Source organism: Mammaliicoccus sp. K-M42, assembly GCF_022386375.1.
GTDB classification, from domain to species: domain Bacteria; phylum Bacillota; class Bacilli; order Staphylococcales; family Staphylococcaceae; genus Mammaliicoccus; species Mammaliicoccus fleurettii.
On the sequence record NZ_JAJNIS010000017.1, the window covers coordinates 1 to 47879 of the forward strand.

46 protein-coding genes and 1 pseudogene are annotated in these 47879 nt (G+C 31.8%); 15 read left to right on the forward strand and 32 right to left on the reverse strand.

The annotated features are described in order from the left end of the window. Window positions 1–461: 461 nt before the first annotated feature. The 12 genes from LQ668_RS09140 to LQ668_RS09195 all read right to left on the reverse strand — a co-directional run bounded on the left by LQ668_RS09140 (window position 462) and on the right by LQ668_RS09195 (window position 11451). On the reverse strand, window positions 462–1820 hold the full coding sequence (locus LQ668_RS09140; protein ID WP_239732770.1) for a gluconate:H+ symporter: 1359 nt from the start codon (window positions 1818–1820) through the stop codon (window positions 462–464). 12 nt (window positions 1821–1832) lie between these two features. After that, a complete protein-coding gene (gene gntK, locus LQ668_RS09145; protein WP_208143670.1) occupies window positions 1833–3368 on the reverse strand; it encodes a gluconokinase in 1536 nt (511 codons plus the stop codon). Between the two features lie 9 nt (window positions 3369–3377). Then, a complete protein-coding gene (locus tag LQ668_RS09150; RefSeq protein WP_115337250.1) occupies window positions 3378–4085 on the reverse strand; it encodes a GntR family transcriptional regulator in 708 nt (235 codons plus the stop codon). Window positions 4086–4223: 138 nt separating this feature from the next. Then, the gene (locus tag LQ668_RS09155; protein WP_078358539.1) at window positions 4224–5414 is read right to left on the reverse strand and encodes an amidohydrolase; all 1191 of its coding nucleotides are present in this window, start codon (window positions 5412–5414) and stop codon (window positions 4224–4226) included. 47 nt (window positions 5415–5461) lie between these two features. After that, entirely contained in the window at window positions 5462–5665 is a 204-nt protein-coding gene (locus LQ668_RS09160; protein WP_078358540.1) for a hypothetical protein, read from the reverse strand. A 61-nt stretch (window positions 5666–5726) separates the two neighbouring features. Continuing rightward, window positions 5727–6455 carry an ABC transporter permease subunit gene (locus LQ668_RS09165; RefSeq protein WP_115337249.1) on the reverse strand — a complete coding sequence of 243 codons (729 nt, stop codon included), beginning with the start codon at window positions 6453–6455 and terminating at the stop codon, window positions 5727–5729. Next, a complete protein-coding gene (gene pmtC, locus LQ668_RS09170) occupies window positions 6455–7324 on the reverse strand; it encodes a phenol-soluble modulin export ABC transporter ATP-binding protein PmtC (RefSeq protein WP_115337248.1) in 870 nt (289 codons plus the stop codon). Before pmtC ends, LQ668_RS09165 begins: the two co-directional genes overlap by 1 nt. Before the next feature lie 17 nt (window positions 7325–7341). After that, the gene (pmtB, locus tag LQ668_RS09175) at window positions 7342–8007 is read right to left on the reverse strand and encodes a phenol-soluble modulin export ABC transporter permease subunit PmtB (protein ID WP_115337247.1); all 666 of its coding nucleotides are present in this window, start codon (window positions 8005–8007) and stop codon (window positions 7342–7344) included. Continuing rightward, on the reverse strand, window positions 8004–8660 hold the full coding sequence (locus LQ668_RS09180) for an ABC-2 transporter permease (protein ID WP_115337246.1): 657 nt from the start codon (window positions 8658–8660) through the stop codon (window positions 8004–8006). Before LQ668_RS09180 ends, pmtB begins: the two co-directional genes overlap by 4 nt. Then, window positions 8661–9536, reverse strand: a complete 876-nt coding sequence (pmtA, locus tag LQ668_RS09185; protein ID WP_411815242.1) for a phenol-soluble modulin export ABC transporter ATP-binding protein PmtA — start codon at window positions 9534–9536, stop codon at window positions 8661–8663. Window position 9537: 1 nt separating this feature from the next. After that, window positions 9538–9915, reverse strand: coding sequence for a PSM export ABC transporter transcriptional regulator PmtR (pmtR, locus tag LQ668_RS09190; protein WP_078358546.1), 378 nt, complete (start codon window positions 9913–9915; stop codon window positions 9538–9540). A gap of 252 nt (window positions 9916–10167) precedes the next feature. Next, the gene (locus LQ668_RS09195) at window positions 10168–11451 is read right to left on the reverse strand and encodes an aminotransferase class I/II-fold pyridoxal phosphate-dependent enzyme (RefSeq protein ID WP_107509516.1); all 1284 of its coding nucleotides are present in this window, start codon (window positions 11449–11451) and stop codon (window positions 10168–10170) included. A 166-nt stretch (window positions 11452–11617) separates the two neighbouring features. Here LQ668_RS09195 and LQ668_RS09200 point away from each other — a divergent pair, with 166 nt between their 5' ends. Further along, window positions 11618–11794 (forward strand): hypothetical protein, encoded by a 177-nt coding sequence (locus LQ668_RS09200; protein WP_170167693.1) that lies wholly within the window; start codon window positions 11618–11620, stop codon window positions 11792–11794. Between the two features lie 34 nt (window positions 11795–11828). On the opposite strand, the gene rsgA is transcribed toward LQ668_RS09200, so the two are convergent. Further along, entirely contained in the window at window positions 11829–12878 is a 1050-nt protein-coding gene (gene rsgA, locus LQ668_RS09205; protein WP_239732772.1) for a ribosome small subunit-dependent GTPase A, read from the reverse strand. Window positions 12879–13102: 224 nt separating this feature from the next. Between rsgA and LQ668_RS09210 the strand changes: the two genes are divergently transcribed. After that, on the forward strand, window positions 13103–13609 hold the full coding sequence (locus LQ668_RS09210) for a methylated-DNA--[protein]-cysteine S-methyltransferase (protein ID WP_107509515.1): 507 nt from the start codon (window positions 13103–13105) through the stop codon (window positions 13607–13609). 38 nt (window positions 13610–13647) lie between these two features. Here LQ668_RS09210 and LQ668_RS09215 read toward each other — a convergent pair whose 3' ends face one another. The 6 genes and pseudogenes from LQ668_RS09215 to groES all read right to left on the reverse strand — a co-directional run bounded on the left by LQ668_RS09215 (window position 13648) and on the right by groES (window position 18828). Then, window positions 13648–14211, reverse strand: coding sequence for a GNAT family N-acetyltransferase (locus LQ668_RS09215; RefSeq protein WP_107509514.1), 564 nt, complete (start codon window positions 14209–14211; stop codon window positions 13648–13650). A 350-nt stretch (window positions 14212–14561) separates the two neighbouring features. Continuing rightward, window positions 14562–15656: an ABC transporter permease gene (locus LQ668_RS09220; RefSeq protein WP_078358269.1), complete on the reverse strand. Its 1095-nt coding sequence runs from the start codon at window positions 15654–15656 to the stop codon at window positions 14562–14564. After that, window positions 15646–16380 (reverse strand): ABC transporter ATP-binding protein, encoded by a 735-nt coding sequence (locus LQ668_RS09225; protein WP_078358270.1) that lies wholly within the window; start codon window positions 16378–16380, stop codon window positions 15646–15648. Before LQ668_RS09225 ends, LQ668_RS09220 begins: the two co-directional genes overlap by 11 nt. A 101-nt stretch (window positions 16381–16481) precedes the next feature. Continuing rightward, window positions 16482–16661 (reverse strand): annotated as a pseudogene (locus tag LQ668_RS09230) (Abi family protein); the annotation flags it as partial. Between the two features lie 214 nt (window positions 16662–16875). Continuing rightward, window positions 16876–18501: a chaperonin GroEL gene (gene groL, locus LQ668_RS09235; protein WP_078358271.1), complete on the reverse strand. Its 1626-nt coding sequence runs from the start codon at window positions 18499–18501 to the stop codon at window positions 16876–16878. A 42-nt stretch (window positions 18502–18543) separates the two neighbouring features. After that, the gene (groES, locus tag LQ668_RS09240) at window positions 18544–18828 is read right to left on the reverse strand and encodes a co-chaperone GroES (protein ID WP_078358274.1); all 285 of its coding nucleotides are present in this window, start codon (window positions 18826–18828) and stop codon (window positions 18544–18546) included. A gap of 174 nt (window positions 18829–19002) precedes the next feature. Here groES and mroQ point away from each other — a divergent pair, with 174 nt between their 5' ends. Next, window positions 19003–19773 carry an intramembrane glutamic endopeptidase MroQ gene (mroQ, locus tag LQ668_RS09245; protein ID WP_078358277.1) on the forward strand — a complete coding sequence of 257 codons (771 nt, stop codon included), beginning with the start codon at window positions 19003–19005 and terminating at the stop codon, window positions 19771–19773. A 42-nt stretch (window positions 19774–19815) separates the two neighbouring features. Here mroQ and LQ668_RS09250 read toward each other — a convergent pair whose 3' ends face one another. Beyond that, window positions 19816–21246: a phosphate--AMP phosphotransferase gene (locus LQ668_RS09250; protein WP_107509497.1), complete on the reverse strand. Its 1431-nt coding sequence runs from the start codon at window positions 21244–21246 to the stop codon at window positions 19816–19818. Between the two features lie 112 nt (window positions 21247–21358). Here LQ668_RS09250 and LQ668_RS09255 point away from each other — a divergent pair, with 112 nt between their 5' ends. Next, window positions 21359–23059, forward strand: a complete 1701-nt coding sequence (locus LQ668_RS09255; RefSeq protein ID WP_107509496.1) for a M3 family oligoendopeptidase — start codon at window positions 21359–21361, stop codon at window positions 23057–23059. Between the two features lie 203 nt (window positions 23060–23262). Here LQ668_RS09255 and LQ668_RS09260 read toward each other — a convergent pair whose 3' ends face one another. From LQ668_RS09260 to LQ668_RS09290, 7 genes are all read right to left on the reverse strand, one after another. Continuing rightward, window positions 23263–24315 (reverse strand): SdrH family protein, encoded by a 1053-nt coding sequence (locus LQ668_RS09260; protein ID WP_218585265.1) that lies wholly within the window; start codon window positions 24313–24315, stop codon window positions 23263–23265. A 209-nt stretch (window positions 24316–24524) separates the two neighbouring features. Next, complete coding sequence (locus LQ668_RS09265; RefSeq protein WP_078358285.1) at window positions 24525–26006, reverse strand: sucrose-6-phosphate hydrolase; 1482 nt, start codon at window positions 26004–26006, stop codon at window positions 24525–24527. A gap of 170 nt (window positions 26007–26176) precedes the next feature. Further along, window positions 26177–26401 carry a sulfurtransferase TusA family protein gene (locus tag LQ668_RS09270; protein ID WP_078358287.1) on the reverse strand — a complete coding sequence of 75 codons (225 nt, stop codon included), beginning with the start codon at window positions 26399–26401 and terminating at the stop codon, window positions 26177–26179. Between the two features lie 18 nt (window positions 26402–26419). After that, window positions 26420–27487, reverse strand: coding sequence for a YeeE/YedE family protein (locus tag LQ668_RS09275; RefSeq protein ID WP_078358290.1), 1068 nt, complete (start codon window positions 27485–27487; stop codon window positions 26420–26422). 125 nt (window positions 27488–27612) lie between these two features. Continuing rightward, the gene (tatC, locus tag LQ668_RS09280; protein ID WP_078358291.1) at window positions 27613–28395 is read right to left on the reverse strand and encodes a twin-arginine translocase subunit TatC; all 783 of its coding nucleotides are present in this window, start codon (window positions 28393–28395) and stop codon (window positions 27613–27615) included. Window positions 28396–28467: 72 nt separating this feature from the next. Next, window positions 28468–28692 carry a twin-arginine translocase TatA/TatE family subunit gene (locus LQ668_RS09285; RefSeq protein WP_078358293.1) on the reverse strand — a complete coding sequence of 75 codons (225 nt, stop codon included), beginning with the start codon at window positions 28690–28692 and terminating at the stop codon, window positions 28468–28470. An 11-nt stretch (window positions 28693–28703) separates the two neighbouring features. Continuing rightward, entirely contained in the window at window positions 28704–29336 is a 633-nt protein-coding gene (locus LQ668_RS09290) for a redox-sensing transcriptional repressor Rex (protein ID WP_078358294.1), read from the reverse strand. Window positions 29337–29498: 162 nt separating this feature from the next. Here LQ668_RS09290 and LQ668_RS09295 point away from each other — a divergent pair, with 162 nt between their 5' ends. Together LQ668_RS09295 and LQ668_RS09300 are read left to right on the forward strand one after the other, a co-directional pair. Then, window positions 29499–31421 (forward strand): ABC-F family ATP-binding cassette domain-containing protein, encoded by a 1923-nt coding sequence (locus LQ668_RS09295; protein WP_107509494.1) that lies wholly within the window; start codon window positions 29499–29501, stop codon window positions 31419–31421. Window positions 31422–31926: 505 nt separating this feature from the next. Beyond that, window positions 31927–32070, forward strand: a complete 144-nt coding sequence (locus LQ668_RS09300) for a hypothetical protein (RefSeq protein ID WP_182476958.1) — start codon at window positions 31927–31929, stop codon at window positions 32068–32070. A 791-nt stretch (window positions 32071–32861) separates the two neighbouring features. Here the strand turns inward: LQ668_RS09300 and LQ668_RS09305 are convergent. The 5 genes from LQ668_RS09305 to tsaE form a co-directional block, all read right to left on the reverse strand. Beyond that, window positions 32862–33290 carry a VOC family protein gene (locus LQ668_RS09305; RefSeq protein ID WP_078358298.1) on the reverse strand — a complete coding sequence of 143 codons (429 nt, stop codon included), beginning with the start codon at window positions 33288–33290 and terminating at the stop codon, window positions 32862–32864. Between the two features lie 74 nt (window positions 33291–33364). After that, a complete protein-coding gene (tsaD, locus tag LQ668_RS09310; protein ID WP_107509982.1) occupies window positions 33365–34381 on the reverse strand; it encodes a tRNA (adenosine(37)-N6)-threonylcarbamoyltransferase complex transferase subunit TsaD in 1017 nt (338 codons plus the stop codon). Beyond that, on the reverse strand, window positions 34374–34802 hold the full coding sequence (gene rimI / locus LQ668_RS09315; RefSeq protein WP_411815073.1) for a ribosomal protein S18-alanine N-acetyltransferase: 429 nt from the start codon (window positions 34800–34802) through the stop codon (window positions 34374–34376). Before rimI ends, tsaD begins: the two co-directional genes overlap by 8 nt. An 11-nt stretch (window positions 34803–34813) precedes the next feature. After that, window positions 34814–35479 (reverse strand): tRNA (adenosine(37)-N6)-threonylcarbamoyltransferase complex dimerization subunit type 1 TsaB, encoded by a 666-nt coding sequence (gene tsaB, locus LQ668_RS09320; protein WP_170167681.1) that lies wholly within the window; start codon window positions 35477–35479, stop codon window positions 34814–34816. Next, window positions 35460–35921, reverse strand: a complete 462-nt coding sequence (gene tsaE / locus LQ668_RS09325; protein ID WP_078358303.1) for a tRNA (adenosine(37)-N6)-threonylcarbamoyltransferase complex ATPase subunit type 1 TsaE — start codon at window positions 35919–35921, stop codon at window positions 35460–35462. Before tsaE ends, tsaB begins: the two co-directional genes overlap by 20 nt. Window positions 35922–36366: 445 nt before the next feature. Between tsaE and ilvD the strand changes: the two genes are divergently transcribed. From ilvD to ilvA, 9 genes are read left to right on the forward strand one after another with little or no spacing between them, the layout of a single operon-like run. After that, a complete protein-coding gene (gene ilvD / locus LQ668_RS09330) occupies window positions 36367–38055 on the forward strand; it encodes a dihydroxy-acid dehydratase (protein WP_078358305.1) in 1689 nt (562 codons plus the stop codon). 12 nt (window positions 38056–38067) lie between these two features. Beyond that, window positions 38068–39801 carry a biosynthetic-type acetolactate synthase large subunit gene (ilvB, locus tag LQ668_RS09335; RefSeq protein ID WP_107509984.1) on the forward strand — a complete coding sequence of 578 codons (1734 nt, stop codon included), beginning with the start codon at window positions 38068–38070 and terminating at the stop codon, window positions 39799–39801. Beyond that, window positions 39801–40274 carry an acetolactate synthase small subunit gene (gene ilvN, locus LQ668_RS09340; RefSeq protein ID WP_078358309.1) on the forward strand — a complete coding sequence of 158 codons (474 nt, stop codon included), beginning with the start codon at window positions 39801–39803 and terminating at the stop codon, window positions 40272–40274. Before ilvB ends, ilvN begins: the two co-directional genes overlap by 1 nt. A 29-nt stretch (window positions 40275–40303) precedes the next feature. Beyond that, window positions 40304–41311: a ketol-acid reductoisomerase gene (gene ilvC, locus LQ668_RS09345; protein ID WP_107509985.1), complete on the forward strand. Its 1008-nt coding sequence runs from the start codon at window positions 40304–40306 to the stop codon at window positions 41309–41311. A gap of 29 nt (window positions 41312–41340) precedes the next feature. Continuing rightward, window positions 41341–42873: a 2-isopropylmalate synthase gene (locus LQ668_RS09350; RefSeq protein WP_078358313.1), complete on the forward strand. Its 1533-nt coding sequence runs from the start codon at window positions 41341–41343 to the stop codon at window positions 42871–42873. Next, window positions 42870–43910 carry a 3-isopropylmalate dehydrogenase gene (gene leuB / locus LQ668_RS09355; protein ID WP_107509986.1) on the forward strand — a complete coding sequence of 347 codons (1041 nt, stop codon included), beginning with the start codon at window positions 42870–42872 and terminating at the stop codon, window positions 43908–43910. The genes LQ668_RS09350 and leuB overlap by 4 nt, the downstream gene beginning before the upstream one ends. A 15-nt stretch (window positions 43911–43925) precedes the next feature. Further along, window positions 43926–45299 (forward strand): 3-isopropylmalate dehydratase large subunit, encoded by a 1374-nt coding sequence (leuC, locus tag LQ668_RS09360; protein WP_107509987.1) that lies wholly within the window; start codon window positions 43926–43928, stop codon window positions 45297–45299. Next, window positions 45300–45869, forward strand: coding sequence for a 3-isopropylmalate dehydratase small subunit (gene leuD / locus LQ668_RS09365; RefSeq protein WP_078358317.1), 570 nt, complete (start codon window positions 45300–45302; stop codon window positions 45867–45869). A gap of 15 nt (window positions 45870–45884) precedes the next feature. Next, window positions 45885–47150: a threonine ammonia-lyase IlvA gene (gene ilvA / locus LQ668_RS09370; protein ID WP_107509989.1), complete on the forward strand. Its 1266-nt coding sequence runs from the start codon at window positions 45885–45887 to the stop codon at window positions 47148–47150. Window positions 47151–47879: the final 729 nt, after the last annotated feature.

The window sequence follows — 47879 nt, forward strand, 5'->3', positions numbered from 1 at the left end:
CGCTCTCTTCTCATAAAAAGACCACCTACTTTCTTAATTTTAACAATACTTCTCTTTAAAGAAGTTGTCCAATTAAGTGTAGACGGTCCAAGAAGTGTAACTAAGGATGTCTGTATTCACACAAGTCGAGTGAAGTGTAAGTAAAGATGTCTATATTTACACAAGTAGAGAGAAATTTAAATATGGATATCTGTATTCACATAAGTGGAGAGAAGTGTAAGTAAGAATGCCTATGTTAACACAAGTCAGTTGAAGTGTAACTAAGGATGTCTGTATTCACAAAAGAGGAAAGCATGGGCATAAAAAATACCAACAAAGTCTTAGACTTTGCGGGCAATCTGATGGTAGTTCTAAGAGTTGCCAAAATGATTTTTATAAAAAATAAGAGCAGAAATTCATTATTAAAATTGAATTTCTGCTCTTATAAAATTTCTATGACATTTATGTCACAAGTTTTTCTATTAAACAAATAAACTAATAAATAGTATGAATATGATACCTGATACTGATATAACTGTTTCTAATAATGTCCATGATAAGAATGTTTCTTTCATTGTTAATCCGAAATACTCTTTAAACATCCAGAAACCTGCATCATTTACATGTGATGCTATTACACTACCAGCACCTGTTGCTAATACTACTAAAGCAAGGTTAACGTCTGATGATTCTAATAATGGCATTACAATACCTACTGTTGAAATTGCTGCTACTGTCGCTGAACCTAGCGATATTCTTAATACAGCTGCTACAATCCAAGCTAGTAATATTGGTGACATTGCTGAACCTGTAAATAGTTCTTCGACAGTTTTACCTACTCCACCGTCGATTAATATTTGTTTGAATGCACCGCCACCGCCAATGATTAGTAGCATCATACCAATTGGATATATGGCATTAGTTAATGTATCCATAACTTGATTAACTTTATATCCTCTGTTAATTCCCATTGAATAAATAGCAAACAATACTGAAATTAACATTGCTGTACCCGCTTCACCTATAAAACTAATAAAATCTAATATGCCTTCTGGATTCTCTGGTGAACCTGTTACTAAATCTACAACTGTTGAAACAAGCATTATAAATACTGGTAATAAAGCCGTTAATGCTGAAATTGCAAATCCTGGTGTTTCTTCAATTTTGAAAGATTTTTGTTTACCTAGAGATGCTAAGTCGCCCGATTTTGTAAATGCTTCTGGTATAATTTTTCTAGCAAATTTAGTGAAAATTGGTCCAGCAATTATTGTAACGGGTATTGCTACAATGATACCAAATATTAAAACTTGACCAATTTCCGCTCCAAATTCCTTAGCAATCATAACTGGACCTGGATGTGGTGGTAAAAATCCGTGAGTTACTGATAATGCTGCTGTCATTGGAATACCTAAGTATAATGTAGAAACTTTAGATTCTTTAGCTATTGTAAATACTATAGGAATTAATAATACTAATCCTACTTCAAAGAATAATGCTATACCGATAATAAATGATGCAGTAACAACTGCCCATTGAATTCGTTTTTGACCAAATTTATTAATTAATGTGTGTGCAATTCTTGTTGCACCACCACCATCTGCTAATAACTTACCTAACATCGCTCCTAAACCAAATATTAATGCAATGTGACCAAGTGTAGATCCCATACCTGTTTCAATTGTTCCAATAATTTTGCTTAATGGCATTCCTAACATTATGCCTGTTACCATCGCAGTTATAATTAACGATACAAAAGTGTTAAGTTTTAACCACATAATTAAACCTAATAATAATATAATTGCTACTGCTACTATTAATAATGGTGCAATATCTGAAAACATATTAACATCTCCTTATGAATGTGTTGCTTGAAATTCTGAAATCAAATCGTACTCTTCAGTTAATTTACGGCTTAAATTTATATAAATTGGTATAAGTGATTGATAAATATCAACATTTTCTTGTTCTGGTTCGTGTTGATACGTCTTACCTACCATTTTGTCCAATACTTCAAAATCTTCAATTTCTCCTAGTGCTTTTAATCCTAAAACACAAGCGCCTAAGCAAGAACTTTCATAACTTTCAGGAACTTCAACTGAAGTATCAAAGATATCTGCCATCATTTGTCTCCAAACTTCACTTTTAGCAAATCCACCTGTCGCTTTAATTTGTTCTGGTGATTTCTCCATAACTTCGATTAATGCAAGATATACTGTATATAAGTTTAGAAGTACGCCTTCTAATGCTGCTCTAATCATATGCTCTTTTTTATGTGATAATGTCAGACCGAAATAACTACCTCTTGCATTAGCATTCCATAACGGTGCACGCTCTCCTGCTAAATAAGGGTGGAAAATTAATCCGTTTGCGCCAGGTTTTACTCTGCTCGCAATTTTAGTTAAGACATCATATGAATCAACACCTAATCGCTTAGCTGTTTCTACCTCACTAGCTAATAATTCATCCCTTAACCATCTAAGTACAACACCACCATTATTAACTGGTCCACCAATACAATAGTGATCTTCAGTTAATACATAGCAAAATATTCTTCCCTTTTCGTCTGTCTTAGGCTTATCTATAATTGTTCTTATAGCGCCACTTGTACCAATTGTTACAGCAACTTCACCTTCGCGGTAACTATTCACGCCTAAATTAGAAAGTACACCATCAGATGCACCGATTACAATAGGTGTATTTTCATCAATGCCCATTATATCTGCATATTTTTTATTAACGTTCTTCATAATATGTGTAGTGGAAACTAAATTTGGCAATTGACTTTCATTAATTCCAAGTAAAGACATTACTTCTTTATCCCAAGCTAATGACTTAAGGTTCATCATACCCGTTGCAGAACCTATTGAATGATCCATTACGTACTCTTCGAATAACTGATAAAATATATAAGATTTTATATCAATCCATTTTGCAGTTTTGTCATAAATATCAGCGTGTTCATGCTTTAACCAAAATATTTTAGACAAAGGAGACATTGGATGAATTGGTGTTCCCGTTCTTTTATATATTTCAAGTCCATCATGTTTTTCATTTATCATATTTGCATATTTACTTGCTCTATTATCAGCCCAAGTTATACATTCAGTTAAAGGTTTGTTGTCTTTATCCATAGCTATTAAACTATGCATAGCACTACTAAAACTTAACAATTTAATATTTTTTGGTTCTGCTCCAGTATCTCTAATCACCTTTTTAACTGTGAATATGACAGCATCGAATATTTCTTCAGGATTTTCCTCAGCAACACCAATTTCTTTTGTTGACATAGGGTATTCAATACTATGTTTATTTAAAAAATTGCCTTCTTCATCATATATAACAGCTTTCGTGCTCGTTGTACCGATATCAATACCAATCATGTATTTCATTTTATAATCCTACTTTCTATCTATATTTATTTGCGAATTCCATAGAACATCTATTTGTTCATCTACATCATCAAAGTTTAAGTGAAATGCTTCTTTCATCTTATTTCTGTCCTTAGTTTCAATAGCTTCTATATATACTTTATGATTATGAATAACTCGCTTAAAGTCATCTAAATCATTTTTCATTCTTTGCCTCATCGAAACTAAAATTAAACATTCCATAACAGGGGTTAAGTTATGCCATATCATTTCAATATATTGATGATTAATTGCTGTAATCATAGATTCGTGGAACTGTAGATCCAGTCTTGTAAATTCGTCTGCATCTTCAAATTCAACTGCAACTGACATCATTTTCAAGATTTTATTTAATTGTTTGATGACTTCTGTATTATTTTCTAACTGTAGTCTTTCAAAAACGAACGACTCTAACATTAACCTAATATCATAAATTTCTTTTTGATTAGTATTAGACAAACCAATAACAACAGCTCCCATTCTTTCAAGAGAAATTAGACCATCTTGTTGAAGTAGTTTAAGTGCATCTCTCACGGGTGAACGGCTGACTTCAAACTGTTGAGCAATTTTGTTTTCGCTTAGCTTGTCACCTTCTGCAATTTCTTTACTTATAATAGCTAATCTAAGTTCACTCGCCACTTGTTCTCCAGTAGAACGATGTTTTAACCAATCGCTAGGATAGTGATAATGATGCTTCATAAAATCCCTCCAAAATCATCCGTATACTTGTATACAAGTTATTGTAAACGTTTTCTACATATTTGTAAACGGTTACGATTAGTTTTTTAAAGTAAAAACACACACTAACAAATTGTTAGTGTGTGTTTAAATTAAAATTCATTCAATATATAATCTGTTTAAAACAACTTCTCCTAATGCTTTACTTGCAGTTAATAAAGCATCTTCGTTAACGATAAATTTAGGACTATGATTATAAAATGCTTCATCAATATCATATGGTTTGCAACCTATAAAGAAAAATGTGCCAGGGATTTTTTCTAAATAACTCGCGAAGTCTTCTGAACTCGTAAGTTGCTCATGCTCTTTTAACGATTCAAAATAATCACCTTGGCTAGTTGCTAAAATATCAACTAAATAATCAGTTTGTTTATAATGATTGATTAAAGGTATACAATCTAATTCATATTTAAATTCGCAAGATACACCAAATGTTTCTTCTAATCCCTCAATTAATTGTACTATTTCGTCATGTATTTGGTGGCCAATACGGCTTTCCATATACCGTACATCACCTGCTAGTTCCACACTTTCTTGTATTACATTTAATGAACCTAAGCCATTAAATGAACTTATAGTTACTACACCCATATCAAAAGGATTTAATCTTCTTGAAACTACCGTTTGAACATTAGTAACAAAAGTACTCGCTGCCATAATAGCATCATTTGCTAAATGAGGACTGGAACCATGGCCACCTTTACCTTTAACTTTTAAATGGAATAATGATCGTCCTCCCATTGTTGGACCTTTTCTATATGAAATAACATCTGGTGTGTAATCTGGGAATAAGTGTATACCATATATCTCATCAACATCATTTAAATATCCCGAGTTTATCATATCAATTGCTCCACCGGGTGCTAATTCCTCAGCATGTTGATGTACAATAACTATTTTACCTGGTAAATGATCCTTCAACTCAATTAAACTTTCTGCAAGCACCATTAAATAAGCAGTATGTGCATCATGACCACATGCATGCATCCAACCTTCATGTTTAGAAGAAAATGGTAGACCGGTATCTTCAGTAATATTCAAAGCATCAAAGTCTGCTCTTAAAGCGATGGTTCTACCTGGTTTACTACCTTCTATTTCTACTATTAATCCATAATTTCCACCAATACGATTATGTATTTTAACATCTTTATCTTTATAGAATGACTCAATATATTGTGATGTTATGATTTCGTTAAATGATGGTTCTGGGTACTGATGCAAGTGTTTATAATGTTTTATCATACTTTGCTCTTTTTGTTCTAACTTTTTAAATAATAAACTTCGTAACATATGTTCACCCCAATTTCATAAAAAGTAACTACTACACGAAGTAGCAGTTACTTTTTATCTTCTTCACTTTTAGTTTTATCTGGATGCTCATCTACTTTATCTTCTTTTTCAAAAATAGCTAAAATTGCTGTAAGGAAAAATCCTAGACCTGCACCAATCATTAATGATTTAGGTGTTCCTTCGAAAAAGAAACTCCCGATAATACACAATACACCTATTATGATATAATGTTTTATAAATTTTTTACCCAAAAATATCCCTCATTCATATATCTAATAAGTTAAATTTAACATAGAAATGAGGGATAAACCATTATATATTCTTATTTCTTATAATGTAGTGATTAATTGCTGTGAAAATAACTATACATGCAATTGAAATCCAAATTTGATATACCTTCATTGATATCATACCTTGATTTAATATTTTAGGTAAAAAGTCTAAAGGATTATATTTCATCATGTTTGCTAAATCTTCGCCAATTTTTGGTATAAATATGAATGCCTCAAATATATTAGGTAATAAAATCATACAAAGTATTGCAGCCGTATAAACAATGGCAGATTTACCTGTTAATAAATTTAATATATTTAATAATGTGACATAGAAAACAATGATTAACATTAATACGCCTAACATTTTTAGATAATCAGTGAAACTTAACTTCCCTGCATCTATCATTGTCGATGATAACAATGTAAATAGTGTACCAAAAACAGCAAATATAATGACTACACCAACTACAGATAGTAATTTAGCATATAAATACTTAATTCGATTAGTTTTCGAATTTAAAAATAACTGTATTGTACCGAATTGCATATCACGTACAATCGTTCTAATAGCAAACATAAGTGCAACAAGTCCACCAAACATAATGAACATTGATAAAACAACTTGTGCATTGAAAGGTGCATCTAAAGTTTTAACTGAAATAATAACACCTACTGCAGGTATAATTGATAGTAAAAATCCTAAATATCCTAAAGGACTCTTGAAAATTCTTGTTAAGTCATATTTTACATGTTGTCCAATATTCATTATGCTTCAACTCCTTTATTAATATTAAAGTATTGATCTCTCAACGTTGTTTTATTATTTTCGATAAATTTCGGATAAATATTTTTATTGCCAAGCTCTTTTAATACGCCTTGATAATCTTGTAATGCTTCAACAGAGATTATTGATTCTTGCTTATTGCTTGCTACTACTTTGTACTTCATAGTAAGTATGTTAAGTGCTTCATTATAAACTTCTTGTACAAAAGTAAACTTCGTTACATACGTTGATTGATCTTTCATATTGTAATCTTCAACAATCGCGCCATCTTTCATAAACACTGTTCTGTCACATATTAGCTCTATATCTTCTAATTTATGACTAGAAATTAAAATTTTAATATTCAATTCTTTACTAACTCTTTCTAACGTCTTCAATACATCGATAGAACCATCTGGATCCATTCCATTTGTAGGCTCATCTAAAATTAAGTATTGTGGTTTGTTCATTAAAGCAACTGCTATTGATAACTTCTGTTTCATTCCCATAGAATACTTTTTAACTTTTTTATTGATATATGGTTTTATACCAAATGATTCTATTAATTGATTGATATATTGATCATCAACTTGTGTACCCAAAACATTTCTAAAAAAGTTTAAGTTATAATAGCCAGTTTTGTTCAAATATAATTTAGGATTTTCTATTAAATAGCCGACTTTAGTATTGCTTTCTTTACTAAAAGTACCATCATATTTAACAATATTTTCATTCATAATTTTCATTAATGTTGTTTTACCAACACCATTTTTTCCGATTAAACCTACAATTTGGCTTTCACCAAATTCAAAATCTATATTTTTTAGGACATGTTGTTTTCCGTAATGTTTCTGTATTTGAGTTAATTTCACAACTACTCACCTCTTCTTTAAATTGTAATAGTATTTTTACGTGCTTTATTAATAGCTAAGAAATAAGTTATAACAAATAATATAATTGAACAGCCTAAATATATTTCCATATCATATTGAGAAAATACTTCTGTATGGATATAGAACACGCCAATCAAATTATCTATATATTGAATCATGTTTGGGATAATAGCACCCACTATAATAATCCAAAATATAAGTGGGATTTTCAGCAATCTTTTATATTCAGCCAATGGTAATATCAAACTAACCGTTAACAAATTAGCAGATATATTCATGAACACACTTGTAAAGTCAATTGTGACTTCCATTCCAGATCCTTTAAATAATAAAGCTGTTGCTGATAATATTGCTAACGTAACTAGTGTTAATAGAATCAATATTATTGCTGTGAAATAATGAGCATTAATTACTGTTGATTGCTTTACTGGTAAGCTTAAAAATGTAAGCTCAGAATAATTTTCACTAATTCTTAAATAGAGATAATATGACCAAACTAAGAACACAATATGGATTGTTATGACTAATACACCTAAAATAGCAATTTTAAAGAAATTCTGTATTGGAATAACAATCAACAATGGTGACATCAATGTAATGCCTAACAATATAAATAAATATGGCTTTAATAAAACTAAGTTTCTATATAATATTGCTTTCATTTTATACCTCCATAAATATTTATTTTGTCATTTTTAGCTTTATGGATAGCCTTGTTGAACTGTATTATCCAAGTTGTCATAGCGATAATTAATAATATAGTTGGCAGGAAATACAAGTATATTTTCCATCCAAGTACATCAGCAAATGGATAAGAACGGTTTGAATAAATTCCAAAATAAAACATTGTAAAAACCACATACATTCCAACCAATATCCAAGCTCCAAACTGATTGTGATTAACTTGTGCAATTGTAGGATACACAATACTTAATGTAAATAAATTTGTGGCTACAATAAATATTGCTCCTTGTATAAATATCGTGTCTTGTTTATATATTGCAATAATGGTTACCATAACAAATGAAATAGTCGTCAATAATAAATTATATAAATAATGTGCTTTTACGATATCTATTTTGGAAATGGGTAAACTATTATAAAATATTTGACTACTTTGTTTATTCAAGAATATTGCATTATTAATACAGTGAACCGAAACAACTGCTATAAAATAAATAGGAACGAAATTAAACAGTCCATTTCCATTAACTGAAAATGTAAATTCAGAAAAGAAAGTCAAAATAAAGCACAATAAATATAATAAGTAATAGCCCTTTTCATATTGAAAATTCCGATAAAATATTGCTTTCATTTAAACCACTTCCTTATTGAATTTATCCTTTTCAATTCTTACCATGATATCTTCAATAGATGGTGTTTCAACAACGATGTCGTTTCCAAATAACTCTACAAATACGGAGCTTTGGTTTGTTAATCCAGAAAACCCAGTGTGAGTTTCTTTAATACTTATTAACAGTTCTCTTAATTCATCATCGAGTATAGCAGAATCACCTTTAATAATTTTATAACCTTCTATAAGTTCATCAACACTTTCATTAATAACGATTGAGCCATCTTTTAAGTACACAATGTAGTCGGCTATTTTTTCTAAATCTGAAATTATATGAGTTGAAAAGAAAATTGTTTTATCTTCATCAATTAATTCTTTTTGTAAAATTTCTAGTACTTCATTCCTCACAACAGGATCAAGTCCAGCTGTTGGTTCATCTAATATATAAAGCTCAGCATGATGACTTAAAGCGATTGCTAATGAAAGTTTCATCTTCATACCTGTAGAAAATTGTTTTATCTTTTGCTTATATGGAAGTTGAAATTGGTTCATATATTTTTGAAACATATCGTGGTCCCAATTTTTATAGTATTTGCTTACAACAGATTCTATTGTTTTTATGTTCCAATTCTCATACATGTAAAGTTCAGAATATACAAACCCAATTTTGTTTTTAATTTCAACTGGGTTAGCTGTTAAATACTCACCTAATAACTTTAAATCTCCGCTTTGTTCTTTTAACAAGCCCATTATTATGCGGATGATAGTTGTTTTACCTGATCCATTAGCTCCAATAAAACCTGTAACATAACCTTTTTTTACTTCAAAACTAATATTTTTTAGTTGAAGATTTTCAACTTTATAATTTAATTGATTAACTTCTATTGCATTAGCCACTTTATTCACCTTCCTCATATATCAAAGTAATAATTTCATTTATTTCTTTAACATCCATCCCTATTAATTTAGCTTGCTTTGTTAATTCTTTAGCTAAATCTTCAATAACAATAAACTGCTTTTCTTTCATAATGGATGGGTCTTGTGATTTAACGAAAGTACCTTTTCCTCTTATGGTTGTAACAAATTGTTCTTGCTCCAAATCAACATAAGCACGTTTAGTCGTGATTAAACTTACACCTAAATCACTTGCTAACTCTCTCATAGAAGGTAATGATTCACCAGGTTCTAGATTACCTTGAAGGATATGAGCTTTAATTTGTTCTTTAATTTGTTCGTATATTGGTTGATTGCTACTATTCTGTAAAAGAATCTTCATATGAAACCTCCCGACATTTCAAAGTGTGTATAAACAGTATATACACTATATACATAGTTGTCAACAAACCATCTTTTGTGGCCACACTTATCAGCAATTTTACCTAGAATTGCTTTTACTGATACCACTTAGTCACAGAATACCTTTATTCTCACAAGTCAGAAAAAATAAGAGCAAAAATTCAATGTTAACATTGAATTTTTGCTCTTATTAATTTTCCAGAACTTTTGTATCCGGACTACTTTGAATTTATTATTTTAAGTCGTGAATTGCGTTAGCGATTGATTCAAATACATGTTCAATATCTGATTTTTCGATACAACTAAATGCAATTCTAATGTCTGTTTTGTTTAAAGCAATAATACCAATACTATAGTTATTAATGAGATGTAATCTTAATTCTTCTGGGTCTACATCTTTTACTTTAACAGCCATAAAGTAGCCTGAATTAAATGCATACGGTGTCCACAATTCTTTATATGCATCACGATATGCAACTTCTTTAGTTACTTCATATCTTTCTTTCAAAATATTAATGTTTTGATCAATTTGTGATTGGAATGAAGGATCTTCCATTGCATGAATAATTGCTGTTTGGCTAGGTAAAGAACAACTAGATAAATTACTTCTAATTAATCCTTTTAATTTTGCTACTAATACATCTTTAACTTTCTCGTTCTTGCTGCCAAAAGTTAGGAACCCTACTCGGAATCCCCAAGCGAAATACTCTTTTGTTGCACCATCTATTTTGACTGGCATAACATTTTCATGGTCTAACTGTGTTAAAGCTGTAAACACAGATTGTTTATATACATCCTCAAAGAACAAGCCATAATAGGCATCATCTACTAATGTAATAACTTGTGTGCCTTTATCTGCTAATTTTTTAATTGATGCTACCATTTCCTCAACTTCTTTAACCACTGGCGTATAACCTGTTGGATTATTAGGGAAATTTAATACTAATACTACTTTTTCTTTATTATAATTCTCAAGAGCATTTTTGAAATATTCTAATGTAAAGCTTCCATCTTCCTCAAAAGCTTGATAAGTTTCAATATTAGCACTATGTCTTACACCAAATGCTAGTTTATAGTTACCCCAGTTATGTTCTGGTAACAAAATTGTATCTTGAGCATTTACAAATAAATCACCAGCTAATGATAAACCATGTGTTAATGCATTAGTGACTATTGGCTTAGAAATGTCATTAGAACTTAAATCAGGATTATCTTTTAAAATTTTCTTTTCCCAAAGTGTACGTAATCTCTCATCACCCTGTGGTGGAGAATAAGGGAAAATATCACTTGGATCTTGATCACCAAACTGATTATATAAAGCATCTGCGTACATGATACCTTCGTCAGTTGTAGCCATACCAATCGTAGCATTATATTTAGTGCCTTTTGCTTCACCAGATTGTGATAATATACCTTTTGGATAATAAATTGATTTACCTAAATCAGAAAGCATATCTAATAATACTGGATATTCCTTTTTCAATTGTTCGTTCAATTCTAAAGCTAGTGGGTTCATAGAAAGTCATCCTCTTTCATTGTTATGATACCTCTATACTAGACGAGAATTATAAAAATTAAAAGCATGTTTACTAAATTTCATAATTTATTTTTAAAAGTACTTATCCTTTTGGATTACAATATAAAAATTGATATAATATAAATTAAGAAAAGGAGTCAATTTTATGTCTACAATTACAAAAGCTCTATTAGGATTAGCGATTGTCTCATTAATTATTGGATTAGGTTTTGAAATTAGCGGACAATCTGGTATTCAATTTACATTAGCATCCATTTTATTTTTAGTTGCTGCCTTCATTAGTAGAAGTAGTGATCGTAAAAAGAGCAATAAAAAGAAATAACAGGCTGGACAATTAAATGTCTCAGCCTGTTATTTTAATATTTCACTTTATTTCGTTTGCGATTAGATTTTGTAATACTTTTCCATTCTTGTTTCTTCTCTGAAGCTGCTTTCTTTGATACCTTAGATTCATTAAACGCTACTTCTCTGAGTAGCTTTAAATAATTGTCGTATCTATTTTGATCTAATTCACCACTTTTTATAGCTTCTTGAACTCTACATTCTGGTTCATTATCATGAGAACAATCTTTGAATTTACAATATTTTGCTAAATCCATAATATCTTCAAAACTATTCTCAATAACTTCTTTATCAGCTGATATCGAAAGACTTCTCATACCCGGCGTATCTATTATAATCCCATTAGGTTCAATGAAATATAATCCTCTATGAGTAGTTGTATGACGACCTTTACTGTCTGCATCTCTCGTTGAATTTACTTTTAATGTATCATTGCCTATCAAGTAATTAGCAATACTGGATTTACCCACTCCAGAAGAACCGACTAAAGTAGCCGTCATACCTTCATGAAATCTATTTTTTATTTGTTCTAAATTGATACCTTTAGTTACACTTGTTACGATAATTGGTATATCTTTCACTCTATCTTCTACAAGCTTTACCTTATCTTTATAATCCTCTATTGTATCCATTTTATTCAATATAATGACTGGGTTAGCTTTACTCTCATTTATTTGAATTATATATCTTTCTAATCGATTTAAATTGAAATCGTTGTCCAAACCCATTACGACAAATACTTCATCTAAATTTGTCGCAATATATTGATTTAGTGATTCATGTTTTTTTGATTGACGTTTTAATTCACTAATTCTCGGTAATATATCAATAATTAATTGAAAATCAGCTAATTCGTTAACTATTACCCAATCTCCTATTGCAGGAATAGAATTATTTTGAACTAATTTTTGTGTAATTTCTCCTTTACATTCACCTTTTGTTGTTAAAATTCTAAAATGATTTTGAGCAACAAGTGATATTCTTCCAAGTTGAAAGTCACTTGTAAAGTATTCTTCGAAAAAATCTAGCTGTTCTTTTTTGATGCCTAGTTGGTATAAATTCATTTAATTCCCCTTATAATTTATATATTAGGAATTATGGCCACCCATTCTTAAGTTATCTTGAAACAAGTTATTTAATACCATCATAAAACATCATCCTTTCAACTTTATTAACATTATTGTAAGGGAATACTTTATTATAAGCAATATTTCATAGTAATTAGCCACTTAAGATAAATAAGTACATACAGTTTAAATATGTTAAAATTTCAATAGGAGTGATAATTATGACTTTATATCAAAAGTTTATTCATACCAAAGCCGGTGAAATGTTAGCAATTGCTGATGAAACGCATTTATTAATGTTGCATTTTATTAATAAGCCTTCTCTTGAAGAAGAATTACAAATTGTTAAACAACAACTTAAGTCTGATGTACTTTTACAAAGTAATAAAGTATTAGATAATCTTGAACAAGAATTAAATAGCTATTTCGATGGTAAATTAGATTCATTTTCAACGCCGATTAAGTTTAATTTTGGCACACCTTTTCAACAAAAAGTTTGGACTGCATTATGTGAAATACCTTATGGAGAAACCATTTCTTATAAACAACTTGCAGAAAATATAGGTAAGCCGACTGCCTTTCGTGCAGTTGCAAATGCAAATGGCAAAAATTTCATTACGCTTATAGTCCCTTGTCATAGAGTGATCGCAGCAGATGGTTCATTAGGAGGATATTCTAGTGGTATAGAAAGAAAGGAATTACTACTTGAAATAGAGAAAAAAAACTAACACTTGATTAGCGCTAATCAAGTGTTAGTTTTTTTCTATTAAACTTTCTTCACCATATATTTATAATCATGTCCACTTAGAACTCTATCAGTTAAAGGTTCAAAGCCGAGTTTATTATACAATTTCAATGCACCTTTATTATCAAAATCACAATTTAATGAAACTTGTTTAAATCCTAATTTTTTAGCATTTTTAAAAGTGAATTCTATTAGTTTAGATGCAATCCCTTTTCCTCTATATTTCGTAAATACTGCAACAGATTCTATATAGAAATCTCCATTGTCTGTTTCGTGTTCAGGTAAAGGTGTACTTTCTAAATTAAATGATTCGTTAAAATCTATCTCTAACCAATTGTTTTCAAGTTGTGCTTCATCATCGCCAGCATAACAATTTATAAATCCTGCTAATTCATCATCAACTTCGAATACATGGATATGTTTATAGTTATTTCTGTAATTTCCTTCAACTATACTTTGTTCAATGACTTTCAACACTGTATCTTTGTCATTATTAACAACTAAAGGCAGTTCCATATCATTCCATATAATATACATTAACTCACTTAACTGTTTAGCATCTTTCTTCTGAGCAGCTCTAATCATAGCTATTCCCCTTTATTACAAATTATGTCTATTTTATCATGTTTGCTCTGTCTTGATAAATTCAAACGCTCTATTTATCATGTTGGCCACGTCTTGCAATATTCAGCTCTTCTATTTATCATGTCGGCCACGTCTTGATAAATTCAGCCGCTCTATTTATCATGTTTGTCTCGTCTTGCAATATTCAGCCGCTCTATTTATCATGTTGACCACGTCTTGATTAATTCAAACGCTCTATTTATCATGTTTGCTCTGTCTTGATAAATTCAGACACTCTATTTATCATGTTGGACCTGTCTTGATAAATTCAAGCCTTTTATTCACTTTCCTAATAAAAATATGACATTTTTTTATACTTTTCTATATCTCTTCAATCCCACTATATTCAAAATTGTAAATCCTATTATAAATACAAGTAATATACACATATCAAACCAAATGTATTCAAATCCTTGTCCTTTAATCATTATATTCGTCAAAGCATCACCGGCATATCTTAATGGGAATAAATAACCAATTACGCTAATCCAACTTGCAACATTTTCTAACGGAATAATACCAGAGAAGAATACTTGTGGTATCACTACTATAGGAATAAATTGAATCATTTGGAATTCAGAATTTGCAAATGTAGAAACAAATATTCCCATTGCTAAAGCTGAAAGAGCAGTTAAAATATTAATTAATATTACCAACCAAATACTCCCAGCTAAATCTATTTTCAATAAGTAAATTGCATAAAAAACGATAATGATTGTTTGAAAAATAGCAAATAAGCCATATCCTGCTAAGTATCCAAATACTATTTCACTTCTTTTAACTGATGTTGCAAGCAAACGTTCTAAAGTACCATTTGTTCTCTCTCTTAATAAAGCAATACCAGATATTAAAAATACAAAGAAGAATACAAAGAATCCAATTAGTATAGGAAACATTTTATCAAAATAAGTACTATCTGAATCTCCATATAAATAATGATTGTCTAATTTCAATTCTTCAGAAGCTTTTGAGTTACTTTGTTTCAGATTATTGGGCAGTTTCTCAATAACATTAACCACATCTTGCATTTTATTTTTTTGTAATACGGTACTTATTATTTGCTTAGTCGCACTAGACTTACTTGGATCTTCATTTGTATATGTGACATACAAATCCGAACCTCTTTTTTCTATATATGCATCTAATTCTGATTTTTCTATCGTTTTTCTAATCGAATGTGTATTCTCATAACTTTTAATATCTACTTTATCTTTTGGTATTTCCTTTGTAATTGTACTCGGAACATTCTCATTTATACCTATTGTTAAATTAGTTTCTGAATTTGTATTAAATATGAAATACATAAGTGTTAATACTAATATTGGCGCAAATAGCATTAATGCAAGTGTTCTTTTATCTCTAATGAGCTCTTTAACAACTCTTATAAAAATAGCTTTAAACCTCATGATGATCACCTTCTTCAGCTTGTAAAAACACCTCTTCAATAGTGTTAACATTAAATTTATCTTTCAATGCTTGTGGTGTACCTATTTCAAAAAGTTTACCTTCAATTATTAAACCAATATAGTCACATCTTTCCGCTTCACTCATAACATGCGTTGTCACAATCACTGATTTACCTTTATTAGTTAAACTGTTCAACTGCTTCCAAATATCCCTTCTTAAACTAGGATCAATACCTACAGTTGGTTCATCTAAAATTATAAGGTCTGGGTTTGAAATGAGTGTAATAGCTAAAGAAAGTCTTCTTTTCATACCTCCAGAAAAAGTAGAAACAATTTTATCCATATCTTGCTCCAAGTTCACTAACTTCATATTTGTTACCATTTCTTGTTCTAATTTTTCTCCTTTTAAACCCATTAGATTGCCAAAGAATACTAAATTTTCTCGAGCAGATAAATTTTCATATAATGCATCACTTTGGCCCATATAACCTATACGGTTAAGCACTTTTCTATTTGGTATATCTTTGTTAAATACTATAGCATGACCTGATTCTAAACTTTCCATACCCATCAAACATTTAATGGTAGTTGTTTTCCCTGATCCACTAGGACCAATTAATCCTAATATCGTACCAGAATTGAGTTCTATATTTATATTATTTAAAACTGCTACTTTATCGTAGTACTTAGTCGCATTTTCTAATTTTGCTACAACCTCTGTCATAATTGGACAACTCCTTTTAAAATCTAGTTTCAATTTTATTTATTATTGCAATTATAACGCTCTTAAAGAAAAAACACCCACTAGTTAGTGAGTGTTAAAGTAAATCTTTCTGGAACTACAGGTACTTCTTGACTATCTAAACATAAAAATAAGTCCTTGTATCCGTTTATTATGTTATAGTAGTTTTCATTTTCTAAATCCCTTTTCTTCTCGCTAGGGACTTCTAATCCTCTATCTCGTAAAATTTTCAACTGTTGATTATGTGTTTTAAAAGGTTTCATTTAATTCATAACTCCTAAAAAGATAGCCATAACCCGAGTAGAGTTATGGCTAGATCATTTGTATATATATTACACTATTTCTCCAAGTAAAGCAACGACAAAATCATACAAAAAAGACGCTTCCCAAAGGTTTAGTAACCTAATGGGAAACGTCAATAAAAATTATGTCATTAATATTTGCTAAATGCCTTCAAATCAACGTTTGATGGCTATTTTACATCATGCCTGGCATACCGCCCATGCCGCCCATATCTGGTGCAGCTGGTTCGTCTTCTGGTATATCTGCTACTACCGCTTCAGTAGTTAAGAACATTGCTGCTACTGATGCTGCATTTTGTAATGCTGAACGTGTAACTTTTGTTGGATCCACAATACCTGCATCTAACATGTTTACCCATTCGTCTGTTGCTGCATTGAAACCAATACCTTCATCTGCATTTTTAAGTTTTTCAACTATAATTGAACCTTCTAATCCAGCATTTTCAACTATTTGACGTAATGGTGCTTCTAAAGCTTTCAATACAATATTCACACCTGTTTGAACGTCGCCTTTAGCATCTACTTCTGCTACTTTATTATATATTGAAACAAGTGCAGTACCACCACCTGCTACAATACCTTCTTCAACTGCAGCACGTGTAGAGTTTAATGCATCTTCAATTCTTAATTTACGTTCTTTTAATTCAGTTTCAGTTGCTGCACCTACTTTTATAACTGCAACACCGCCTGCCAATTTAGCTAAGCGTTCTTGTAATTTTGTACGGTCGAAATCTGAAGTAGTTTCTTCGATTTGTGCTTTAATTTGACCAACACGAGCATCTATATTAACTGAATCTCCTTGACCTTCAACTATTGTTGTATCATCTTTAGTTACTTGAACTTTACCTGCTTCTCCAAGCATATCTAATGATGTTTCTTTTAAGTCTAAACCTAAATCATCAGTAATAACTTGTCCACCAGTTAAAATAGCTAAATCATCTAACATTGCTTTACGACGATCACCAAATCCTGGTGCTTTAACAGCAACAGCAGTAAATGTTCCACGTAATCTATTTAATACTAAGTTAGTTAATGCGTCACCATCTACATCATCAGCAACGATTAAAATCGGTCTGTTTGTTTGTAATATTTTTTCTAAAATAGGTAAAATATCTTGGAATGATGAGATTTTTTTATCTGTAATTAAAATGTAAGGATTTTCTAATTCAGCTGTCATTTTATCAGAATCTGTAACCATATATGGAGAAGTATATCCTCTATCAAATTGCATACCTTCCACGACTTCTAATTCAGTACTGAATCCTTTTGATTCTTCAATTGTAATTACACCGTCATTACCGACTTTCTCCATAGCTTCTGAAATAAATTTACCTATTTCTTCATCAGCTGCTGAGATAGAACCAACTTGAGCAATTTCTTCTTTCTTCTCAACTGGTTGTGAAATTCTGTGTAATTCTTCTAATGCTACTTTAACAGCTTTATCGATACCTTCACGAATACCAACAGGATTAGCACCACTTGTTACGTTTTTCAAACCTTCTTGAATCATAGCTTGAGCTAACACTGTCGCTGTAGTCGTACCGTCACCAGCAACATCATTTGTTTGGTTAGCAACTTCAGCTACTAACTTAGCTCCCATATTTTCGTATGCATCTTCTAATTCAATTTCTTTTGCAATTGTTACACCATCATTAGTAATTAATGGTGAAGTGAATTTTTTATCTAAAACGACATTACGTCCTTTTGGTCCTAATGTAACTTTAACTGCATTAGCTAATTTATCAACACCAGCGAGCATTGAACGACGTGCATCTTCTGAAAATTTTAATTCTTTAGCCATTTATAATACCTCCATAATATATCTTCAACAAATCTAAATTAATTATTCTATAACTGCTAAAATATCCTCTTCTGAAAGGATAATATATGTCTCTTTATCACGTTTAACTTCTGTTCCTGCATATTGTTGATAAACAACTTGATCTCCTACAGCAACATCTACAGTAAGTCTTGTGCCATCTTCTAAACGCTTACCTGGTCCAACAGCTACAACTTTACCTTCGTTAGACTGTTCTTTAGCTGAATCTGTTAATACAATTCCGCTAGCTGTAGTTTGTTCTGTTTCTGTTTTCTCGATAATAATTCTATCTCCCAATGGTTTTAACATTTATAAAATCCTCCTTGGCGCTATTAATATTAGCACTCTTAATACTTAAGTGCTAACTACATTTTTATAATAATCAAATTTGGTCAAAATTACAAGCAATATAACTTAATTTTTTCTCTTTTCGTACTAAATAAGGTACAATATGTACATGTTTATTTTTGGAGGAATTGAAATATGCAATTTAATCGACTAACTGTCAACATTGCTACATTACTATTATTTGCCGTTGTACAAACGATAGCAATTATACCAAATAGCTTATACGCGGATTCAGGACTATCTAAAATCACAAGATTAGAGATTAGTTTAACTTGGATGTCTGCTTCAGCTATCATTGCAGTGTTACTATTATGGTTTATGAACTCAAATATTAAAAATCCAACTCGTCTTGAGAAACAAACAAAAGAACCATGGGTATATGTTATTTTTTGGTGCATAGCGGGAATATTTCTTGCAATGTTCGGACAAATAATCGCAGCTTTAATCAATACTTATATTCTTAATCAACCTATGGAGAGCGGTAACACGCAAAATCTTATGAAGATTGCACAACAATCACATATATTGATTATTTATATCGTATTAGCTGGTCCTATACTTGAAGAACTGATATTCCGAAAATTAATTTTTGGTGAAATATATAATATGATTAAAGCACCTAAATGGTTAAGTTTTATAATCGCAGTATTAGTCAGTTCGTTTGTCTTTTCTCTAGCACATTCAGACCCCGAACATACTTTAATCTATGTAGTAATGGGAACTGTTTTTAGTGGGCTATATGTTTTAACTAAAAGAATCATCGTACCAATCGTTGCCCATATGGGAATGAATGGTATCGTAGTTTTAGGTCAAATTGTTTTTAAAGATCAACTTAATGAACAAATAGAAAAACAATCACAAGTATCTAACCTTATTTATCAAACATTTATTAATATGTATTCATAAAAATAAAAAGCCTCGGATATTTTTATCCTTGGCTTTTATTTTTCAATATTGTTTAACGCCCCATAAAGCTTCTTCACATTTTTTAATGATATACTTTAACACTTCAATTCTTGCTGATTTTTTATTATCAGCTGGTACAATGTGCCATGGTGCGTAATCGGTATTTGTTTTTTCTATCATATCGTGACTAGCTTCAATATATAAATCCCATTTCTCTCGATTACGCCAATCTTCATCGGTTATTTTCCATTGTTTTTCAGGGGTTTCTTCTCTTTCTTTAAATCTTTTTAGCTGTTCATCTTTATCTAAAGTTAAAAAGAATTTTAATACAATTGCACCTTCATCCGTCCACATTTTCTCAAATTGATTAATTTCTTGATACGCACGTGACCATTCATCTTTAGTTGCAAATCCTTCGACTCTTTCAACTAAGACTCTGCCATACCAACTTCTATCAAATATTTCAACATGCCCACTTCTTGGCATATCTTTTGCAAATCGCCATAAATAATGATGAGTAAGTTCGACATCTGTAGGTGCACTAATTGCATTGACCTCATAACCAGTTGGGTCTAATTTTTCTCTTACTCTTTTTATATTTCCACCTTTACCGGCAGCATCCATTCCTTCATACACCAATATTAAAGGTATTTTTCTTTCATACAAAGCAAATTGCAGCTCTTTTAACCTGCTTTGTAGTTCACCTATTAATGATTTGTATGTTTTATTGTTTATCTTTTCAATAGATTGATTAAGTAATTCAGATTTAAAATTATCACTAAAATTGCCATCACTTACTTTCTTAGTCTCTTTATGTAGTTGAATGGCACTTTTTAAACGCGTTATAATATGTTGATTCATTGATTTAATAGCTTCATCTTTTTCTGTATAATCAATAATTTTCCATTCATCTTTAGGTGCATCTTTTAAAATTTTATGCATCTCTTTATGGTAAACATCATCAGCTATAGCACTTTCATATTCTTGTGCTTTCCAATTTGTAAGTGGATTTTCCTTCATTTCTTTTAAATGCGCTTTTCTTTTTTTATCACTAATCTCAATATAAAACTTAATTATTTCATACCCATCATCTTTAATCATCGATTCAAAATTCTGTATTTGTCTTTTTAATACATGATATTTATTATAAATGGAATTCTTGATTTTATTTTCTTGGTATTCAATAAAATATGCATACCAACTTCTAAAATAAATGTTAATATCTCCTCTAGCAGGTAAACTGTTCCAATATTTCTGTAAAAATTGGTACCTAAGATCATCCTCTGTAGGAGACTTTGTAGGTATAAAACGCGTGTATTTTGCATCAAGTGTTAATAAAAGTTCGTTAGATAGTCTTGTCTTCCCTGAAGCTGGAACACCCTCAAATACAATCATAATAGGAATTCCAAGTTCTTTAGTTTCCCTAGTTAAAGCTGCTACTTCTAAAGATAATTGTTCATTATTTTTAGTCATATCAATACACCTCTTTTCAAATAATATTATATGCCCACATTACAGTTTTCGCAATTTTCAAGTAATTATTATATTGATAATGGTATAATACTTTTAATATGGAGGGAAAATTATGACACTTACATTTAAAGAATATCAATATGAACAAATAAACATTGAAGAAAAAGAACAAAAAACGAAATCACTTTTAAAAATATTAGATCACGCTGAAACAATTGCTGAAGCTATAGAAACTATAAATAAAATAAACAAAATAAGAAATCATACAGATACATACTTCAACATTGCTTACATTAGAGCATCTATCGACAGTCACGATGATTTTTATAGTAAGGAAAGAGACTTTTTTGATGAAAATATGCCTAAAATACAAAATTTAGATAACCTATTTTATGAATCATTACTTAATTCTAAATTTAAAGACGAGCTAATTAAACATTTTGGTCAACAATTATTTTCTTTAGCTGAAGTTGCTTTATACACTTATCATCCTTCAATCAATGAATTACTCGTAAAAGAAAATAAGTTAGTAAGTAAATATGATAAATTAGTTGCCTCAGCAGAAATTGAATATAAAGGAGAACAGTTAAATTTATCACAGTTTAGCAAATATTTAATAAATAAAGATAGAAATATACGTAGAGATGCATACATTACGAAAGAAAAATTTTTCGACGCTCATTTAGAAGATTTTGATCGAATTTATGATGAGCTTGTTAAAGTTAGACATGAAATAGCTATAAAATTAGGATATGACAATTTTGTTCAACTTGGTTATGATCGCATGCAAAGGATTGGATATGGTGATCAAGATGTTAAAGTTTTTAGAGATCAAGTAAAAGAATTTATCGTTCCTATAGCTGAAACTATTAAAGCACAACATGCTAAACGTATAGATGTTAACCAATTAAAAGTATATGACCAAAATTTCACGTTTAAATTGGGATCACCTAAACCACAAATAACAACAGATGAAATTGTAGAAAATGCTAGAACAATGTATTATGAACGCTCTAATGAAACAGCAAAATTCATAGATTTTATGATAGATAAAGAATTGTTTGATTTAGAAGCTAAGAAAGGAAAAGAAAGTGGTGGTTATTGCACTATTATTAATGATTTCAAATCACCATTTATCTTCGCCAACTTTAATGGTACACAAGGTGACATCGAAGTCATGACTCATGAAGCTGGTCACGCTTTTCAAGTTTTTGAAAGTCTAAAATATTCTGTACCTGAATATTACTTTCCGACTTCTGAAGCATGTGAAATACACTCTATGAGTATGGAATATTTAACTTATCCATGGATGAAATTATTTTTCAAAGAAGACACAGAAAAATTTAAGTTATCACATTTAGAAGATAATATTAAATTTTTACCATATGGCGTAGCGATAGATGAATTTCAACATAAAGTGTATGAAAATCCAGGTATTTCTGTTGAAGAACGAAGAAAAATTTGGTCTAACATAGAGAAGAAATACTTACCAACTATAGATTATGATGGCATACACCACTTAGAAGATGGCGCTTTTTGGCATAGACAAGGTCATATATTTGCTTCACCTTTTTATTATATCGATTATACATTAGCCACAATTTGTGCAATGCAATTTTATATCAAACAAGAAAATGATAAAGAACAAGCATGGGCTGACTATTTAAAAATATGTCAAATCGGCGGATCTCAATCATTTGTGGATATTATTGAATCAGTTGGTTTACAATCACCATTTGAAAAAGGCACTGTAAAATCAATTGTGGAACACATTTATAAAGCAATTCAAAATATTGATCAGTCCCAATTCTAAAGACAACTTTACTAAGTTCTGCCAAGTTGTAGATTAAGTCACTAGTTAATCGAAGAGTTCGGCCAAGTTGTAGATTAAGTCACTAGTTAATCGAAGAGATTGACCAAGTTGTAGATTAAGTCCGGCGTTAATCGAAGAGTTCTGCCAAATGAAAGGCTGAGACAATTAACTTGTCTCAGCCTTATTTTTTCATATCTAATTTATTAAGATTTAGTTACTTTTCTCAAGAAGAATACAATTACAGATCCTAAAATTACTACTATCGCTAACGAAATACCAATAATTAGTGGCTTTGAAACATCTTTTTTTTCTGAAGCTGTATCAAAACTTTCAGTAGTTGTTGAAGTGGATTCTGTTTTTGTATCATTATCTTCATTTGTGGATGTAGTTGCTGTTGTATTAGATGTTTTTTTAAATTTAGGATGAGCTAAATCAGGTCTACTTCCTACTTTACTCGTAACCAAATCTAAAACATCTTCATCCAATTTGCTATAATATTCTTCAGAGTTACCTGGAATGAACTTTGGATCTTCTCCTTCAGAATATTGTTGTTCATAATTATCAGGATAAGATGGCATAGTAGGTGTATATTGATCTATATATTGATCTATATATTGGCTATTATAGTTGTTATTATTTGAGTCATTTGATTTTGGTTCTTCAGTTGATGGTTTTCCTTCACCTGAATTATTAGGCGGTGGTGTTTGATTATTGCTATTTCCACCATTTGGTTCTTCCGTACTCGGTTCCTCTGTACTTGGCTTTTCACCTGTATTAGGTTCTTCTGTGCTCGGTTCTTCTGTTGATGGTTTTCCCCCACCTGAATTTGGCTCTTCCGTACTCGGTTCTTCTGTACTTGGTTTTTCACCTGTATTAGGTTCTTCTGTGCTTGGTTCTTCAGTTGATGGTTTTCCCTCACCTGAATTTGGCTCTTCTGTACTCGGTTCCTCTGTACTTGGTTTTTCACTTGTGTTCGGTTCTTTGATTGGTTCTTCTGTACTTGGTTTTTCACTTGTATTCGGTTCTTTGTTTGGTTCTTCTGTACTTGGTTTTTCACTTGTATTCGGTTCTTCTGTACTTGAATCTTTTTTCTTCTCTGTTTTTTGTTTAGTTTGTTCTTCAGCTGTATTAGGAGAAGTGTCTTTCACATTTGATTGTGAAGGTTCAATAGCGAGTGTATCATTCCCGTGTGCTACACCTATAACCATCGAAGATAATAATAAAGTTGATATAATTGAATTTTTAAGTACCTTCATAAATGTTATCCCCCTCCTATACGTTTTCAATATTATAAGTATAAATCATAAATATCTTGTTTTCTATGCTTTAACCCCATATGTTACACAGAATTAATATTTTGTAATAACTTATTCATATTTCTAATAATTAGAGGTTAAGATAAGTTGTACATAATAATTACTCCCTATCCAAAAATTGAATTTCGAATAGGGAGACTTTTAATGTTTTAACTATTTAGTTGCAAGTTATATTTTGTAAATTTCAAATAGACTTGCCCTGATTCTGTTGAAGTTCTAAAGTTTACTGCATTTTCATCCGGAAAAATTCTAGTTGTAAATACGCATTCTCCATCATTTACGAAAATTTCTAAACTTGAAGTATCGCTATAAATTCTTAACTGTTCTAAATCCTTATTTAAAGTTGTTGTACGCGTTGCTTTATCAACCGCTTCACTCACAACACCACTTTCAAAACGGTCTAATGTCAGCTGCTTTGTTCTTGTATTATAAATTATTTGAGTAGAACATTTTTTTGAAACTCTTACATCAAAATATATTTCTGTCGCTTCATTTTCAATAATATCTATAATCAACTCATATTGTTTACCTTCATATGGATGTAATTTCACAGAGTGTTTGTTTGCATAACCTTCTGCTGTTTCTTTATTCGTTCTTAATTTTTCTAGAGCTTTAATCGGTCTTTGAACTAGTTTATTATTTTCGATTGTTAACTCTCTTGGAATTGTTAAACAGTGCGCCCAACCTTCTTCATCAGTTGCATAATCAATTTCAGGAAGTCCCATCCAACCTATTAAAATTCTTTTACCATTTTTGTCTAAAAATGTTTGTGGTGCATAAAAATCAAAGCCTTGATCTAGTTCAATAAAATGATGATGCTCAAATTCTAAAGTATCGATATTAAAATCACCAATTAGATAGCCAGATTGATATATGTTTTCAAATTGATTATTTTGAGGTTCAATACCCTGTGGAGAAAAGATGAATACATCTTTCTCATCCAGCTTGAACAAGTCTGGGCATTCCCACATATAACCGAAATCTTGTAATTTAGTATGTATTTCACCCTTTAAAGTCCAATCTTTAATGTTAACAGACTCATAAATAACTGCACTTCCCGTTTCATTTTCTCTTTGTATTCCAAAAATAGCATAGTACTTATCTTTTTCTTTCCATACTTTAGGGTCTCTAAAATGTTCAGTATAGCCTTTTGGAACATCATGAATCACAGGTTTATCAAATTTCTTAAATGATCCATCTTCTTGTTGAACTGCAATCATTTGTGTTGATTTTCTATTCCATTCATTATCTCTAACGTTACCTGTGTACATTAAATGTAATTTGCCTTCGTAATCAAATGCACTTCCAGAATAAACTCCATGACTATCGAATTCTGTATCTGGTGATAAAGCAACTCCTTCATCTTTAAAACTCGTTAAGTTTTTACTTGTATAGTGATACCAATACTTCAATCCATGTACAGCTCCTAATGGAAACCACTGATGAAATATATGGTATGTACCATTATGATAAATAACTCCATTAGGATCGTTTAATAATCCTGACTTTGGTTGTATGTGAAAGATTTGACGCCATTTTGATTGGTTAACTTGTTCTAGCAGTTTATTATATTCAACTTCAGATATGTCTGATAGTTTTTTGTATTGTTCTTCACGTGTCCAATTTACCATTATCATTCTCCTTACTTCTCATTTTAACCGGCTGCATAATATACTTATTTTATCATATTTTATAAGCTAATTTATCCTTCGTTTCAAAATGATTGTTCTCAAACCACATTTCTTTCAAATAAAAAAACTGCCAACAAAGTTAAGTTTTGTCGACAGTTTGAATACTTATATTATTGTTTTTCGACTGTTATAGTCCATGAAGCATCGCCTAATTGTTCATAATTAGTAACAGGATATCCATTATCCGCTGCCCAATTTGGAAGTGCTTCTGTTGCTTGTGTACAATCGAAATCTATTTTTAGTTGCTCTCCAACTTGTATTTCATCCATTTTATTTTGTGCTTCTATTAATGGAAATGGACATACCATTCCAACAGTACCTAATTCATGTACCATTATTACACGCTCCTTTTATTAAATACTTTGTGTATTCACTTGTGTTTTAGCTTGTCTAGCTTTTCTAGGTTTAACAAAAATGAAGTAACTCATAAACCAAGCACCAAAAATCATTGAAGGTAAGGCAACCCAACCTTGCCAACTCATAGCTGCTGTAGATACTAGTCCATTACCGATTGAACAACCGCCTGCTAATGATGCACCTACACCCATACAAGCACCACCAATCACACTATTTCTAATTGTCTTAGTATCTGGCATTCTCCATTTAAATTCTCTTGAGCCTTTAGCTGCAATATATGAACCTACGAAAATACCTAATACTAAAAATACACCCCAGTTTATTAATGAAACATCTCCAGTCACTAAATACTGAACGATATTGGCTGAAGGAGTTGTAATACCAAGTCCTCCAACTCTACCAGTTGAAGCGCTCATTGGCCAAGCAATTAAAGCAATAACTCCTACTGCAACTGCCGCAACAAAAGGATGGTATCTTTTTTCAAATAACATATGACGTATTCCCGTATATTTCGGTTTTAATTGAGGTATAGCAACTTTTGGTTTTTTCAAAGTTTTTGTAACAAAATATGCTGTTATCATTACTAACACTATAATTAATAACCAAACAGGTATATTAAGTGTTTCAGACATATTTGAATTCATTACACTATATGAATTTATATTTTCTTGTAAAGGATTTAAAGGACCAGATTTCATAATTGCGGCCGTCACACCATACAATACTAATGCAATCCAGCTTCCTATTAATCCTTCACCTGCTCTGTACCATGTACCAGTTGCACACCCACCAGCTAGTATAATACCAATACCAAATACAAATGATCCAAGTATCGTACCTACTAATGGAAATGTTTCCGCTTCTATTTTAAAGACGCCTAATCCTACTAAAGTAAATAACCCAATACTTTGAATAGAAATAGCTATTAATAAAGCATAAAACATTTTATTATTTTTTTGTACATACATATCTCTAAATCCGCCTGTTAAACAAAAACGTGTTCTTTGCATAACAAAGCCGAGTAATATACCGACGATAAGTCCACTCATAACCATCCAAATCACGTTTACATCTCCTTATTCTTATTACTTTGATAGGAATAATAATATATGATATTCCACATTTTTTCAAGTTACCATTTCATTACAAAAGTTTGATAATTCAAAAAAAGAAAAAACAACCGTAATTTTTACGGTTGTTTCGTTTCATCTTCATCCATACCTAGTTCTTCTTCCATTAACTTTTGTTCTGCTTTTAAATATTTTTTATAACCTATTTTAGAAATTATGATACTAATCTCATATAAAAGTATCATCGGAATTGTAAATAACATATGTGTCATAAAATCAGGTGGAGCTATTAATGCTGCTACGACAAGTAATATGAAGTATGCATATTTTCTGTTTTTCTTTAAGAACATCGGTGTTACAATCCCTAATCTTGTTAAGAATAATAATAAAATTGGCAATTGAAATACGAAACCAAAAGGTATCGTAAATTTGAATAATTCACTAAAATATTCTTTAATACCAATGGTCTGCTTTATACCCATGTCATCTGCTAGTCCCATCGTAAATGCTATTAAATATGGGAATATGATAAAGTATGAAAATAACAAACCTCCTACAAACAAGAACAAACTAAATGGAATATAACTTAGTGTAACTTTTTGTTCTTTTGGATGTAATCCCGGAGATATAAATGCCCATATTTCATATAATATAACTGGTGATACAATAATAAATGCAATAATGATAATCATTGCTATGTATATTGTGAGTGGATCTGTTATCCTAAACGCATTCAATTCTAATGTTTGGGTAAAATCATCATTCGTAATATAGTAAATCACTGGTTTAGCAATGAAAAATCCAATAATGAGCCCACCTATTAGAAAATATGCAATAATCATAATACGACCACGTAATTCTTCTAAGTGTTCGACAAAAGTTAAATTGTCTTTATCCACCATCTTACCTCCAATCTAAAAAAAGATGTGGCAGGAAACCCGCCACATTCAAGGGAACATCTGTTAAATAAAATTCTATTTAACTTCTTTATCTTTGCTATCTTCAGGATTACTTTTCTTTTCATCAAAGTTTGTCATGCCATCTGTAGCATCTTTAAATTCTTTCAAAGTTGATCCCATCGCTCTACCAAACTGTGGTAATTTCTTTGGCCCAAATATAATTAATGCTACTACCCCTATAAATAATAAACTAACTGGTCCTGAAATACCGACTGTATTAATAAACGTTAAAGCTTCCATTTGATACCCTCCTATTGATTCTTCATAAAGAAGATTAAAGATTGCAATTCAATTCCTAAATCTATATGATGAACCTGCACTTTCTCAGGTACATTTATTCTTTGAGGTGTAAAATTCAAAATACCAGTAATTCCAGCAGATGTTATACGATCAGCAACTCTTTGTGCTGCTTGTTGTGGTACTGTCAATATTACAACTTGTATACCTACTTCTTCAACTACTTTTTCAAAATCATCCATACTATCAACTGTCAATTTACCTACCATACTTCCAGATATACTTTCAGATTGATCGAAAGCTGCGACAATTTGCATTCTATCATTAACAGTAAAATTATAATTCACAAGTGCAGTACCTAAATTACCAACACCAACGATTGCGACTTTAGTCATATCATCTTGTTCAAGGGTTGTTCTAAAAAATTTTAATAAATAACTAATATTGTATCCGTAACCCTTTTTTCCTAATTCACCAAAATATGAAAAATCTCGGCGAATTGTAGCTGAATCAATTTTAAGACCTTCACTTAATTCTTTTGAAGATACACGATCTACGCCTGAATTATGAAGTGTACTAACAAATCTATAATAAAGAGGCAAACGTTTCAAAGTTGCTTTAGGGATCTTCACATCATTCTTTGCCAAAATCCTCACCTTTTCCACTATAAAATAATGTGATTGCGTTCACATCTAATGGGTTTATTATAACAAACTTCACATAAAATAACTATATAAATATTGTATGTCATTTACATACAATTATCGTTCATTTTCATGTAGAATAATAACTAATAGAGAGGTGTAAACATGATACTTTTACAAATAAATAATTTAGAAAAATCTTTTGATGGCGATGTTATTTTTTCAGATGCTGATTTTGAAGTTAAAACAGGTGAAAGAATTGCAATAGTTGGAAGAAATGGTGCAGGTAAAACAACACTCATGAAAATTATTGCCGGCGTCGAAAGTTATGATTCAGGAAACATGTCTAAAGGTAAACAAGTTTCTATGGGATATTTAACACAACAAATGACATTAGACTCAAATGATACTGTTATGAATGAAATGAAAAAACCATTTGAACATGTAATAGTAATTGAAGAAAAGATGAAATCTTTAACAGACTGGTTAAGCAAACACGCAGATGACTATGATAGCGATACTTATCAAGAAAAGTTATCTCAATATGAAACACTATCAAATCAATACGAATCATTGGATGGCTATCAATATGAAAGTAAAATTAAAACTGTTTTAACGGGTTTGAATTTTATAGAGTCTGACTTTGATAGACAAATTCAATCATTCAGTGGTGGTCAAAAGACTAGATTATCGATGGCTCAGATGTTATTAAGTGAACCAGACTTGTTATTACTAGATGAACCTACTAACCATTTAGATATGGATACAACAGAATGGCTTGAGAACTATTTAACACATTTCAAAGGCGCTATCGTTATAATCAGTCACGATAGATACTTTTTAGATAAAATAGTTAACCAAGTTTACGATGTTGCTTTAGGTTCTGTAAAAAAATACGTAGGTAACTATAGTAAGTTTTTGAAAGAACGTGACGCACATTACGAAAAAGTAATGGCTGAATACGAAAGACAACAAAGTGAGATTAAAAAATTAGAAACATTTGTTGAAAAAAATATAACACGCGCATCTACAAGTGGTATGGCGAAAAGTAGACGTAAAGTCTTAGAACGAATGGAAAGAATCGATAAGCCAAGACTTGATGCAAAAAGTGCACAAATTAATTTCGAAATAAACCGAGCTACTGGTGAAGATGTTTTAAAAATTAATAATTTAGAAATTGGTTACTCTGAAAGCATAACTTCACCAATTAATTTAGAAGTAAAACGTCATGATCGCATCGCTATAATCGGTCCAAACGGAATCGGTAAATCTACTTTGATTAAGACAATCGCACAAAAGCTTCCTGCATTAGCTGGAGATGTCTTATTCGGTTCTAATATTCAGATTGGTTATTATGACCAAAAACAAGCAGAATTTAAATCCAATATGACAATATTAGATTATGTATGGAATCAATACTCACATATGCTAGAGAAAGACATTAGAACCATTTTAGGCAGATTCTTATTTACCCAGGATGAAGTCAAAAAAGTAATTAATGACTTATCAGGTGGAGAAAAAGCACGTCTTCAACTAGCATTGTTAATGCTAGAAAAAAATAACGTTCTTATTCTTGATGAACCTACCAACCATTTAGATATTGATTCTAAAGAAATGTTAGAACAAGCTCTACAAAACTATGAAGGCACACTACTCTTTGTATCACATGATCGATATTTTATTAATGAACTTGCTAATAAAGTATTCCATATCACTTATGAAGGTAATGAGCTTTTCCAAGGAGATTATCAATATTATTTAGAAAAACTAGAACAACGTGATGCAATCAATAGTTATGAACAAAATGATAGTTCCTCTACTCAAACAACTAAAGATGATAATTTTTATACAAATCAAAAACAACATAAAAAAGAAAAACGTAAACTTGAGCGACAATTAGAAGAAATTGAAAATAATATTTCTACATATGAAGAACAAATTACAAACTATGAGCATCAGCTTACATTGCCAGAAATATTTAATGATATTGAGAAGAGTAATGAAATTAATAATCTAAGAATAGAAACAGAACGTTTGCTCGAAGAAAACATGGAAAAATGGGAAGAAATAGAAAGTAAGCTCAATTAATCATAAATCACTAAGGTAAGTTTTACACCTTAGTGATTTTTTATATCGAATATTAATCACACTTTTATTCACAATAAAAAGACTTGTTTTACAGTCATCCACAGAGTTATCCTACTTATCCACAGGTAAAAAGTAAAAACAAGCCATTTATCGTAAAACTTATCCACAAATAAAACAAAAGATATACTTAGGTTATCCACAATTTGTGATTAACTTGTGCACAAGTACAAACGTTCTGTATTGACTTTATGAATATCTCATGCATTTTGTTGGTGACTTGTAAATATTGTGAAATCAAAATGAAGTTAATCTTAAATTATTAATCTAGTAGATTAATTCACTAGCTTTAATATTGAAAAAGTTTTATAATTTATGTAACCAATTTTCTTGTCTTGTACACTTTAGTAAAAAAACACTGCTTACTAAATTTAAATTTAGTAAGTGCTTAGAGTTAAATTTCATTGATTAATTGGTCTTGTGTATTATACAGAAGGGATGATGATTTATGAATAACGCTAACATTGAGAGTTATACAACAAAAGCTAAAGAATTGCTAGAGCATAAGATTATAACTAAAGAAGAATATGAACAACGTATTAAAGACTACACTGATTACACAAACAGTGAAGGAAAGTACACTAGAAAATGAACACATTAAAATGACTGAGACATAATTGTCCTAGAAATTTTATAAAAATCATTTTGGTAGCTCATAAAACTACCATCAGATTGCCCGCAAAGTTTAAAACTTTGTTGGCATTTTTTTATGCGCATGCTATGTAAATAAATCTATTGATAAACGTGACCATTATGAAATGATTCACGATTTGGCGATGTAAAAGAACAGCAAAATATGAGATGGACTAGATATAGAGAAATTAAAAAATTATCCATGGATACCCTTGCTTACACTTCTTTCTACTTATGTGAATACAGATATCCATACTTACACTTCTCTCTACTTGTGTGAACATAGATATCCTTGCTTACACTTCTCTCTACTTGTGTAAATATAGACACTTAAGATTAATAGTCTTTAACATAAATGTCCTAGTATTTTTATGAGAATCATTTAGCTAACTCTTAGAGACACCATTTTTCTATATAAAAATAAATATTTACAACGATTTTGTAGTGCTGACGCCTGAGGGAATAATATGAGTGAGAGACTACAGGTTCGAACCATACCCCTAGGCAAGCATGCACGAACAAAATCGTAAGATTATATAAAATAGATATACTTCCACCGATTTTGTAAAGTGCGGACGCCTGAGGGAATAGTATGTGTGAGAGACTATAGGCTCGAGCCATACCCCTAGGCAAGCATGCACTTTACAAAATCGTAAGATTGTATAAAAAATAAGCATATCACTTTAAAAATCAGTTAAGTGATATGCTTATTTGTTTTGATTTAGGATTTATATCCTAAGCTCTTATGATTTATTCTGTAATTGCATTTGCCATCCAAGTTACACCATATGGATCTTGGAATGAACCGAATAATGGAGACCATTCTACTTCTGCTAATTGCATATCTATTTTACACCCAGCAGCTTCAGCCTTCTTAAATAAATCGATAACTGCTTCTCTGTCGTTTTCATCATTATAGTTAAATTGGAAACAAGCTTGTGCGCCTTCATTATCAATATCTTTATTTTGCCATGTATCACTACACAAAAATGTCTTACCTAATAACTTGAAACTCGCATTCATTGTAAAAGATTCGGGCATTTGAAATTCCTCAGGTGCATCTTTGAATATTTCATGATTACCAGGTACTCTCATAATATCTGTTGCACCTAATTTCTCTTCGTAAAACTTTAATGCTTCAACGCTATTTTTAAAATTAAAATAACTATTTACTTCCACAAGTTTTCGCCTCCTATATCTTTTATTGTTCGAGTCAATTATAACTTCTGATGTGTAATATTACAAATATTTACTTAATTAAAAGTTTCAATATCTAGAGAGCTCTTGCCATTTAATTTCATGTCTGAAAATCTATTGTTTTCATATAAGAAATGGGCAACCGATCCTATCATTGCAGCATTGTCTGTACATAGATTTAATGGTGGTACACTCAATTCAATACCAAGCTTGTTAGACTCTTTCTCTAAAGTACTTCTTAAACCTTTGTTTGCTGCAACTCCTCCAGCTACGATTAAATGCTCAACATTATATTCTTTTACTGCAGACATTGTTTTACCTACCAATACTTCAACGACACTATTTTGAAAACTCGTAGCGACATCTTCTTTAACGATTTCTTCGTTTTTTTGTTTTTTATTATGCAATGTATTTATTACTGCACTTTTCAATCCACTAAAACTAAAATCATAGCTATCTTTTTCCAACCATACTCTAGGAAAATTCAAGGTATCCTTTCCTATTTGGGCCAATCTATCAACTTCTGGTCCACCTGGATAAGATAATCCTATTGTTCTTGCTACTTTATCATAAGCTTCTCCAACAGCGTCATCACGTGTTTCACCAATAATTTCAAAATCAAGATGATTCTTCATATAAATTAGTTCAGTATGCCCTCCAGATACAATGAGTGCAATTAATGGGAATTGAAGTGGTTTAATAAGGTGATTTGCATAAATATGTCCTGCTATATGATGAACCGGTATAAGCGGTTTTTGATGGCTAAATGCTAATGCTTTAGCACTAGCCACACCTACTAATAATGCACCAATTAATCCTGGTCCTTCAGTAACTGCTATTGCATCTATATCATCCATTGTCATATTTGCGTTCGATAATGCTTCATCTATAACTTGCGTCATAACTTCAACATGTTGTCTACTAGCAACTTCTGGTACAACACCACCAAATTTTTTGTGTGTCATCATTTGGGTAACGACTTCATTGCTTATAATTTCATTACCATTTTTGATCACACTAGCTGCTGTTTCGTCACAGCTCGTTTCTATACTTAAAATAATAGATTTAGTCATTTTTTAAACTCACCCACATCACTTTAGCATCCTCTCCGTCGCCATAATAATTTTTTCTGACACCACCATAAGTAAACCCAGCTTTTTCATATACATGTCTAGCAGCTTTATTTTCAATTCTTACTTCTAAGCTCATTGTCGTACATGTGGTACTTGCGTAATTCATAACATATTCTAATAATAATTGTCCTATCCCATTACTTCGATATGATTCGTCTACAGAAATTGTAGTTATTTGTGCCTGATCAATGACTATCCAAATACCACAATAGCCAATAATTTTTTCACCCAAAGACACAACGAAATAATGTGCAAATTCATTTTTTTCTAATTCATGATAGAAAGCTTCTAAAGACCACGAGCTATTTGTAAAACTTTGATTTTCTATTTTATAAACTTCTTGGACATCTTCAATACTCATTTTTCTAATTTCTAATGCTTTGTTTGATTGTTTTTCCAATTTTGTTCCGCCTCTGATAATTTTAAATATCGTGGTTTTAATTCATGAACGTTTAATACAGGCTGATCTTTTATTTGATTCATAAGTGAAGCATTTGGTAGATTCGTTATGATTCTACCATCTAATTTATTTTTCAAAGTTGCTGTATCGTTACCTACAAATATAAAAGGTTGAGTTTGATCATTTAAATATTTTTTAAGTTCTTCAATAGAAATATAACAATCTTCCATAACTTCTATTAAATTATCGTCTTCATATTTATAAACTCCTGCAAATACATGATCTCTTCTTGCATCAAATATAGGCACAATCAAATCTGTTTTACTATTGTAAGTCATAGCTAAAGATTTTAGCGAAGAAACTTCATATAATGGGATTTCCAATGAATATGCCAATGTTTTAGCTGTAGTGATACCAATTCTTAATCCAGTGTATGAGCCAGGACCATTGGCAACTACGATTTCTGTTAACATTTCAGGTGATACATTAGCCTCATTCATAAGTGTTTCAATCACCGGCATTAATTGTAAAGAATGATTTTTCTTTATATTAGATTGATAATTTAATAAGACAGTATCTTCTTTAACCAGAGATACAGCTAATGGCTGGTTTGAAGTATCAATTAATAAGGTTGTCATCATTTAACACTTCCTTTATTTGTTTATAGTGTTCACCCTTTGGAACTATTTCAAACAATCTTTTATTTTCTTCTATATACTTAATGTTAATTTCTAAATATTCTTCGGGTAGAAAATCTTTAATATATTCACTCCACTCTATGAGCGTTACAGCATCAGAAGTAAAATACTCATCAAATCCTAAGTCTTCATCACTATTTTCTAATCTGTAGCAATCCATATGATGAAAAGGTAATCTTCCTTTATACGATTTTATAATATTAAAGGTAGGTGAATTAATATTTCTCTTAACGCCTAATGCCTTACCAAAATATTGGCTAAACGTTGTCTTTCCAGCTCCTAAATCGCCATTTAATAAAATAACATCGTTCTCAGTTACGACTTGAGCAAGTTTTTCAGCTATTTTTTTCGTCTTTTCTAATGATTCAACTTGAATAAACATTATTTGGCACCTACTTTTACTTTACTTAAACTAACTGAATTATTATAACAAATATTTAATTAATTGGGTAATGAACGGTTCATATCTAACTAAAGCGCTTACATTATCTAAATTTTTAGAATAATCTAAATCTTCTGTTGACATGTGCTCAAATATGCGTTAAATTTAGAACATAAATTTTTTAACTATTCAAAAATCTTAATCAAAAATATAGTTCACATTTGAGAAGAAAGGACGAGTTGTAATGAGATATAATATGACAGCAAACAAACCGACAATCGAATACAGCATATTAGTAATTTTATTACGCTCAGAAGGACTCGAACAACAGTAAGTATCAATTTACTGTCAGGTTTAAGTCCTATTTCTACTTGAATGGGACTGAAAGCAGCGTCCCATATATTATTGGGGCGTTGCTTTTTTATTTTTCTAGAGGAGTGTAATTATGAGAAGTGACATGATCAAAAAAGGTGACCAACAAGCACCTGCAAGAAGCTTATTACATGCAACAGGACAAATTAAAGATCCTACAGATATGAATAAACCATTCATTGCGATTTGTAACTCTTATATTGATATTGTCCCAGGACATGTTCATTTAAGAGAATTAGCTGATGTAGCTAAAGAAGCTATTAGAGAAGCAGGTGGTATACCATTCGAATTTAATACGATTGGTGTCGATGACGGAATTGCAATGGGACACATTGGAATGCGCTACTCATTACCAAGTAGAGAAGTAATTGCTGACGCAGCAGAAACAGTAATCAATGCTCACTGGTTTGATGGTGTATTCTACATGCCAAACTGTGACAAGATTACACCAGGTATGCTTTTAGCATCTGTTAGAACAAATGTACCTGCTATCTTTTGTTCAGGAGGTCCAATGAAAGCTGGATTATCATCAACTGGTAAAGCTTTAACATTATCATCAATGTTTGAAGCAGTTGGTTCTTTCAAAGGTGGATCAATGTCAAAAGAAGAATTTTTAGACATGGAACAGAATGCATGCCCTACTTGTGGTTCATGTGCAGGCATGTTCACAGCAAATTCAATGAACTGTTTAATGGAAGTACTAGGACTTGCATTACCTTATAACGGTACAGCTATTGCAGTCGGAGAAGAAAGAAGAGAGTTAATTCGTGAAGCAGCATTTAAACTTATGGATTTAGTTAAGAATGATATCAAACCTAAAGACATTGTTACTAAAGACGCAATCGATGACGCATTTGCTTTAGATATGGCAATGGGAGGTTCTACTAATACAGTACTTCATACATTAGCTTTAGCAAATGAGGCTGGTATTGAATACGATTTAAATCGCGTTAACGAAATTGCTAAACGTACGCCTTACCTATCTAAAATTGCACCAAGTTCATCATATTCTATGCACGATGTTCATGAAGCTGGTGGTGTTCCAGCAATTATCGGTGAATTATTGAAAATGGATAATGTACTACACCCAGATAGAGTAACCGTCACAGGTAACACTTTAAGAGAAAATAATGAAAATAAAGAAATAAAAAATACTGATGTTATTCACACGAGAGATAATGCATTTTCTGAAACTGGTGGCTTATCAATGCTATTTGGGAACATTGCTCCCGATGGCGCAGCTATAAAAGTTGGTGGTGTCGATCCATCAATCAATAAATTTGTCGGTAAAGCAATTTGCTTTAGCTCACATGATGAAGCAGTAGAAGCAATTGATAACCATACAGTACGAGAAGGTCACGTAGTTGTCATTCGATATGAAGGACCTAAAGGTGGACCTGGAATGCCTGAGATGTTAGCCCCTACTTCATCTATCGTTGGTAGAGGATTAGGTAAAGATGTGGCATTAATAACTGACGGTAGATTCTCAGGTGCAACTAGAGGTGTTGCTGTAGGACATATTTCACCTGAAGCTGCAGCTGGAGGACCTATTGGATTGATTGAAGACGGAGATGAAATTGTAATTGATTTAATTAACCGAACATTAGATGTAAGTGTTTCTGAAGCTGAGTTACACGCTAGAAAACAAAACATCGAACCATTTAAAGCGAAAGTTAAAACTGGTTATCTTGCAAGATATACTGCGCTTGTTACAAGTGCAAATACAGGTGGCATCTTGAAAGTACCAGACGAACTAATTTAAGGAGTGATTTGCATGGCACTAACTACTAAATCATACAAAGAACCAGATGAAGCAACTAAAGAAAAGACAATAACATACACGGGTGCTGAACTACTCGTACAATCATTTATTGACCAAAAAGTTGATTACATTTTTGGATATCCTGGTGGTGCAGTCTTACCTTTATATGATGCTTTTTATGAAGGTAAAGTGCCTCACATTTTAACGAGACACGAACAAGGAGCTGTTCACGCTGCAGAAGGTTATGCAAGAGTAACAGGTAAACCTGGCGTAGTTGTTGTTACAAGCGGTCCAGGAGCGACAAATACTATTACAGGAATTGCTGATGCTATGAGTGATTCAATTCCACTCATTGTCATCACTGGCCAAGTTCATCGTCCTGGAATTGGTAAAGATGCCTTCCAAGAAGCTGATTTACTTTCAATGACAACACCTATTACGAAACATAATTATCAAGTAACAGATGTAAAAGATATTCCAAAGATTATAGATGAAGCTTTCCATATCGCTTCAACTGGACGTAAAGGACCTGTCGTAATTGATTTTCCTAAAGATATCGGTGTTCTTGAAACTGTTGAAGTTGCACCAAGAGAACTTGATTTACCAGGTTATCATATTGACCTAAATCCTGAAGAAAAAGAAATTGACCAGTTTATTCAAATGATACGCCAAGCTGAAAAGCCACTTATTTTAGCTGGTGCAGGTGTTAACCATGCCGAAGCTTCAAATGAACTTACATCTTTTGCGAATAAATACAAAATTCCTGTCGTTAATACTTTGTTAGGTTTAGGCTCTATCCCCTACTCTGATCCTTTATTTTTAGGTATGGGAGGTATGCATGGTTCATACGCTAGTAATATGGCACTAACAGAATGTGATTTGTTGATTAATTTTGGCAGCAGATTTGATGACCGTCTAGCAAGTAGCCCAGACGATTTTGCTAAAGATGCAAAAGTTATCCATGTCGATATTGATCCATGTGAAATCAACAAAATAATTCCAACTGATTTAGGTATTATTGCTGATGCAAAACTCACTCTTGAATCTCTATTAGAATATGAAACTCATGACCTTATTCACCATGATTGGTACGAACATTGTCTATCAAACAAAGCAACATACCCATTTAAATACGACAAACCCACTGATGACTTTGTTAAACCACAACAAGCAATTGAGTATATTGGTAAAATCACTAACGGTGATGCACTTGTCGCTACAGATGTAGGACAACACCAAATGTGGGTTGCACAATATTACCCGTTCAAGACACACGGTCAAATCATCACAAGTGGTGGTCTTGGAACTATGGGCTTTGGCATTCCAGCTGCAATGGGTGCAAAGTTTGCATATCCAGATAAAACTGTAGTTGCAGTTGTTGGTGACGGTGGTTTCCAAATGACAAATCAGGAAATGGCGATTCTTAATGAATTCAACAACGATATTAAAATCGTATTAATTAATAATGGTGCACTAGGGATGGTTAAACAATGGCAAGATAAGTTTTATAGCCAACGCTTTTCTCATTCAGTATTTTCAGGACAACCAGACTTTATGAAACTTTCAGAAAGCTACGGTGTTAAAAGTTTCATGATTGATTCTAATGAGAAATTGGAATCAACAATTGATGAAGCATTTGCACATAAAGGACCTGCCCTAATCGAAATTAGAATTTCCCCTTCTGAACCAGTACTTCCTATGGTTCCAAGTGGACAACCAAATTACAAGATGGAGGGCGTGGAATAATGAAAAGAACAATTAAGACTCAAGTACTCGATAGAGCGGGTACTCTCAACCGACTTACAAGTATTTTTGTAAGGAGACAATACAACATTGTTTCACTTTCAGCAACGCCAACTGAAACTGAGGGCATTACGAATATAACATTTATCGTAGATGTTTCAGATGAAAGCAGTACAGAAACAATTATTAAGCAACTAGAAAAACAAGTAAACGTAATATCTGCACTAGACATTACAGAAACAAATCTATTCAATAGAGAGCTCATATTAATTAAGCTAGGTCACCCTACTGATTATAAGTCTTTCGAAAAATTGATTCAGCCCTATGAAAATCAACTTACTATTTTAAAAGATGTTGAAGACCATATTTATTTACAAGCATTTGGAACCCATCAAACAATAGAAAATCTATTGGATGATTTAAAAATATATCCAGTGACACAAGTGTCACGAACAGGTTCAGCAGGATTACTATAAAACTAAACAATTTAATGGAGGCATTTATTATGACTAAAGTATTTTATGACAACACGGTAACAGAAGACGCATTACAAGGTAAAAAAATTGCAGTTATTGGATATGGTTCACAAGGACATGCACATTCACAAAACTTAAAAGATAATGGCTATGACGTTGTTATCGGTATTCGTCCAGGTAAATCATTTGATCAAGCTAAAGAAGATGGCTTCGAAGTTTATCCAGTAGAAGAAGCAGTTAAGCAATCTGACGTTGTAATGATCCTATTACCAGATGAAATTCAAGGACAAGTATATAAAGAAGAAATCGAATCTAACTTAGATGAAGGAAATGCTTTAGTATTTGCTCATGGATTTAATATTCATTTTAAAGTCATTCAACCACCAGAAAACGTTGATGTGTTCTTAGTAGCACCTAAAGGACCTGGTCATTTAGTAAGACGTACATTCGCTGAAGGTAGCGCTGTACCAGCTCTTTACGCTGTATATCAAGATGCGTCTGGCAAAGCAACACAATTAGCATTAAGCTACGCAAAAGGTATCGGTGCAACTAGAGCCGGTGTAATTGGTACAAGCTTTGAAGAAGAAACTGAAACAGATTTATTCGGTGAACAAGCAGTACTTTGTGGTGGCGTAACTAAACTTATCCAATCAGGGTTTGAAACTTTAGTTGAAGCAGGTTACCAACCAGAAATCGCATATTTCGAAGTATTACATGAAATGAAACTAATCGTTGATTTAATGTATGAAGGTGGAATGGAAAACATGCGTTATTCTATTTCAAATACTGCAGAATTTGGTGACTATGTATCAGGCGAACGCGTTATCACACCAGATGTTAAAGACAATATGAAAGCAGTTCTAAAAGATATCCAAACTGGTGCGTTTAGTGATCGCTTCATTAAAGATAACGAAAACGGCTTTGAAGAATTCTTGAGAATGCGTAAAGAACAACAAGGGCATCAAATTGAATCAGTTGGTAGAGATTTACGTGACATGATGCCATTCGTTAAAGCTAAAAGTATTCAATCTAAATAAATGTATTAGAACTTAAGGAGAGGATTATTATGTCAGATCATATTCAAATATTCGATACAACACTTAGAGATGGAGAACAGACACCAGGAGTAAACTTTTCATTCGATGAACGTCTCAAAATTGCTATACAACTAGAAAAATGGGGAGTCGATGTAATAGAAGCAGGCTTCCCCGCTTCTAGTGAAGGCAGTTTTAAATCAGTAGAAAGTATTTCAAAGGCATTAACAACTACTGCAGTTTGTGGCTTAGCTAGATGTAAAAAATCAGATATTGATGCTGTTCATGAATCTACAAAAGAAGCACAACATAGACAAATTCATATCTTTTTAGCTACTAGCCCTATTCATTTAGAATACAAATTAAAAATGACTGAAGAACAAGTTTTATCTTCGATTACAGAAAATGTTACTTATGCAAAAACATTATTTGAAAAAGTACAATTTTCACCTGAAGATGCAACTAGAACACCTTTACCATTTTTAATTAAAGCAGTTCAAGCGGCTGTTGATGCAGGTGCAAATATTATCAATATTCCTGATACTGTTGGTTATTCGTATCCTTCTGAATATGGTCAACTCTTTAAGACTCTCATTGAAACAGTTAAAAGTGATCACGAAGTAATTTATAGCTCTCATTGTCATGATGACCTAGGACTAGCAGTAGCAAATGGACTTGCTGCTTTTGAAAACGGTGCTCGTAGAGTTGAAGGTGCAATTAATGGTATTGGTGAACGTGCAGGTAATACAGCACTTGAAGAAATAGCGCTTGCGCTACATGTTAGACAAGACCATTTTAATCTATCAACAAATATAGACTTATCTGAAACTAAAAATACGAGTGACATAGTAAGTAGATTTTCTGGCCTTCGAGTCCCAAGAAATAAAGCAATTGTCGGACAAAATGCATTTAGCCATGAATCAGGTATACATCAAGATGGCATTCTAAAAAATCCTGAAACGTATGAAATTATGACACCTCAATTAGTTGGTGTTGTTAAAAATTCACTACCTTTAGGAAAACTATCTGGAAAACATGCATTTAGCGAAAAACTTATTGAACTTGGTTATGATTTATCTCCTGATGAACAAGTAGAAGTATTTAAACAATTCAAGTCTGTCGCAGATAAGAAAAAACAAGTTACAGATCGTGACATTCACGCTATTTTACAAGGTAGTGAACATGAAGAGAATGCATACTATAAAGTGAATGCATTACAACTACAATTTGTGTCTAATGGCTTACAAAGTTCTGTAGTCGTTATAGAAGATAAAGAAGGTAATACTTATCAAGACTCTTCTATTGGTTCAGGTTCTATCACTTCAATTTATAATGCAATAGATAGAATATTTGATTATTCACCTAAATTACAACAATACCGAATTGACTCTATTACGGAAGGTACAGATGCACAAGCTGAAGTACACGTACAAGTACAATTTGAAGATGAAGTATTTACTGGTATAGGTATTGATTATGATATCTTATACGCATCTTGCAAAGCGTATGTAGAAGCGCACGCAAAATTCAGTAAAAACACAGTGAAAGAAGGCGTAAAGTCATGACATACAAAATCACTGCCCTACCCGGTGATGGTATCGGCCCAGAGATTTTAGAAGGTAGTATTGAAATATTAGAAGCACTTGCAAAAAAGTTTGAATTTGAATACGACTTAGTTACGAAAGATTTTGGAGGTATCGCCATAGATAAACATGGCGAACCTTTACCTCCTGAAACTTTAGAAGCATGTCAAAACAGTGATGCAATACTGTTAGGCGCTGTAGGTGGCCCTAAATGGACAAATCCTAAGAATAGACCAGAGCATGGTTTATTAGGTATTAGAAAATCACTAAAATTATTTGCTAATATTAGACCTACTATAGTTACTGAAGCTACTGCTCACCTTTCCCCACTAAAAGAATCATTAGTTAAAGATACTGATTTTATAATCGTTCGAGAATTAACTGGTGGCCTTTATTTTGGTGAACCAAAGTATTTCAATGAAAATCAAGCAGTAGATACATTGACTTATACTACAGAAGAAATAACAAGAATAGCTCACATAGCTTTTAAATTAGCTTTAAAAAGAAAGAATGTTGTAACGTCTGTTGATAAAGAAAATGTTTTAAGTTCTTCAAAATTATGGAGACAAACTTTAGAACAAGTTTCTAAAGAATATCCTGATGTAACGCTAAATCATTTATTAGTTGATGCATGTAGCATGCACCTTATAACTAATCCCAAGCAATTTGACGTTATTGTAACTGAGAATTTATTTGGTGATATCCTAAGTGATGAAGCTTCAGTAATTCCAGGTTCATTAGGCTTATCGCCTTCTGCTAGTTTTGGTGAAAGTGGCCCAAGTTTATATGAGCCAATACATGGATCTGCACCAGATATTGCAGGTCAAAATAAAGCAAATCCTAGTGGTATGTTACTCTCACTAGCAATGTGTATTCGTGAAAGTCTGCATCAACCAGAATGCGCACAACATCTAGAAAATATAGTTTTTAATACAATTAATGAAGGTATTGCCACAAAAGATTTAGGTGGTAGCTACAGCACATCTGAAGTCTTCGAAGCAATTAAAAAATCAATTTAAGAGGAGGAAAACGACATGTCACAAACATTATTTGATAAAGTATGGAATCGACATATAGTAGCTGGTAAAGAAGGTGAACCCCAATTATTATACATCGACTTGCACCTAATACATGAAGTTACATCTCCTCAAGCATTCGAAGGATTAAGATTGCAAAACAGAAAATTGAGACGACCTGATCGAACTTTTGGAACTTTAGATCATAATGTTCCTACTGTTGATATATTCAATATTAGAGATGAAATTGCTAATAAACAAATTAATGCCTTACAAAAAAATTGTGAAGCATTTGGTGTAAAGTTATTTGATATGGGTTCAGACGAACAAGGTATAGTACATATGGTTGGTCCAGAAACAGGTTTAACACAGCCAGGTAAAACAATCGTATGTGGAGATTCACATACTGCTACTCATGGTGCATTTGGTGCTATTGCATTTGGAATAGGTACTAGTGAAGTTGAACATGTTTTTGCAACTCAAACATTATGGCAAACTAAACCTAAAAACTTAAAAATTCAAGTAGATGGTACCCTACCTACTGGTGTATATGCAAAAGATATCATCTTATATTTGATTAACCAATATGGAGTTGATTTTGGTAGTGGATACGCTTTAGAATTCGCAGGTGAAGCTATTTCCAATATGTCAATGGACGAGCGAATGACTATTTGTAATATGGCCATTGAAGCTGGTGCTAAGTATGGAATGATGAAGCCAGATGAAACAACTTTTGAATATGTTAAAGGTCGTGAATATCAACCTGAAAACTTTGAAGAAAAAGTAGAAGATTGGAAAACGCTTTATTCTGATGAAGATGCTACTTATGATAAAATCATCACAGTTGATGTAAGTGATTTAGAACCACAAGTTACATGGGGAACTAGTCCAGAAATGGGCGTAAGTTTCAGTACACCATTCCCAGAAATCAATGATATTAATGATGAAAGAGCGTATAACTATATGGGGCTTAAACCTGGTCAAACCGCACGAGATATTCCTCTAGGTTATGTATTCCTTGGTTCTTGTACAAATGCTAGACTTTCAGATTTAATTGAAGCGAGTAAAATAATAGATGGACACCAAGTTCATCAAGATATTACAGCTATAGTCGTACCAGGTTCACGAAGCGTTAAACTACAAGCTGAGGCACTAGGATTAGATAAGATTTTCAAAGATGCAGGCTTTGATTGGCGAGAACCAGGATGTTCAATGTGTCTAGGTATGAATCCCGATCAAGTACCAAATGGGGTACATTGTGCCTCAACGAGTAACCGTAACTTTGAAGGACGACAAGGTAAAGGTGCAAGAACACATCTCGTATCTCCAGCTATGGCTGCTGCGGCTGCTATAAATGGAAGATTTGTAGATACTAGAAAGGTGGTCATTTAAATGGAACCTATTAACATCTTTAATGGGAAAACAGTTCCCCTATTGAATGATAATATTGATACGGATCAAATTATCCCTAAAGTCTTTTTAAAAAGAATAACTAAAACAGGATTTGGCCCTTTTCTATTTGATGAATGGCGCTATCTTGAAGACGGTTCTGAAAATCCAGACTTCAACTTAAATAAACAGGAATATAAAGGTGCAAGCATTTTAATTTCTGGTGACAATTTTGGTTGTGGATCATCAAGAGAACATGCCGCATGGGCGCTTAAAGATTTTGGGTTCCTTATTATTATTGCAGGTAGTTTTAGTGATATCTTTTATATGAATTGTACTAAAAATGGTATGCTTCCTATTGCTATTGAAAATAAAAATGATAGAGAAGCGATTGCTCAACATAGTGATATAACTATTGATTTACCAAATCAAGAAGTTATTACACCTGAAGCAAAATATCATTTTGAAATAGATTCAACATGGAAGAATAAACTTGTTAATGGGCTAGATGATATTGCTATTACATTAACTTACGAAGATCAAATAAACGAATATGAGAAAATGCACAACTAATTTGGGAGTGATAAAATGACCTTAAAAACACGTTTAAGTGCCGAAGATATAGAAGATGCTTTTTTAAAATTAAAAGACACTGTTAAACAAACACCTTTAGAAAAAGATATGTATTTATCACAAAAATTTGATTGTAACGTATACTTAAAAAGAGAAGACCTTCAATGGGTGCGCTCATTTAAATTACGAGGTGCATACTATGCCATTAATCAATTAACTGATGAAGAAAGAGCAAACGGCGTTAGTTGTGCAAGCGCAGGTAATCATGCCCAAGGTATTGCATTTACTGCTAAACAACTTGAAATTAAAGCAGTTATTTTCATGCCAGTTACTACCCCAGCTCAAAAAATTAATCAAGTGAAATTTTTCGGTGGTGAATTTGTTCAAATTGAATTAATTGGAGACACATTTGATGATTGTTTGAAACATGCCCTTGAATATACTGAAAAATTTGGATTAAGCTTTATTGATCCATTTGATAATATTAATACGATTGCTGGTCAAGGTACTATTGCAAAAGAAATGGTAGATTATGCAAATGATGAGAACATTCAATTTGACTATTGCTTTGCTGCAATCGGTGGTGGCGGACTTATTTCTGGAGTTGGTACATATTTAAAAGAAAATATGCCGACTACACAAGTTATAGGTGTAGAACCATTAGGAGCAAGTAGCATGGCTCAATCAGTAAAAGCAAATAAGATTGTAACGTTAACTGACATCGATAAATTTGTAGATGGTGCTTCAGTAGGAAAAGTTGGACAATTAACGTTTGATATTTCTAAAAATGTAGTAGACAATTTTGTAGCTGTAGATGAAGGTGAAGTTTGTAGCACTATTCTTGATATGTACTCGAAGCAAGCCATTATAGCCGAACCAGCTGGTGCATTAAGTGTTAGTGCTCTTAATCATTATACAAATGAAATTAAAGGTAAAAATGTAGTATGCATTGTAAGTGGTGGTAATAACGATATTAATAGAATGAAAGAAATCGAAGAAAGATCCCTCTTATTCGAAGATATGAAACATTACTTTATCGTTAATTTCCCACAAAGACCTGGCGCTTTAAGAGAATTTGTAAATGACGTATTGGGTCCTAATGATGACATTACTAAATTTGAATACTTAAAAAAATCTAGTCAAAATACTGGTTCTGTTATTATTGGTATTCAACTTAAGGACCATAATGATCTTGACCAATTATATAAGAACGTCAGTGAATTTGATCCTAAATACATTTACATTAATCAAAACAAAATGCTTTATTCACTACTGATTTAAAAGATAGTAGAATATAAATCCTAACTTAAAATAAATGGGCATATCACTTAACTGAGTTTTCAGTTTTATAGTGATATGCTTATTTTTTTAATATCTTATGATTTTGTACGTGCATGCTTGCCTAGGGGTATGGCTCGAGCCTGCAGTCTCTCACACATACTATTCCCTCATGCGTCAGCACTTTACAAAATCGTGACAAACATCTATTTTTATACAAAAAGTAAGAGCAGAAATTCTAATATATTTATGTCCTAACTCTTTTATCACTTCTTTTTAATTTGTAATATTTGAGTCCGTTCTCAAAATCTATTTTTTGATTAAGTTTCTCAGTCTTTTTTTACTATTTTTTAAAGTTTATAGTGATATGCTTATTTTTAATATCTTACGATTTTGTACGTGCATGCTTGCCTAGGGTATGGCTCGAGCCTGTAGTCTCTCACGCATACTATTCCCTCAGGCGTCCGCACATACAAAATTGTGATATTTTTCGGATATTTTAAAGCTATTTTGGGTATAGCCATTCCGTTTATTATTACATGGACAACGCAAAGTAAAATGTACGAACTATGTATGCAGTAATGGCAAGAAATATAAGAAAAATTTTCTTAGAGTTTTATATTCCTTTTAATTTTTTACATAAAAAAAAGAGACCTAACAGGTCTCGAGTGCGGCTCATCGCATCCATTTATAAATATTTGCCCGGCAACGTCCTACTCTCGCGGAACGTAA

Bases quoted from the DNA above. Each gene is read 5' to 3' on its own strand.
- LQ668_RS09140 (WP_239732770.1), bottom strand. From the start codon at position 1,820: ATGTTTTCAGATATTGCACCATTATTAATAGTAGCAGTAGCAATTATA.
- groL (WP_078358271.1), bottom strand. From the start codon at position 18,501: ATGGCTAAAGAATTAAAATTTTCAGAAGATGCACGTCGTTCAATGCTC.
- LQ668_RS09265 (WP_078358285.1), bottom strand. From the start codon at position 26,006: ATGGTAAATTGGACACGTGAAGAACAATACAAAAAACTATCAGACATA.
- LQ668_RS09295 (WP_107509494.1), top strand. From the start codon at position 29,499: ATGATACTTTTACAAATAAATAATTTAGAAAAATCTTTTGATGGCGAT.
- tsaD (WP_107509982.1), bottom strand. From the start codon at position 34,381: ATGACTAAATCTATTATTTTAAGTATAGAAACGAGCTGTGACGAAACA.
- tsaE (WP_078358303.1), bottom strand. From the start codon at position 35,921: ATGTTTATTCAAGTTGAATCATTAGAAAAGACGAAAAAAATAGCTGAA.
- ilvB (WP_107509984.1), top strand. From the start codon at position 38,068: ATGGCACTAACTACTAAATCATACAAAGAACCAGATGAAGCAACTAAA.
- LQ668_RS09215 (WP_107509514.1), bottom strand. From the start codon at position 14,211: ATGATTAGAGCTGCTCAGAAGAAAGATGCTAAACAGTTAAGTGAGTTA.
- LQ668_RS09180 (WP_115337246.1), bottom strand. From the start codon at position 8,660: ATGAAAGCAATATTTTATCGGAATTTTCAATATGAAAAGGGCTATTAC.
- LQ668_RS09285 (WP_078358293.1), bottom strand. From the start codon at position 28,692: ATGGAAGCTTTAACGTTTATTAATACAGTCGGTATTTCAGGACCAGTT.
- LQ668_RS09255 (WP_107509496.1), top strand. From the start codon at position 21,359: ATGACACTTACATTTAAAGAATATCAATATGAACAAATAAACATTGAA.
- mroQ (WP_078358277.1), top strand. From the start codon at position 19,003: ATGCAATTTAATCGACTAACTGTCAACATTGCTACATTACTATTATTT.
- leuD (WP_078358317.1), top strand. From the start codon at position 45,300: ATGGAACCTATTAACATCTTTAATGGGAAAACAGTTCCCCTATTGAAT.
- rimI (WP_411815073.1), bottom strand. From the start codon at position 34,802: ATGAGTATTGAAGATGTCCAAGAAGTTTATAAAATAGAAAATCAAAGT.
- pmtB (WP_115337247.1), bottom strand. From the start codon at position 8,007: ATGAAAGCAATATTATATAGAAACTTAGTTTTATTAAAGCCATATTTA.
- LQ668_RS09225 (WP_078358270.1), bottom strand. From the start codon at position 16,380: ATGACAGAGGTTGTAGCAAAATTAGAAAATGCGACTAAGTACTACGAT.
- LQ668_RS09300 (WP_182476958.1), top strand. From the start codon at position 31,927: ATGAATAACGCTAACATTGAGAGTTATACAACAAAAGCTAAAGAATTG.
- groES (WP_078358274.1), bottom strand. From the start codon at position 18,828: ATGTTAAAACCATTGGGAGATAGAATTATTATCGAGAAAACAGAAACA.
- LQ668_RS09195 (WP_107509516.1), bottom strand. From the start codon at position 11,451: ATGAACCCACTAGCTTTAGAATTGAACGAACAATTGAAAAAGGAATAT.
- LQ668_RS09250 (WP_107509497.1), bottom strand. From the start codon at position 21,246: ATGACTAAAAATAATGAACAATTATCTTTAGAAGTAGCAGCTTTAACT.
- LQ668_RS09165 (WP_115337249.1), bottom strand. From the start codon at position 6,455: ATGAATATTGGACAACATGTAAAATATGACTTAACAAGAATTTTCAAG.
- LQ668_RS09220 (WP_078358269.1), bottom strand. From the start codon at position 15,656: ATGAGGTTTAAAGCTATTTTTATAAGAGTTGTTAAAGAGCTCATTAGA.
- leuC (WP_107509987.1), top strand. From the start codon at position 43,926: ATGTCACAAACATTATTTGATAAAGTATGGAATCGACATATAGTAGCT.
- gntK (WP_208143670.1), bottom strand. From the start codon at position 3,368: ATGAAATACATGATTGGTATTGATATCGGTACAACGAGCACGAAAGCT.
- tatC (WP_078358291.1), bottom strand. From the start codon at position 28,395: ATGGTGGATAAAGACAATTTAACTTTTGTCGAACACTTAGAAGAATTA.
- ilvN (WP_078358309.1), top strand. From the start codon at position 39,801: ATGAAAAGAACAATTAAGACTCAAGTACTCGATAGAGCGGGTACTCTC.
- LQ668_RS09200 (WP_170167693.1), top strand. From the start codon at position 11,618: ATGTCTACAATTACAAAAGCTCTATTAGGATTAGCGATTGTCTCATTA.
- LQ668_RS09350 (WP_078358313.1), top strand. From the start codon at position 41,341: ATGTCAGATCATATTCAAATATTCGATACAACACTTAGAGATGGAGAA.
- ilvD (WP_078358305.1), top strand. From the start codon at position 36,367: ATGAGAAGTGACATGATCAAAAAAGGTGACCAACAAGCACCTGCAAGA.
- ilvA (WP_107509989.1), top strand. From the start codon at position 45,885: ATGACCTTAAAAACACGTTTAAGTGCCGAAGATATAGAAGATGCTTTT.
- LQ668_RS09210 (WP_107509515.1), top strand. From the start codon at position 13,103: ATGACTTTATATCAAAAGTTTATTCATACCAAAGCCGGTGAAATGTTA.
- rsgA (WP_239732772.1), bottom strand. From the start codon at position 12,878: ATGAATTTATACCAACTAGGCATCAAAAAAGAACAGCTAGATTTTTTC.
- ilvC (WP_107509985.1), top strand. From the start codon at position 40,304: ATGACTAAAGTATTTTATGACAACACGGTAACAGAAGACGCATTACAA.
- leuB (WP_107509986.1), top strand. From the start codon at position 42,870: ATGACATACAAAATCACTGCCCTACCCGGTGATGGTATCGGCCCAGAG.
- LQ668_RS09270 (WP_078358287.1), bottom strand. From the start codon at position 26,401: ATGGTACATGAATTAGGTACTGTTGGAATGGTATGTCCATTTCCATTA.
- LQ668_RS09260 (WP_218585265.1), bottom strand. From the start codon at position 24,315: ATGAAGGTACTTAAAAATTCAATTATATCAACTTTATTATTATCTTCG.
- pmtR (WP_078358546.1), bottom strand. From the start codon at position 9,915: ATGAAGATTCTTTTACAGAATAGTAGCAATCAACCAATATACGAACAA.
- LQ668_RS09150 (WP_115337250.1), bottom strand. From the start codon at position 4,085: ATGAAGCATCATTATCACTATCCTAGCGATTGGTTAAAACATCGTTCT.
- tsaB (WP_170167681.1), bottom strand. From the start codon at position 35,479: ATGACAACCTTATTAATTGATACTTCAAACCAGCCATTAGCTGTATCT.
- LQ668_RS09155 (WP_078358539.1), bottom strand. From the start codon at position 5,414: ATGTTACGAAGTTTATTATTTAAAAAGTTAGAACAAAAAGAGCAAAGT.